The sequence below is a fragment of the Vibrio sp. 10N.261.51.F12 genome (genome assembly GCF_041471725.1).
Taxonomy (GTDB): domain Bacteria; phylum Pseudomonadota; class Gammaproteobacteria; order Enterobacterales; family Vibrionaceae; genus Vibrio.
Genome location: NZ_JBFROV010000017.1, coordinates 66,515 through 124,185, shown reverse-complemented (window position 1 = coordinate 124,185; position 57,671 = coordinate 66,515). Strand labels below are relative to the sequence as shown.

At 45.2% G+C, this 57,671-nt stretch carries 45 protein-coding genes (1 of these 45 cut by a window edge); 19 read left to right on the top strand and 26 right to left on the bottom strand.

The features are described from left to right. Window positions 1-8,961, top strand: partial view of a VCBS domain-containing protein gene (locus AB4405_RS12595; RefSeq protein ID WP_372061102.1) — the 3' portion only. It extends 3,324 nt beyond the left edge of the window; the window shows 8,961 of its 12,285 coding nt (coding positions 3,325-12,285); its start codon lies beyond the left edge, outside the window; the stop codon is at window positions 8,959-8,961. A 90-nt stretch (window positions 8,962-9,051) separates the two neighbouring features. Here AB4405_RS12595 and sstT read toward each other — a convergent pair whose 3' ends face one another. The 6 genes from sstT to AB4405_RS12565 form a co-directional block, all read right to left on the bottom strand. Continuing rightward, window positions 9,052-10,269, bottom strand: a complete 1,218-nt coding sequence (sstT, locus tag AB4405_RS12590) for a serine/threonine transporter SstT (RefSeq protein ID WP_102468133.1) — start codon at window positions 10,267-10,269, stop codon at window positions 9,052-9,054. Window positions 10,270-10,495: 226 nt separating this feature from the next. Continuing rightward, window positions 10,496-11,554: a ribosome small subunit-dependent GTPase A gene (gene rsgA, locus AB4405_RS12585; protein ID WP_372061096.1), complete on the bottom strand. Its 1,059-nt coding sequence runs from the start codon at window positions 11,552-11,554 to the stop codon at window positions 10,496-10,498. A gap of 390 nt (window positions 11,555-11,944) precedes the next feature. After that, a complete protein-coding gene (locus AB4405_RS12580) occupies window positions 11,945-12,403 on the bottom strand; it encodes a copper chaperone PCu(A)C (protein ID WP_372061095.1) in 459 nt (152 codons plus the stop codon). A 29-nt stretch (window positions 12,404-12,432) separates the two neighbouring features. Next, on the bottom strand, window positions 12,433-13,044 hold the full coding sequence (locus AB4405_RS12575; protein WP_372061094.1) for an SCO family protein: 612 nt from the start codon (window positions 13,042-13,044) through the stop codon (window positions 12,433-12,435). Next, window positions 13,041-13,463 carry a hypothetical protein gene (locus AB4405_RS12570; protein ID WP_372061093.1) on the bottom strand — a complete coding sequence of 141 codons (423 nt, stop codon included), beginning with the start codon at window positions 13,461-13,463 and terminating at the stop codon, window positions 13,041-13,043. The genes AB4405_RS12575 and AB4405_RS12570 overlap by 4 nt, the downstream gene beginning before the upstream one ends. 219 nt (window positions 13,464-13,682) lie before the next feature. Next, window positions 13,683-15,533: an ABC transporter ATP-binding protein gene (locus AB4405_RS12565; RefSeq protein ID WP_372061091.1), complete on the bottom strand. Its 1,851-nt coding sequence runs from the start codon at window positions 15,531-15,533 to the stop codon at window positions 13,683-13,685. 529 nt (window positions 15,534-16,062) lie between these two features. Between AB4405_RS12565 and AB4405_RS12560 the strand changes: the two genes are divergently transcribed. Both AB4405_RS12560 and AB4405_RS12555 read left to right on the top strand, forming a co-directional pair. Further along, a complete protein-coding gene (locus AB4405_RS12560; protein WP_372061090.1) occupies window positions 16,063-17,058 on the top strand; it encodes an arginine deiminase-related protein in 996 nt (331 codons plus the stop codon). 537 nt (window positions 17,059-17,595) lie between these two features. Then, complete coding sequence (locus tag AB4405_RS12555; protein WP_102468126.1) at window positions 17,596-17,781, top strand: hypothetical protein; 186 nt, start codon at window positions 17,596-17,598, stop codon at window positions 17,779-17,781. 78 nt (window positions 17,782-17,859) lie between these two features. Here AB4405_RS12555 and AB4405_RS12550 read toward each other — a convergent pair whose 3' ends face one another. Beyond that, on the bottom strand, window positions 17,860-18,234 hold the full coding sequence (locus tag AB4405_RS12550; protein ID WP_102468125.1) for a nuclear transport factor 2 family protein: 375 nt from the start codon (window positions 18,232-18,234) through the stop codon (window positions 17,860-17,862). Window positions 18,235-18,342: 108 nt separating this feature from the next. Here AB4405_RS12550 and AB4405_RS12545 point away from each other — a divergent pair, with 108 nt between their 5' ends. Further along, on the top strand, window positions 18,343-19,218 hold the full coding sequence (locus AB4405_RS12545) for a LysR family transcriptional regulator (protein WP_372061089.1): 876 nt from the start codon (window positions 18,343-18,345) through the stop codon (window positions 19,216-19,218). 158 nt (window positions 19,219-19,376) lie between these two features. On the opposite strand, the gene AB4405_RS12540 is transcribed toward AB4405_RS12545, so the two are convergent. Next, window positions 19,377-19,589: a cold-shock protein gene (locus AB4405_RS12540; protein WP_102468123.1), complete on the bottom strand. Its 213-nt coding sequence runs from the start codon at window positions 19,587-19,589 to the stop codon at window positions 19,377-19,379. Between the two features lie 751 nt (window positions 19,590-20,340). Beyond that, window positions 20,341-21,279, bottom strand: a complete 939-nt coding sequence (locus tag AB4405_RS12535; protein WP_372061087.1) for an aldo/keto reductase family oxidoreductase — start codon at window positions 21,277-21,279, stop codon at window positions 20,341-20,343. 126 nt (window positions 21,280-21,405) lie between these two features. Here AB4405_RS12535 and AB4405_RS12530 point away from each other — a divergent pair, with 126 nt between their 5' ends. Further along, window positions 21,406-22,275: a LysR substrate-binding domain-containing protein gene (locus AB4405_RS12530; RefSeq protein ID WP_372061086.1), complete on the top strand. Its 870-nt coding sequence runs from the start codon at window positions 21,406-21,408 to the stop codon at window positions 22,273-22,275. 170 nt (window positions 22,276-22,445) lie between these two features. On the opposite strand, the gene AB4405_RS12525 is transcribed toward AB4405_RS12530, so the two are convergent. Then, a complete protein-coding gene (locus tag AB4405_RS12525; RefSeq protein WP_372061100.1) occupies window positions 22,446-23,495 on the bottom strand; it encodes a DUF1214 domain-containing protein in 1,050 nt (349 codons plus the stop codon). Window positions 23,496-23,768: 273 nt separating this feature from the next. Between AB4405_RS12525 and AB4405_RS12520 the strand changes: the two genes are divergently transcribed. Then, window positions 23,769-24,722 (top strand): LysR family transcriptional regulator, encoded by a 954-nt coding sequence (locus AB4405_RS12520; RefSeq protein WP_372061085.1) that lies wholly within the window; start codon window positions 23,769-23,771, stop codon window positions 24,720-24,722. Window positions 24,723-24,902: 180 nt separating this feature from the next. On the opposite strand, the gene AB4405_RS12515 is transcribed toward AB4405_RS12520, so the two are convergent. The 4 genes from AB4405_RS12515 to AB4405_RS12500 all read right to left on the bottom strand — a co-directional run bounded on the left by AB4405_RS12515 (window position 24,903) and on the right by AB4405_RS12500 (window position 28,747). Then, the gene (locus tag AB4405_RS12515) at window positions 24,903-26,657 is read right to left on the bottom strand and encodes a sodium:solute symporter family protein (RefSeq protein WP_372061084.1); all 1,755 of its coding nucleotides are present in this window, start codon (window positions 26,655-26,657) and stop codon (window positions 24,903-24,905) included. Window positions 26,658-26,819: 162 nt separating this feature from the next. Continuing rightward, entirely contained in the window at window positions 26,820-27,443 is a 624-nt protein-coding gene (locus AB4405_RS12510) for a bifunctional 4-hydroxy-2-oxoglutarate aldolase/2-dehydro-3-deoxy-phosphogluconate aldolase (RefSeq protein WP_102468118.1), read from the bottom strand. A 13-nt stretch (window positions 27,444-27,456) separates the two neighbouring features. Then, a complete protein-coding gene (locus tag AB4405_RS12505) occupies window positions 27,457-28,386 on the bottom strand; it encodes a sugar kinase (RefSeq protein WP_102468117.1) in 930 nt (309 codons plus the stop codon). A gap of 25 nt (window positions 28,387-28,411) precedes the next feature. Then, the gene (locus AB4405_RS12500; RefSeq protein ID WP_102468116.1) at window positions 28,412-28,747 is read right to left on the bottom strand and encodes a cupin domain-containing protein; all 336 of its coding nucleotides are present in this window, start codon (window positions 28,745-28,747) and stop codon (window positions 28,412-28,414) included. A 305-nt stretch (window positions 28,748-29,052) separates the two neighbouring features. On the opposite strand from AB4405_RS12500, the gene AB4405_RS12495 reads away from it, so the two are divergent. From AB4405_RS12495 to AB4405_RS12475, 5 genes are all read left to right on the top strand, one after another. Further along, entirely contained in the window at window positions 29,053-31,194 is a 2,142-nt protein-coding gene (locus AB4405_RS12495) for a heparinase II/III family protein (RefSeq protein ID WP_372061082.1), read from the top strand. Further along, window positions 31,191-33,341 carry a heparinase II/III family protein gene (locus AB4405_RS12490; protein ID WP_372061081.1) on the top strand — a complete coding sequence of 717 codons (2,151 nt, stop codon included), beginning with the start codon at window positions 31,191-31,193 and terminating at the stop codon, window positions 33,339-33,341. The genes AB4405_RS12495 and AB4405_RS12490 overlap by 4 nt, the downstream gene beginning before the upstream one ends. A 68-nt stretch (window positions 33,342-33,409) precedes the next feature. Then, on the top strand, window positions 33,410-35,167 hold the full coding sequence (locus AB4405_RS12485) for a sodium:solute symporter family transporter (protein ID WP_372061080.1): 1,758 nt from the start codon (window positions 33,410-33,412) through the stop codon (window positions 35,165-35,167). A gap of 206 nt (window positions 35,168-35,373) precedes the next feature. After that, window positions 35,374-36,744, top strand: a complete 1,371-nt coding sequence (locus tag AB4405_RS12480; RefSeq protein ID WP_372061079.1) for an MATE family efflux transporter — start codon at window positions 35,374-35,376, stop codon at window positions 36,742-36,744. 218 nt (window positions 36,745-36,962) lie between these two features. After that, window positions 36,963-38,093, top strand: a complete 1,131-nt coding sequence (locus tag AB4405_RS12475) for a DUF3080 family protein (protein WP_372061078.1) — start codon at window positions 36,963-36,965, stop codon at window positions 38,091-38,093. Between the two features lie 116 nt (window positions 38,094-38,209). Here AB4405_RS12475 and AB4405_RS12470 read toward each other — a convergent pair whose 3' ends face one another. From AB4405_RS12470 to AB4405_RS12460, 3 genes are all read right to left on the bottom strand, one after another. Then, window positions 38,210-38,935: a nitroreductase family protein gene (locus AB4405_RS12470; protein ID WP_372061076.1), complete on the bottom strand. Its 726-nt coding sequence runs from the start codon at window positions 38,933-38,935 to the stop codon at window positions 38,210-38,212. 42 nt (window positions 38,936-38,977) lie between these two features. Continuing rightward, a complete protein-coding gene (locus AB4405_RS12465; RefSeq protein WP_372061074.1) occupies window positions 38,978-40,048 on the bottom strand; it encodes an acyltransferase in 1,071 nt (356 codons plus the stop codon). 268 nt (window positions 40,049-40,316) lie between these two features. Continuing rightward, on the bottom strand, window positions 40,317-40,976 hold the full coding sequence (locus tag AB4405_RS12460; protein WP_102468109.1) for a pyridoxamine 5'-phosphate oxidase family protein: 660 nt from the start codon (window positions 40,974-40,976) through the stop codon (window positions 40,317-40,319). Between the two features lie 92 nt (window positions 40,977-41,068). Here AB4405_RS12460 and AB4405_RS12455 point away from each other — a divergent pair, with 92 nt between their 5' ends. Then, the gene (locus AB4405_RS12455) at window positions 41,069-42,538 is read left to right on the top strand and encodes a PLP-dependent aminotransferase family protein (RefSeq protein ID WP_372061073.1); all 1,470 of its coding nucleotides are present in this window, start codon (window positions 41,069-41,071) and stop codon (window positions 42,536-42,538) included. Here the strand turns inward: AB4405_RS12455 and AB4405_RS12450 are convergent. Beyond that, complete coding sequence (locus tag AB4405_RS12450) at window positions 42,531-43,067, bottom strand: hydrolase (protein ID WP_372061072.1); 537 nt, start codon at window positions 43,065-43,067, stop codon at window positions 42,531-42,533. The two genes, AB4405_RS12455 and AB4405_RS12450, sit on opposite strands and share 8 nt — an antisense overlap. A gap of 309 nt (window positions 43,068-43,376) precedes the next feature. Between AB4405_RS12450 and AB4405_RS12445 the strand changes: the two genes are divergently transcribed. Next, window positions 43,377-43,811, top strand: a complete 435-nt coding sequence (locus tag AB4405_RS12445; RefSeq protein ID WP_372061070.1) for a DUF962 domain-containing protein — start codon at window positions 43,377-43,379, stop codon at window positions 43,809-43,811. A 111-nt stretch (window positions 43,812-43,922) separates the two neighbouring features. Here AB4405_RS12445 and nhaD read toward each other — a convergent pair whose 3' ends face one another. Continuing rightward, the gene (nhaD, locus tag AB4405_RS12440; RefSeq protein WP_372061099.1) at window positions 43,923-45,377 is read right to left on the bottom strand and encodes a sodium:proton antiporter NhaD; all 1,455 of its coding nucleotides are present in this window, start codon (window positions 45,375-45,377) and stop codon (window positions 43,923-43,925) included. A 172-nt stretch (window positions 45,378-45,549) separates the two neighbouring features. Here nhaD and AB4405_RS12435 point away from each other — a divergent pair, with 172 nt between their 5' ends. Further along, window positions 45,550-46,068, top strand: a complete 519-nt coding sequence (locus AB4405_RS12435) for an SPOR domain-containing protein (RefSeq protein WP_372061068.1) — start codon at window positions 45,550-45,552, stop codon at window positions 46,066-46,068. A gap of 29 nt (window positions 46,069-46,097) precedes the next feature. Here AB4405_RS12435 and AB4405_RS12430 read toward each other — a convergent pair whose 3' ends face one another. The 4 genes from AB4405_RS12430 to AB4405_RS12415 form a co-directional block, all read right to left on the bottom strand. After that, entirely contained in the window at window positions 46,098-46,964 is an 867-nt protein-coding gene (locus AB4405_RS12430; RefSeq protein WP_372061067.1) for a glycerol kinase, read from the bottom strand. 11 nt (window positions 46,965-46,975) lie between these two features. Beyond that, window positions 46,976-47,617, bottom strand: coding sequence for a thiamine phosphate synthase (gene thiE, locus AB4405_RS12425; RefSeq protein WP_372061066.1), 642 nt, complete (start codon window positions 47,615-47,617; stop codon window positions 46,976-46,978). 8 nt (window positions 47,618-47,625) lie between these two features. After that, window positions 47,626-48,417 (bottom strand): hydroxyethylthiazole kinase, encoded by a 792-nt coding sequence (thiM, locus tag AB4405_RS12420; RefSeq protein WP_372061065.1) that lies wholly within the window; start codon window positions 48,415-48,417, stop codon window positions 47,626-47,628. Window positions 48,418-48,519: 102 nt separating this feature from the next. Further along, complete coding sequence (locus tag AB4405_RS12415; protein WP_102468101.1) at window positions 48,520-49,476, bottom strand: AEC family transporter; 957 nt, start codon at window positions 49,474-49,476, stop codon at window positions 48,520-48,522. A 204-nt stretch (window positions 49,477-49,680) separates the two neighbouring features. Here AB4405_RS12415 and AB4405_RS12410 point away from each other — a divergent pair, with 204 nt between their 5' ends. From AB4405_RS12410 to AB4405_RS12400, 3 genes are all read left to right on the top strand, one after another. Then, window positions 49,681-50,277, top strand: coding sequence for a TetR/AcrR family transcriptional regulator (locus AB4405_RS12410; protein ID WP_372061063.1), 597 nt, complete (start codon window positions 49,681-49,683; stop codon window positions 50,275-50,277). Between the two features lie 67 nt (window positions 50,278-50,344). After that, on the top strand, window positions 50,345-51,202 hold the full coding sequence (locus AB4405_RS12405) for an alpha/beta fold hydrolase (RefSeq protein ID WP_372061062.1): 858 nt from the start codon (window positions 50,345-50,347) through the stop codon (window positions 51,200-51,202). Window positions 51,203-51,561: 359 nt separating this feature from the next. Continuing rightward, window positions 51,562-52,950 (top strand): DASS family sodium-coupled anion symporter, encoded by a 1,389-nt coding sequence (locus AB4405_RS12400; RefSeq protein WP_102468099.1) that lies wholly within the window; start codon window positions 51,562-51,564, stop codon window positions 52,948-52,950. A 100-nt stretch (window positions 52,951-53,050) separates the two neighbouring features. On the opposite strand, the gene AB4405_RS12395 is transcribed toward AB4405_RS12400, so the two are convergent. The 3 genes from AB4405_RS12395 to AB4405_RS12385 all read right to left on the bottom strand — a co-directional run bounded on the left by AB4405_RS12395 (window position 53,051) and on the right by AB4405_RS12385 (window position 55,031). Next, the gene (locus tag AB4405_RS12395) at window positions 53,051-53,665 is read right to left on the bottom strand and encodes a GDSL-type esterase/lipase family protein (protein WP_372061060.1); all 615 of its coding nucleotides are present in this window, start codon (window positions 53,663-53,665) and stop codon (window positions 53,051-53,053) included. Between the two features lie 135 nt (window positions 53,666-53,800). Then, window positions 53,801-54,460, bottom strand: coding sequence for a DUF2057 family protein (locus tag AB4405_RS12390; protein ID WP_372061059.1), 660 nt, complete (start codon window positions 54,458-54,460; stop codon window positions 53,801-53,803). A gap of 124 nt (window positions 54,461-54,584) precedes the next feature. Beyond that, on the bottom strand, window positions 54,585-55,031 hold the full coding sequence (locus tag AB4405_RS12385; RefSeq protein ID WP_372061057.1) for a PACE efflux transporter: 447 nt from the start codon (window positions 55,029-55,031) through the stop codon (window positions 54,585-54,587). A gap of 410 nt (window positions 55,032-55,441) precedes the next feature. Here AB4405_RS12385 and AB4405_RS12380 point away from each other — a divergent pair, with 410 nt between their 5' ends. Together AB4405_RS12380 and AB4405_RS12375 are read left to right on the top strand one after the other, a co-directional pair. Next, window positions 55,442-56,608 (top strand): hypothetical protein, encoded by a 1,167-nt coding sequence (locus tag AB4405_RS12380; RefSeq protein WP_372061056.1) that lies wholly within the window; start codon window positions 55,442-55,444, stop codon window positions 56,606-56,608. 126 nt (window positions 56,609-56,734) lie between these two features. Beyond that, a complete protein-coding gene (locus AB4405_RS12375; protein WP_372061055.1) occupies window positions 56,735-57,610 on the top strand; it encodes a LysR family transcriptional regulator in 876 nt (291 codons plus the stop codon). Window positions 57,611-57,671: the final 61 nt, after the last annotated feature.

The window sequence follows — 57,671 nt, the reverse complement described above, 5'->3', positions numbered from 1 at the left end:
AACCCGAGTAATGGTCGTATTTTCTGGCGTTATGATTTGCAAGTTACCGATGACCAAAAAGACAGCACTCAAGCATTAGAGCGTGGTCAGCCTGATTTTGAAACCTTCACCATTCAAGTGACAGACAAATACGGCGCGACCGATACTCAAGTACTACAAGTTCGTGTGACGGGTACCAATGATCAACCGCAAATTGAGGGGACAGTTGAAGGCACGGTAACGGAAGATGCTTTCCCGAATGGTGATACGTCGGCTGATATTGTCACTTCTGGTACATTGCAACCGGGAGATGTGGATACAAACGATAAACACACTTGGTCAATTGACACAAATACTGGTGACTACGGAACTATCGTTATTACGTCAGATCCAATCACAGGGGAAGCAACGTGGACCTACACGCTAAACAATAACAACCCCGCGGTTCAAGCACTTCGAGATAGCACGGAGACTTTAACTGAAACTTTTGTTGTTAAGGTTATCGATGACTCGCGAAATCGCAATATAAATTCAGACCAGATTGATACTCAAGAGATTAAGGTGATAATTGAGGGCTCCAATGATGCCCCTATCCTCAGCGGAGAGGTAGCGGGTAGCGTGATTGAGCCTGTTGGTAAAGACCCTGATACAGAGGTAACCGCTACAGGCGCACTCGCCGTCTCTGATAAAGATGCAACGGATACTCATTCTTTTAGCGTGGACTCGGTTAACGTTGATGAAACTGATCCTAGCCAAGGCGAGTTTGGTTCTTTGACCGTCGATGCTAATGGGGTTTGGACTTATGTACTTAACAACGCGCTTGATGCGACAAAAGCGATTCCACCGGGCGAGACAGTTACTGATTCGTTTACGGTAACGGTGACGGATGCTGGAGGGTTAACCAGCGAAGTAATAGTGAATGTTTCGGTTGCGGGTACCAATAATGACCCAGCCATCTCTGCTTCGAATATGTACAGCGTAGTCGAAGATGGTGATGCGCTTGAAGGTCGATTTGTTAAGGGAACGCCAACCGCTGATGAACTCGCTAACGGAGATATCGGAACCGGTGATTTGGACCGTGGTGATGATGCCACTTGGAATGTCGTCCGTGATGGACAATATGGTAGCTTTACGGTGAATGATGATGGCACATGGACCTATACCTTATACACCCTTGCCGATGTCAGCGCAGACCCTAGTAAGCGCGATGCTTACAATGTAGTCAACGCTTTGGCAGAAGGCGAGTCGTTACCTAGTGGTGATACTGTTGAGCTCCGTGTGACGGATGAGTTTGGGATGACGTCCACGGAAGTACTTAATATTGACATTATTGGTGCTAATGATGCACCGGTGATTGGTGGCCTGAACAAAAACTTCGCAGAAGACAATCTAGAAAATGGTGTTTATCAAACATCAGGCCAGCTCACCGATGGCGATGTTGACACAACGGATGACACGCATATGTGGACATTGGTTGATGCTAATAATGGACTAGGGGATTACGGGGTATTGGTGCTAAACGAAGATGGTTCGTGGACTTACCAAGTGGACCCAACGAAGTACGATGAAATCCAAGCGTTGAATCCAGAATTTAATCAGAAATTTACTGACACCTTTGAAGTTAAGGTCACTGATGGGTTTGGTGGAACAGCAACCGATACGGTTACTATCAATATTACCGCAGACAATGATATTCCAGAAGTGACTGGAGGCTTAGAGGGCGCTTATACGGAAGACGACGGCGGCGTTGTTGAAGGACAGATGGTCATCACTGATCTCGATACCGGTGTTGCTGGAGACGCGAGCGATGATGATACGCCAGAGTTCTTAGCAAGGTCATATACAGGCGCCTTCGGTACATTGGTTGTTGATGTTGATGGGAAATGGAGTTACACACCAGATGATGCGTTGCTTCAACCACTGGCTGAGGGCGAGGTGCAAGAAGACAAATTTGTTGTTCTCGCTCGAGATGACAACGGAGCAACCATCACAGAAGAACTTGTGATTGATTTAACGGGCAACAATGATCGCCCAACAATTGATGGTGAGAATGAAGGTACTGTAATCGAAGATGGTACCGAAGATATATTTGGTAGTGATTTGACGCGAGCGGAAGGGCAGCTTTTTGCCTCGGATATTGATAATAACAGTCCTTCACGAAACTGGAGTCTTGTCGGGGGAACTAACGGCGATACAAATGCCACAGGTGAAGGTACTTACGGTACGTTAAGTCTGGATAACAATGGTAAATGGGTCTACACGTTGGATAATGAAAGCCCAACGGTTCAAAATCTGGTTTATGATCCAGAAAACCCAGTAACAGAAACATTTAAGGTTGTAGTCACCGATAATGTGACTGATTCAGATACGAATGTTCCTGGTATCTCAGAAGAACTCACTATTACCATTAATGTCTTCGGGCAAGACGAAAATGGCGGTAGCGGCGGTGGAAGTGCCGATTTCACGATTGTGGCAGAGGTTAAAGAAGACGGAACAGCTGATCAACCAATCGATAAAATTGACGAGGGTATTACCGAAAATAGCTCAAATATCGTTGAAAGTTCGATAGCGCCTACGGTGGGTGGCTTTATGGGTACCTTAGTGGTTGACTCAGACGATCCAACGAAGTGGCGATATGTACTTGATAATGATTCAGACATAGTTCAAGGGCTGGAAGAAGGCGACGTCGTCACTGAAGTTTGGCGATTCACAACAGACGATGGTATGACTCATCGAGTTGACGTAACGATTCATGGTTCAGCGGATAAACCTGAGATCTATGTTGGTGACACGGAACTTGTTGATGATACAGTGATTGGTGAAGTGATTGAACAAACGGTCACGAGCACCTCTGGTCGATTGAGTGTTGAAGACCCAGACAATGATGAACAATTTACTTGGAGAGTATTTGATACTGATACTTTGACCGGTGGTTCAACTGCAACAGGAGATTATGGGCAGCTTGTTATAGATCCAATCACGGGAGAATGGACCTACCAACTTAACCCTGGGGTCGCCATTCCTGTCGGCACGGAATTGGAAGAGACATTTAGAGTTTCTGTTACGGATTCAGATATCGCATCGGGTGAGGCATTAGCAACAACCGTCGACACTCATGATATTAAAATCCGAATTGTCGGTACCGCTCAAAATGTAGATAACCCAATCGATCAAGATGTACCACTTATCGTTGCTCGTGTGAGCGCGACTGAAGACGATAATGTTGCTGACTCTCAGCCGGATACTGTGGTTTCAACTGGCACCTTATTGGTTGATGATATCGTTGATTCAGACAATAACGATGTAGATATTGCACTTGGTGATACGATTACCTGGACTCTCATTGATGGCTCAAGCCCATATGGTTCTATGGTAGTTGATGAGACCACCGGTGACTGGACCTTTACGTTAGATAACGATAGCAATGCGGTTCAGAGCTTGCGAGAAGGCGAGGTAGTGAGTGATACCTTCGAAGTCTACGCGATAGACCAATATGGTAAAACGGTCGTGGACGATAACGGCGTGCCGCAAACCTTGCAGATTATTGTCGATGTGACGGGCTTAAATGATGCGCCAGTGGCGTCATCGTTTGTAGAAAGTTTGATTGTCGATACGGATACCGGTGGCACGTCGCCGGTACTTGATGGCCAGTTAACAGTCAACGATATTGATGATGGCGATTCACATAGCTGGGCTGATTTACAACCCGTTACGGCAAATCCTGATTATGGTTCGTTGGTCGTTAATAGTGATGGTACTTACCATTTTGAGCTCACGACGACATATGGTCCTAATGGGGATGAGCCGCACCCTGATATCGTGGCGTTGAATGAAGGTGAACAGCTCTCTCAACAGTGGACGGTCATTGTCTCTGATGGCGCGGGCGCGACCGCGACACAGACGCTCAACCTAAATCTTGTCGGAACGAATGAACTTCCAGAAATCACAACGACAACGTCAGCGGTTGATAACTCGATATCAGAACCGTTAACCGGTGATGTCGACCAAACCCCAAGTATTGTCCGTGATATTACTTTGAGCGATGCCGATAATGCAGGCGCGTTAGGTGATAATGTCACTCTACAGGCGGCTGACTTGAATGGGACATATGGGCAATTTGTTGTTGACCCAGCTACTGCAACGTGGAGCTACCAGCTTTACGATCAGCCACACGTTAATGCCCTTGCTGAAGGGGTTAAAGTCACGGAAACATTCGTTATTCGTGCAACGGATGAGTATGGCGCTGAAGTGATAACAAGCGTAGAAATCGAGGTTGTTGGAACGAACGACCAACCGTCACTAGAAGGCAAGGTCATCGGTACGGTTGTTGATTCTCCTAATGATTCGGTCACCGGACAGTTGGTAGTGTCTGACCCTGATATCGGCGATAGCCATACTTTTGCGTTTGTAGAAGAAGATAGCTCTCTTGGTACGTTCACTATTGATAACGCGGGTAACTGGGAATTTACTATCGATAGTGACAGTGAAGTGGTCAACAATTTGCCGAAAGGCGAAACGATGCAAACGACTATTTCTGTGACGACCACAGATTTGGGTGGTAGCGGGCTAACCAGTGAAACGAAAGACATTGTGATCACGATTGTGGGTACCAATGATGCACCAGCAATTAAAGATGTTGATGTCCAACAATTAACTGAAAATGTGACCACTACGCTAACAGGTCAGTTTGATAGTGGCGATCTCGATAATAACGCTGACGGTGCCGATGGCAGTCGTGCCGAAGACCAGGGAGCGACAGATTCTGATGACCAAACCTGGGAAGTGGTCGATGGAGACGACAGAGGTACGCTGACCGTGAATGCGTCAACAGGTGCGTGGGCGTTTGAGTTAGTCGACCCATTTGAAGAACTTTCGAACGGCGAAACGCTGGACACACCGCTTCAGTACACCGTAAAAGTGACCGATGAATTTGGTTTGTCCTCTGAGAAAGTGATTGAGTTCCAAGTGACGGGGACCAACGATGCACCGACCATTGTGGTGGGAGAAACCAATGTTGTTGGGACTGTCTCTGAGGATCCGACGGGCTCTGAAGTCGATGTCGTTGGTGGTGTGATCACTATTGAAGACATTGACGCGAGTGACACGCACAGCTATAGCTTAGCGAGTGATAGTGTCGTCACCGAAATTGATGGCCTATATGGAACATTAAAACTGGTGAGTGGAGATACGCCAGATAGCGTTAAATGGGAGTATGTGGTCGATCAAGCGAAAGCCGATGCGCTTAATGAAGGCCCACAAACAGAAGTATTTGATGTGTATGTGGAAAGTTTGGTGAACGGTGTCGGTCAAGGTGACACTATCACACAAACTATCAACGTAACCGTTGAAGGCAGTAATGATGCCGCTATGGTCGACGTCGGTGACGTCACCATTGTGGAATCAGATGCAGTGCTCTCTACGGGCGGTCAGCTCAGTGCAACCGATGTCGACAATACGGATGATATTTTTATTCCGCAAGCTGATGTGAATGGTAGTTACGGAGTATTCAACCTGGGTACTGATGGTACGTGGAGCTACACGACCACGACGGCAATGAACCAGTTGGCGCAAGGAGAGGAAGCCACGGAGGTCTTTAATGTGGCCTCTGAAGATGGCACGCCTTCGACGGTGACGGTGACAATAACGGGTACTAACGATGCTCCGGTCATTGAGTCAGGAAATTCTACCACCACAGGCACTGCATTTGAGAACGCCACAGAAGGCAATGATTTTGTTGCTGGCAATGTGAATTTCTCTGATTTAGATACGACCGATACGCACCGAGTGAGCTTAACCGAATCAGGCACCACGACCTCCATTGATGGCACTTACGGTACATTGGTCTTGGTGGCTGGTGATAACGCTAAAGATGTGCGTTGGGAATATCAATTGGATGCCACGAAAGCCGCGGCGTTAGGTGATGTTAGTGTCCAAGAAAACTTTACCGTGTTTGTCGAGAGCATTCATGATGGTCAGCTTCAAGGTGATTTTGTTTCACAACCAATTGTCGTGACGGTCGATGGTTTCAATGACACTCCGGTTGTGACAACGCCAGATAGCGAAGTGCTAGGAAGTGTAGTCGAAGACAGTGGCCCACTCACTGCAACCGGGACACTAACGTCAACGGATGCTGAGTCTGAAATGGTCACTTACTCATTTGATACCGCGCAACAGTCGCAATATGGTTCATTTGAGGTGACCAGCGCCGGTGTATGGACATATACATTGGACACCGAGGATAGCCAAGCACTGAATGCCGGTAACGTCACAGAAACCTTTAGTGTGACGTTGACTGACAGTGATGGAAATTCGACAACAGAAGACATCACAATCACGCTAACAGGGAACAATGATACGCCAATCATTACTTCTACCGATGCCGATCGAATGGGCTCTGTGGAAGAAGACAATGGACTTGCCTCCGTCGCAACCGGTCAGCTTTCTGCTACGGATAGTGAATCAGAAACCATTACCTACCAGCATACTTCTGGCAGCGCTCAGTATGGGGTGTTTAGTATCAATGCATCTGGTGGTTGGACGTATACTCTGGACCCAGACTTAAGTCAGGGTCTCGATGATACAGGGGCTGTTGAGTCGTTCGTTGTCACCCTGACTGATGGCACCAATACCACGACAGAAACGGTGAATGTTTCTATCCAAGGGTCTAATGATGGCCCAGTCGTTGATGTCCTTAACTCAACCGTTACTGGAACCGCCTATGAGAACAGCAGTGAAGGTGCTGGGTTTGTTGCTGGCAATGTGATGTTCTCCGATGCGGATGCTAATGATACTCACCGTGTTAGTTTATCTTCGACAGGAACCACCACCACGCTGGTTGGTGCATACGGTACGCTAGAGTTAATCTCTGGTGCAGACGCTAACGATGTTCGCTGGGAATACACACTCGACCCAGATCAAGCCGCGCTACTCGGTGATGTGGTTGTTCAAGAGAACTTTGATGTCTTTGTTGAAAGTATTCAAGGCTCAACGTTGCAAGGTGATACCGTCTCACAACCAATCACAGTAATGATTGATGGCTTTAACGATACGCCTGTAGTGACCACTCCAATGGGTCAAGATGAAGGGGCTGTCGTTGAAGATGGGAGCCCACTGTCTGTGACCGGAACGTTGACCTCAACGGATGCGGAATTAGAGACGATCACCTACAGCTTTGACCCTGCTCAGCAATCTCAATATGGCACATTTGCAATCACAAGTGCGGGTGTTTGGACTTATAACTTGAGTGCAGATGATAGCCAGGCGCTGAACACGGGTAATATCACGGAAACTTTTGCAGTGACGTTGACGGACAGTGATGGTAATTCAACAATAGAAGATGTGAACATCACGTTAACGGGTGAAAATGATGCGCCTATTATCACGTCAACTCTCTCAGATCGTGCGGGCAGTGTAGAGGAAGATAATAGCTCGGCATCCGTCGCGACAGGCCAACTATCGGCAACAGACAGCGAATCTGAAACCGTGAGCTACCAGCTAACATCGGGTACGCCGCAATACGGCACATTCAGTATCTCGGCGGCAGGAGCCTGGACATACACCTTGGATCCTGTGCTGAGTCAATCGCTTGTTGATGCCGGTGCGGTTGAGTCCTTTGAGATCACATTGACCGACGGAACAAACTCATTAACTGAAACAGTAAACATTAATATTCAAGGTCACGATGATGACGTTGATATCACAGGCGACTTTGTCGGTGATGTTCAGGAAGGAACGCTTGAAGAGGTTGATGGAACGGTTACTGCGAATGATATAGATGGACCCGCGACAACGATGCGCTTGCAAAATCCAACGCTTCCACAAAGTGGTGATGCATTTGAGCGAACGGGCAGCTACGGTCGATTATCGTTTAACGCAGCAACAGGAGCATGGATATATGTTCTGCTAACCGACAAAGCCTTGCCAGCATTTGGTGAGACAGAAACCGATAGTTTTACGGTTGAAGTTCTGCAACAAAATGACGCTGGTCAGCTAGTGGTCACTGGTACTCAAACGATTAATATTGCGGTTGCTGGTAATAATGTCGTGAGCGGTGAAAGTGATATGAGTGATTTGCTTGCCGCGACCAGTGATGATGAATGGCTATTTGGCAATGATTACACATCTAGTGGCGATATCACTGCAGACGCTAATGCTCGCGATAGCTTTGTTTGGGAAAGTGCGACTTTAGGTGGCGCAGACATTATCAAAGATTTTGATACCAAGCACACAGGTCCTGTGGCAGCATCGAACTTTGATAGTGTTGACTTGAAAAATGTCCAGTTCTCAGATGCGTCTCGCCTTGATGAACAACTGTTGGTGACGGAAGACTCAGGCAATACAGTACTGACGATTAATGGTGTGCAAACAATCACCCTCGAGGGCGTCACGTTAGAAGGTCTGCTTGATATGGACCGCAGTGATATCGATGCGCTGTCCAATGCTGAGTTAATTGTTGCACTTCACGAGACTGGCCAGTTGTTACTGCCGAGTGAAAGCGGCAGTTCACAAGTTCAAGCTGGAGATGCTTCAGACGACAGCTTAGTCGGCACCGCCGGTAGTGATATTATCTTTGGTGGCGGCGGAAACGACATCTTAACGGGGGGAGACGGGCATGATCTGTTCTTGTTTACCGAAGATTCGGCGGGCACTGATCAAAGTCCTGCGACGACAACCGTGACGGATTTCCACATTGGTGATGATCTGTTGGATATCTCGGACTTGTTACCGGCCCACAACAGCCTAGGTGATTTGCTAGGGAATATTACCGTAACCGTCAATGATGATATTAACAATGACAGTGATGCAACCAGCACCGTCATTAGTGTGACAAAAGGGAATGAACAAACGGACATTACACTAGAAGGGGTAGGGTGGAGCGACTTGGGTATTTCTGATGCTAACGTCATCAATAATCAAGCGAGTCATCAAACCGATCTCATTAACCAGTTAGACACACTCAATATCATTAAGGTCGATTTATAACGCCTGAATGAGCAGTATGAAAAAAGGCGGTACATCAAATGATGTACCGCCTTTTTTATTGTATTTTAACTATTTTATGTGATTGAACAATCAACCTAATTTTTGCTGTTCTGCTTTACAAACCGCAGCCGTAAACACAACATCAGTTGAGCTGTTCAGCGCTGTCTCAGCAGAATCTTGAATCACACCAATGATAAAGCCAACCGCAACGACCTGCATTGCTACGTCGTTTGAGATACCGAATAGGCCACAAGCCAGTGGAATCAGTAGCAACGAACCACCAGCAACGCCTGATGCACCACATGCAGAAACGGCAGCAACCACACTGAGTAGCACGGCTGTCAATAGATCAACCTCAATGCCCATCGTATGCACCGCAGCTAACGTAAGTACAGTAATCGTAATTGCCGCACCCGCCATGTTGATCGTCGCGCCTAGTGGAATAGAAACAGAGTATGTATCTTCGTCCAACTTTAGTTTTTCACATAACGCCATGTTAACTGGAATGTTAGCGGCGCTTGAGCGAGTAAAGAACGCAGTGACGCCACTTTCACGTAGGCATTGAAAAACCAGTGGGTATGGGTTTTGTTTTGTTTTCACGTAAACAATGATTGGGTTCACGATAAGCGCAATGATGGCCATTGAAGACAGCAGAACGAACAGTAGTTTCGCGTAGCCAGCCAATGCTGAGAAGCCTGTTGTTGCGAACGTAGCAGCAACAAGACCAAATATACCAAAAGGTGCTAGACGAATAATAAAGCGAACAATTTGAGATACGCCGTGGCTCAGATCTTCGAAAACGGCTTTCGTTGTATCTGAAGCATGATGTAATGCAATACCTAATCCGACAGCCCAAGCGAGGATACCGATGTAGTTCGCATTCATGAGTGCGCTGACTGGGTTATCAACAAGCTTAAATAACAGTGTGTGAAGTACTTCAGCAATGCCTTGAGGCGGTGTTGCTCCTTCAGCACCTGCAACGAGCGTTAGCTCAACAGGGAAAAGAAAGCTTAATAACACGGCAGTTAACGCTGCGGTGAACGTGCCAATGAGATATAACACCACAATTGGACGCATGTGTGTGGTTTGATTTTTCTTTTGGTTGGCAATGGAAGCGGCCACAAGAATGAAGACTAAAATGGGAGCAACGGCTTTTAACGCTCCCACAAATAAGCCACCCAACATGCCAAAACTTTGCGCAGTTGCTGGAGAAGCAACCGCTAGGATGACACCAAAAACGATACCCGCGAGGATCTGGAGAACCAGATTGCCATTGGCATAACGGGCCAACAAGCTAGAGTTCTGCATTTTTTTACCTTTATAGTTGTTTTATATGAATGTGTGTTTGCGCTTGTTATATTATCGTTGCGAATATATGTGTCCAGTTCTAATTTGTTTGTGGTGTAAAATAGTGCGATATGTTTTACTGTGTAGGTTTTAATGTTGCAAATTGGTTGCAAATAAGAATATAAAAAAAGACCCTAGTAAATAGAGTCTTTTAGAAGTGAAAGGGGGTTTATTCGAAGGCTAATTGCTAATCAATAACCTTTTTTCGACCTCGACTTTCAGTTTGAACGGAGCGGATGAACTTGCCAAATTGTTTATCGGTGCTGCGTCTCTCTGCTAGCGAAGCGCTATTATGCGCTTGCTCGCGAAGCAGTTTGTAATAGTTATCTAATCGTCTTGTCTCGATAGTCCCAGCTTCCAATGCCTGTCGAACAGCACATCCAGGCTCGCTGTTATGCTGGCAATCACTGAACCGACACTGAGTGATCAGCGCTTCAACGTCGCTAAAGGTTTCGGCTAGCCCGTCTTCACTTGCGGTGAGTTGAATCTCTCTCATCCCTGGAGTGTCGAGAAGCAACCCGCCGTCCATCATTTTGTGAATTGAACGAGACGTTGTGGTATGGCGTCCTTTGCTATCATCTTCGCGAATGCCGCCGGTCGCTTGAGCTTGAGTCGCCATTAAACTATTAACGAGTGTAGACTTACCCACGCCTGAAGAGCCCATAAAGGCAACCGTTTGGCCGTTTCCACACCAAGATTTTAATCCGTTTAAGGTAGCGCTATCGAGTGCATTCACCATTTCGATCATCAGAAATGCATCTAAAGCTTGGACCTGCTGGCGTTTTTCGTTGGCATCGTCGCAAATATCGGCCTTTGTTAGCACGATAACGGCTTCTGCTTGCGATTCGTTGACTAACGTCAGATAGCGTTCAATTCGGCTTAGATTAAAATCATCGTTTAGAGAGCAGACAATAAACACGGTATCTACATTGGCCGCGATATACTGTTCTTCAATCTTTGACCCTGGTGCTTTGCGGCTGAATAACGATTTTCGCTCTAATGCGCGAAGAAAACGTTGATCTTCATGAAGTAAAATCCAGTCACCAACCGTCATCGTTGGGTGTTGTGAGTGATGTTCCATGTGGAATTCTTCGTCTTCGGTACAGACGATGTAACCACTACGGTGGTGCGCGATCACGCGCCCAATCACAATACCTTCGTATTCATCAAGGGTAAGCTGCTGTTGAAAAAAGGACTTCCAACCAAGTTCATTAAGAGAAATAGGGTGGGTAAAAATAGAATTCATTGCTAGTACCTAAAATATTACATTTTTAAAATTTAAATAGGGTCAGGTACTTACATGTGTAAGTGTGTGCGTTCAGCACATAAACCCCGGATGTTAAACACCGGGCAAACAGAGAAGGCTACAAACAAAAAGGTGCAACTGTCGTTGCCACTTAAAGCGTCATTGCTGCCAGAGTTGCCGGGTGGCGGTGTAATACAATCATTTTGTTCTCCTTTTTGGGTCGTTTTGGTGATTCTAACATCATCCTCAAGAGCGTTCATGCTCAAAATCTTGATGTAGCATTGATGCGGTATCGATGGAGAAGGTACAGCGTGCAGTGATGGAAATTAAAAAGCGCATCTAAGTATGCGCTTTTTAATTTTATACGTGTGACTATGTTACTCGTTAGAATCAATGATGCGCATGCTTCATTCTACTCATACCCGCCATGACTTTCTTCACTGGAACCGTGACAACTTGCACTTCACCGTTTGCAAAGGTGAGTTCTACATCAATGGTTTGGGTTTCTTTCAATGGCTCGTTTATATTTAGCAGCATGATATGCAGGCCACCTGGTTTTAACATCACGTGCCCGTCTGCGGGAATTTCAATGCTTTTAACCTGACGCATTTGCATAACTTCACCGTCCATCACTACATCATGAAGCTCAACTACCTCTGATGCTTGTGAATTGGCTTTCACTAACGTTCGTACTGTGTCACTGGTGTTTTCAATAGTTGCAAAAACGGCACTGGTGGTCGCATTTGGTGCGGTCGCGCGTGCGTAAGCGTCTGTGACATCAATGGCGGCATTGGCAAAAGACAAGGGTGCAAGAGCAATGAGAGCGAATAGTGTTTTGTTGAGCTTCATGTTGATTCCGATTCTTTTTGTTGTGTTATCTATCCCTGATTATTCAGCCTTTTAATCGCCTCAATAATAGGAGCAGGAGTAAGAGTGTGCGGCACCTTTTCAATCAGGGTGCCATCTGGTTTTAGAAAGTAGAAATACGAACTGTGATCGAGCGTGTAGTCGAGCTTGGAGCCCTCCAGTTCGGTTTTTCGAAATATCACACCATATCGATGAGCAAGTGGTTTGGTCGTATCAAGTGGCGCAGATAAGCCTTCAATCATCGGATGAAAATAGTGCGCGTATTCAGCAGACGCAGAAGCCGCGTCGCGTTCCGGGTCTAGCGAGATAAATAACGGACGAATATTGGCTTTAGCAGTGTCATCAATTTGGTTGAGAGCACCAGCAAGCATAGCAAGCGACGTCGGACAGACATCTGGGCAGCGAGTAAAGCCAAAGTAAACGATTCGAGTTCGCGGATCTTGTTGGTCGAAAATGGCCACGGGCTGCTCATCTTCGCCAAACAAAATGGCATGGTCGGTTTCAGCAAGCAGGCGTTGGGCGTCGTCTTGCTTCTGTGCTTTGTCGTGTTGTTGCAAGTACAGATTAGCCCCTAGCCCAATGGAAAATGCGCCAATAAGTAGTAGAATCCATTTTTTATTCATCGTGTCATCCTAACCGCGGCTTGTACCGATTTATCCCCATTTTCGATAGTGCCATACCAAGTCATACTGTCTTCAGTACAGACGGGTAACACAATCTCACCTTGGTAAACATCGGGTTTAATCATTTCTAGTTGGTACTTGGCCATGCCCATGTCCATTTCTTTGCCTTGCAGGGAAATCATGAGGCTTTCCGCATCGGCTTCTGGCCAAAACACCTGAACTTGGACTGGTATTAATGGATGGGCTCGGTCTTTACTGAGCTGAATCTTAACGCCATCCTGTTCGCAAATCTTGGTCGATAGCATGCAATACTCAGTCAAATCAACATGGTTATCTTGAGCTTTATTGAGAAGATTTGGCAGCACAAAGCCAGCACCAAGTGCCAGCGCGACAAACGAGAACTTTACTTTGTTGTTCAAATTGTTATCAACTCAGCAGGGAAACGTAAGCGCATCGTAACATAATCTCAAGAGGGCGCTGTGCGGTTTACCTAATAGTGTGGCTTTTATACCGAAATTTGCTGGCTCCATAGTATTTTGCTGGCTTCATAGTATAAAGCCAGCATACATGGCAAACAGAAAGGAGAGGATAACTAAAAGCTATAGGTCGTTTACCTCTTGGTGGTCTGATGCTAAAGATTATGCGACGTTGCCGTCGTTATCTTCGTCATAAATAAAACCGCCGGTTTGATGTGCCCAGAGTTGCGCATATACCCCTTTTTGAGCGATCAACTCTTGATGTGTTCCTTCTTCTAGTACTTGCCCTTGGTCCAATACGATTAAGCGATCCATTGCTGCAATGGTCGATAATCGGTGAGCAATTGCAATCACGGTTTTACCTTCCATCAATTCGTTGAGGCTCTCTTGAATAGCTGCTTCTACTTCGGAGTCGAGAGCGGATGTTGCCTCGTCTAGAATGAGTATCGGTGCATTTTTTAATAGTACGCGAGAAATCGCTACCCGTTGGCGTTGCCCCCCTGATAGTTTAACGCCACGCTCGCCAACTTGAGCGTCATAGCCAGTGTTACCAAATGGGTCCGTAAGGGTGTCGATAAATTCGTCGGCATGGGCTTGCTTCGTTGCGGCATAAAGATCCGCTTCTGAGGCATCTGGCCTGCCATACATGATGTTATCGCGGATAGAGCGGTGCAACAGCGAGGTATCTTGCGTCACCATACCAATCTTGCTGCGCAGCGAATCTTGTGTGACGTCAGAGATGGTTTGACCATCGATACGAATTCGGCCGCCCTCGACGTCGTGGAAACGAAGCAGAAGGTTCACAAGTGTTGACTTCCCTGCACCGGAGCGACCAACCAATCCTACTTTTTCACCCGGTTTGATATTAAGGTTTAGGTTGCTAATGACGCCTTTATTTTCGCCGTAATGGAAACTGACATCATCGAATTCGATGCCTCCTTTATCCACCACAATCGGCTTTGCGTTAGGCTTATCTTGAATTGCAATTGGTTTCGACATGGTTTTAATACCGTCAACGACGGTGCCCATATTCTCAAATAGTGCACCGACTTCCCACATGATCCACATCGACATGCCATTGATACGCAAAGCTAAACTGATAGCAATCGCAATAGCACCAATACTGATGGCACTGTCCATCCACAAATAAATAGAAATACCCGCAATGGAGAACAATAGGATGTAGTTGGCAAGTTGCACACAAACATCGAACCCAGTCACTAAGCGCATTTGTCGATGTACGGTATCGAGGAATCCATCCATGCCTTCTTTAGCATATTCGGTCTCTCTTCTACTATGAGAGAAGAGTTTGACGGTAGATATATTGGTGTAACTGTCTACGATACGGCCGGTCATCAAAGAGCGAGAGTCTGCTTGTTCTGCCGCCACTTTTTTAAGTTTTGGGACAAAGTAAAGCTGAATACCAATATAAGCGAACAGCCAAAATAGCATTGGAAGCATGAGCCAAAGGTCGGCTTGAGCCAAGATAAACAGCATAGAGGTGAAGTACACCATGACATAAACGAAGACGTCAGCCGTCTTCATTACCGTCTCGCGAACGGCTAATGCGGTTTGCATGACTTTAGTGGCGACTCTACCGGCAAAATCATCTTGGTAAAAAGACAGGCTTTGCTTGAGCAAATAGCGATGCATTTGCCAACGAATAGACATGGGGTAATTGCCAAGCAGCGTTTGGTGTGTCAGTAGCGAATAAACCAAAATGAGTGCAGGCATGACAAGCAGAATCACCAGTCCAACCCAGAAAAGAGTAGAGCCATTTTCTGCCATAAAGGTTTCGGGAGTACTGGCTGTCAGCAAATCGACCAATTTACCCATGAAGCTAAATAAGGCCACCTCAATAATGGCGACGGTGGTACTAAGCAGCGCCATAATAATTAATGGTTTTTCAAAGCCACGAGTAAAGTGTCGGCAAAAAGCAATAATACCCTCAGGCGGTTGATTGGGATCCGGTTCGGGGAAGGCTTTTGTGAATGATTCAAAGCGTTTAAACATGTTTCACCTAGGTGTTGTCAGTGCAGAATGTGCACTCTTAAAGTAGCGAGGAGGCATCTTTGGTCGCAATCGAAAACGTCTCCCTATAAGCAATGTTTATTGATTGTTTTTATTGACTATTTACATGGTGAAGATTCCGTTTCGCAGAGAAGGTGACGCAGACCAGCGTGGCATTGGGCGCGCAACTAAGTGTATAGCGTTCGACCAAATGGCTCAAGTGATGTCATAAACTTTGTTAAACACCAGGCGATACCTGTTAATAATAAGGTAGTGTTTGTTAACGTAAAAATAATTCATTTGACTTCTCCCCCTTCACCCTAAATCTGACCTTTTCCTGAGTTTTGTGGATATTCAGTGAATATTGCTGAATATTTTGACTCACAAAGGTAATAGTTGGTCTTTATGATCTTAATTAATCTGTAATTCAGTTATTTTGTGATTAACATTTTAATTACAATTTAAAAATTGTTGATGCAAAAATTGTTGATGCAAAAATTGTTGATGAAGTTAGTAGATGAGTGGGATCAATATGAATCAAGGAACCGCTATAAGCCTGAAGTGGCACCGTCAGTCTCAACCGTTAAACACGGTACAAAACGCAACCTGTGTAGTCATGGTTCCACCTAAGGAATTTGGTTTTAATGCTGAAACCGCACAGGATAACGAATTTCAGCAGTCGTTAACTTTAGACGCCAACACGGTGAAAGCACAAGCGATGGGTGAGTACATGGCTATGGTTGCATCACTTCGTAAGGTTGGTGTGCAAGTTGTCGAGTTTGATTACCCGCAGGGTGATCAAGAGACGCCGGATGCGGTTTTCCCAAATAACTGGTTCAGCACCACTCAAGACGGGGTGTTCTATACGTTTCCAATGGCCTGCAAAAATAGGCAGTATGAGGTTCGCCCTGACGCCTTAATAGAGCATTTGCGAGCGGCGGGAAGAACTGTTGTGTCTACGGATTCGCTGGAGAAGTATGCCAAGCAGAGTGCTTTTTTAGAAAGTACGGGCGTCATGGTCAAAGATCATGTCAATCGAACGATCTACGCTGCATTATCTCAACGCTGTGAGAGAGAGGCCTTAGAGGATTACGCGAAACGTATTGGTTATCATCGTGTGGTGTCGTTTCAGACTGCGTTACCATCAGGACAACCGATTTATCACACGAATGTAATGATGGCGATTGGTGAGCACTTTGCTGTTATTTGCGCGGACCTCATTCCAGAATATGAGCGACGGTTTGTCATTAAGTCACTCGCGAAATCCAAGCAAGTGATAACGATTAGCGAACAGCAGATGAACCAGTTTTGTGGCAATATTTTACAGTTGGAAACCGTGAATGGGAACAAGGTGATTGCGATGTCGCAGTCGGCGTTCAACGCATTTACTCCCGCGCAGAGGCAACAATTAAGTACTCATGGCAAATTGTTAGCGTTTGATGTTTCGACCATAGAAACCATCGGAGGCGGGAGTGTGCGGTGTATGTTGGGGGAAGTATTTTTGCCAACAAGGACTCAATCGTTATAGCAAGACGGCTCTGAGAATAGTTTAATTGCTAAGCGATGATTAACCAAAGCGACGTAGCATTGAATGTTGCTTTGGTTTTAAAAATGAACAATAAAGACGCTCGAAGCTTAATAACCCAGGGGGCTCGCAAGCTTTACCACGGTTTTTTGATAAGTGTTGCACAAACGTTCGCCTGAGCACCGCTATCCATCGTCGCGCTTGCGTTCGTCTCAACTAATAAAACGCGATGAATACAACACTTCCCACCATAATGATACCGTTCCCCAATTTGCTTATTGCTAGGTCTAAATAGTCGTAGATTCGCTTTGAGTGTTGGTCTTAATCGGCGGATCAAAGAGGAATTAAGCGAGGTGCTGATTTAAGTTTTATCCTTATTTTTTAAAAGGTCAAGTGTCAATACTGAGATTTTTATCACGAATTGACGGTGTAAATGTGACATTTGTTCGATTTTGATCAATTGTTTAACATCTAAGCCAAAGGTTTATACACTAGACCGCTGGAGTGCACCAAAGATAATAAACCGAAGTGAATAGGGATATGATGCTTAAGATTGTGACGGTAGTACTCGTAAGTGCAGGGGTGGTCGTTGGCGCGAAATACAGCAATGAGGTGAACAGAGTGCTCGATATTGATGGGTACGCGAATGTTGTTGATCAAGTACTGGAAAGCCGCACTGTCATTGAGGAGTGGGGGGAGGAGCTTGTTGGCATGTTTGATCGGTAGATAGAACCAGCAAAAGTTTAACGAGACTCTTTTGCTGGTAATACAATACGAGATTCACTGTCTGAAATGAACTTGTTATTATCGTTCGCCTTGTACTTCAAAATCATCGCTGTCTAGGCGAGCAAGGCCATCTTGTCCTACGACCCAAAGCTCTCTATGGACAACACCAAAAGCCTTGTTCATTGTCCATTTTGACGTTAGAACATAGCCATTATCACCATGGGCTTCCCATTGTGTTTCCGTGTAATCCACGTCTTTAAATCCCTGATCCATGATGTTTTGCCAGAAAGCTTGAATCGCATCCCTCCCTTCAAAGGTGCCAAATGGACGAGCTTGCATGACACAGTGTTGGTTATATTGTTCAGCACATCCTTGCGCATCTTGAGTGTTGAATGCTTGTTTCCAGCGTGCAATACCTTGCTTACATGCGTCGAGTACTTGATTATCTGACATGGTGATTCCTCAATAAGATGTCTGAATACGGGGGTAGCTTAACGCTATTATTAGTGCGGAAAAATAGCTATATTAGAAAGGAATGTTTAATTAAACAGAACAATAGTAATGAATCAATTAAGACAAATGTCAGTCTTTGCTCATATCGTAGAAGCTGGCTCTATTTCAGGTGCTGCAGACGCTCTCGATCTCTCTAAATCGGTGGTGAGTCAACATCTGAAGGCTCTGGAGCTTGAATTAGGTTTAACCTTACTGAAGCGCACGACACGACGACAGGTACTTACTTCAGCTGGAGAGCACTTTTACCACCGTTGTAAATCTCTTAATGAAATTGCTAACTCTGCTTGGACTGAAGCCCAACAACGAAAAGAGGTGCCGCAGGGAAGGGTGCGAATTACCGCGCCGAATGCCTTGATGGAAACACTCATCACTCCTGTGATTGGTCGCCTGATTCAGCAATACCCATTGCTTGAACCTGAACTAGTGAGCAGCGATGACCAGCTCGATTTTTATGAGCACAATATTGACCTCGCGATTCGCGTTGGGCAGTCAAAAGATAGCAATCTAAAGCAACGGCGATTAGGGGAGTTTAGAGATGTACTATGTGGAGTACCGTCGATATTGCCTGATACAGATTTGGTTGATTTAAACTATATCTCAAATAGTTGGCAAGGAAGGAAGATCCATCACGTCTTTAGAAATCAGCAAGGCGATGAAAAGGAGTATCACCAGGAGGCTCGCTGTTTAACCAACTCATTCCATAGCTGCCTATCACTAGTAAAATCTGGGGCGGGTATTGGTCTGATTCCCGATTTCTATTTGCCTTTTGTTGAGCCAAGCCTTGTTGAGATCCTGCCTGATTATCAGCTACCACCAAATACGATCTATGCTTTAAATCCATTTGTTCAACATGTGCCGATGTCAGTGAATGTTTGTATCAAAGCGATTGAGGAGCAGTTAAGGGCGTTGGTGGTTAATGGGTGATCTGCATATCTAGAATTATAGAAATATAGCGTATTTAAAAGTCGACTAAAGCATCGATAGGTTTTTTTGAATTGAATTTTGCTAGGGAATTTGTTTTTTAGAGGGGGTAAAACGGAAAAGTGGCGCAAACAGTAAACTGCTTGCGCCATTTTTGAAACTTAGATAGCTACTACGTTTGCAGCTTGTGGGCCTTTTTGGCCTTGCTCTACTTCAAAAGACACTTTTTGGCCTTCAGCAAGAGTTTTGAAACCTTCAGAAGCGATAGCACGGAAGTGAACGAATACGTCAGCACCGCCGTTGTCTTGAGTAATGAAACCGAAACCTTTCTCTTCGTTAAACCATTTTACGATGCCAGTAGTTTTGTTAGACATGAGAGCCCCTTAATATATTAAATTTTATAAAGTTATCGCTAAATTGCGATGCGCTGATAGCTCGAATTATTTAATGTTACGATGAAGCAAGGGAAACACTGAGAATAACAACACTAACGATGGCATACTAAGGCTTTACTTTCACTTGATGTTTCATTAATAACTCTGTACAACAGAGCGAGACGAATAATACCCGACCCTCAGTGTATGTAAAGTATTATTTTATTGGTTTTAAAATTATTTTTTCAGTTTTTTGCTGAGTATATTTTTCATGTATGAGGTTTTTGTTTTTAATATCTTGATATTAAAGCTTATTTTTTGTTTTCTCGAGAAAGGTAATGAATGGTAAGCGATAATATTCATATCGGCTCGCTTACCGTTGAGGATGTTAATTACACCATTTTATTGCTTCTTTGATGACTGACGTAGGGTGGCAATTTCATCGGCATAGATGTTCAGCGATACGAGGAACATAAGCTTGTGATAGACGATGAAAATGGGAAGACATACATGACCGCATGGTAAACTGAGACGGACGCACAAAGTCGGCACTGAGAGACGGCTCAGCCTAGATGTTTAAAGTGTCATAACCGAAGCTCTCCTTTCTAGTCGTCTCATTAAAATGAGTCAAAATATAAGAGAAGGATCACCCGCGAATTCAACTACCCATCCCCCTGCCTTTTTTGAGTTCGTTACTAGGCATGACATCGCTATTATTGAGCTTGACATAGATTCGCGAGCGCTCCTTTTATTAAGGGATGGCGTGGCCTCGAGCACTTTCATAGAGCAGATACCACTCTTCTCTGCTCAGTTTGATATCACTGGCATGACCACAAGCAAGGATACGTTGTGGATTTGTGGTACCAATGACCGGTTGAATATTAGCGGGATGACGCATTAACCAAGCCAGCACGATGGCTTCTTTAGACGCCTCATGGTGCTGGGCTAGCGAAGCGACGACATTGGCGGTGTTTCTAATATTGTCAGGCTGCTGTGATATGTCGCGCCCAGAAAATAGCCCCTGGCTAAGACTTCCCCATGCTTGCAAGGATATTTGCTTCATTTGGCAATACTCGAGCGTCCCTAACGCTGAGCTGGCAAATGGGGTGATGCTTTCCTCTAGCCAATTGAGTTGCGTTAGACTCATCTCCAATTGTGAGCAGACAATCGGGGTATTTAATGCCGACTGCAAAAAGCGGATTTGATGGACATTCATATTGGACACCCCAAGGTGGGCAATCTTTCCACTGCTTTGGAGATATTCGACCGCGTCAGCAACCTCATCGGGCACCATCAAGGGATCGGGTCGATGAAGCAGTAGCGTGTCGAGTTGCTCTATTCCCAGTCGAGTTAAGATGTTGTCAACGGCGTCAATAATCCATTTTTTAGAGAAATCATAGCGATTAGGACCGTGTTGATCGGCGAATCGAATCGCACACTTTGACTGAAGTGTGATGAGGTCTTTTAACTCCGGCCTTTGTGAAAGAACCTGGCCAAAGACTTGCTCTGCTTTGCCTAGTGTGTAGATATCGGCATGATCAAAAGTCCGTATATTCGCATCGAGTGCTGCGTCGATAACCTCGTGAGCTTGTTGCACATGCGCGGCGGAAAGAGTGCTATTGTCCCAGCCACCGCCTAACCCCATACAGCCATAAATCAATGAAGACTGCTGGTGTGTTGATATCGTCATAATTCATGTTATCCAAATAAATGTTTGATGAACCCAGCATGCCTGAATCTATTGTTTACAAAAACATCGCCAATAGAATTCATTGTTTGGTATAACAAACAATGAATAACGAAGAGAGAAAGAGCAATGCAACATAAGAAAATTGAGCGTTTGATGTTGTATTCGGAAGTGGCGAAACAACGGAGCTTTACCAAAGCAGCGGAAACGCTGGAAATGTCAAAAGGTTACTTGTCAACGCAGATTAAGCAGCTTGAGAAGGACTTGGGTTACACATTGATGATTCGCTCGACGCGAAGCCTTCGCCTGACCCCGCAAGGTGAACGTGTGCTGGCTGGTATGGAATCGATCCAGATGACGTTGCTTGATCTTGAAAGACAAGCCGATTACGAAAATGAAGCACTGGAAGGGATCATTCGTATCACTGCTCCGTTGCAGTTTACGCAGTCGAAGTTGACTGATTTATGTGCGCGCTTTAATGAGCGGCACCCACAAGTGCAATTTGAGATTGAATGCAGTTACCAAAGCCATGACTTGGTCAAAGATAATTTTGATGTGGCTTTTCGTGCCACACAAGCGCCACCTGAAAATATGGTTGCTCGTAAACTGTTCAGTTATAAAAAAATAGTCACTGCTACAACAGGTTACCTTTCTATGCACGAGCCGCTTATTCATCCCAATCAACTCATCAATCACAATTGCCTTACCGGAAACAGCATCACGGAGTGGGGGTTCAAACAAGGCCGTTATCCGATAAAGGGCTGGCTCTTTACCCAAGAGAATACTGTGCTTAAATCACTGGCACTTGAGGGGAAGGGGTTGATTTATACCCCCGATTATTTTGTAGCCAAAGAGGTGGACGCTGGCACACTTCAACCCGTGTTGAGTGCCCATACCGATATAGAAAACGATATGTATTTACTGTATCCGTCACTGGTCAGTCGCTCAAAACGGTTAAGTACATTTATAGAGTTTGTACAGCATCGACTGAAACGCTGATGTTGCATGATATTCGATCGCGAGTGTGCAGAGCGAGATGCCTGAAATAATACATAACCTGTCATCTGCAGGCGTCACCCAAGAACGTCATCTTGGGTGACGGGTTGTGTCATCACTGATAGCGATTGAACGTGTTGTTTAGTTGCGAGCCTTGCCTTAACTTATATGCCTTACTGGACAGCTTTCATCGTTGGCAGCAAGCGTACGTTATCTTTAAGCACGGCGTCACTTGGCTGATAATGACGAATGCCGATGTTAAACTCCCCTGAGTCGTTCTTTGTTTGAATGTTATTGGGCGCAGCGTCGCCACAACCAAAACTAATCGTGTAGGTACCATCAGCATTTGGTGTCGCGGTATTAGAGCTGTAGTTCGCTAAATCGTTGAACATAAAGCCAGCTTTGTTGTAAACGGTGATAGACCAAAATGCGTGGTTATTGGGATCGTTAAACGTCGCTTGGTGGCAAACATTATCAGGGAAGTTTTTTGATATTTCATAAATATTATCAACGGCCTGCGCTCCACCCCAGCCAACGGCTGCACCCACTTCATATTTTTCTTGGGTAAAATCTTGCTGTGAATCATCGGTTGGTGCGGTAAACATACCTAATAGTGCATGACTACCATCACGTTGAGAGATGGCTGGCATTTTTGCTTTCAGCTCACTTTCGATGTTCTTAAACGAGGCGGTGTCGACGGGTTCTGCCATGAATGCTTGGTTGTTGGTAGCAGTGATTGTCATCTGGTCTTGATATTTCGCCGCTTCAGCTTCAGTAAACGTTGAGTCTAATCGAACCACCAGGTACACATGATTACCAGCGTGTGTTGAGAGTTCAAAGGTGCCCGATCCATAAAACATAGGTTGAATACGATGGTCTTCGGTCACGGGTTGAACGGAAATGTATTTGCCTTCGGGCACGTTAGGCATAGTGACCGTTGCGCCTCCAGAGACATCCACCACAGCCATAGAATAATATGTATCGCGGTTCATTCTAACAACGGGTTGCTGATCAGTAGGCGTGAGTTGTCGTTTATGTAAAAACTGGTTTACGCCCACCGCATCTTGATTTTTTAGCATCTGATGGGCGGTTTCTGCCGTTGGGTAACTCGCCGTGGTGACCGTTTCACCCGTATTGCTCATAAATGCTTGAAGTGAGTCAACCGGTTCCGCTAAAGCAACAGAAGCATTTAAGGTAAGCATAGCGAGTGTTGTGCCTTTCATGACATTCCACGCACCAGTTTTTGAAAACACATTCATCTGATTAGCACTATTCATATTGAGCCCTTTTAGGTTGTTCACTGTTAAAGTCAGTGGATACCAAAAAGAATAGGACAGAAGAGATATGATTAGAAATGAATAGTTTTTATTTCTAATATGCATGAAAATTATATCACTGGAGACAGAGTCTTTACCTCAATAGTGCGCCATTGACTTGAACATGCATGCTTCAAAGTTATACTAAATTGAATGAAGTATACGTAAGGTGCATATCACATGGTTTCTTTAGAGCAACAACTATCACGGCTCGATCTGAATTTATTAGTGTCTTTGAGCGTGTTGCTCAAAGAAAAAAACGTGACGAAAGCAGCCCAAGCGCTGTATTTATCACAACCGGCGATGAGCCGAACGCTGGGCCGTCTCCGGACCTTGTTTGATGATCCGCTATTTTATCGTGAATCCGTCGGTCTGGTTCCAACTCAAAAGGCGCTCGAACTTGAAGAACCATTAGATGCAATGCTACGGTCGGTGCAAAGCCTGATTGTTCAAACCGCATTTGATCCTAAAACCTGCGAACAGAGTTTTACGCTCTCTTTGCCACCGTTAATGAGTCAATGGTTGTCTGTGCCATTGGCTAAAGCTTTTATCACACAAGCCCCGCGAGCCAGTTTGTTGGAATACCCCATAAGCAAAGACCCCGGACAACAGCTTATCGAAAGAAAAGTCGATTTCTCTATTCATATTACCCAGCCCAATGATCATGAAGAATTGCCAAGCACGATTATTGGCCACACGTACCCTGTATTTTATACGGCGGTGTCACATCCATTAGCCCAGCAGAGTATGGTCACGTTAGAAGACTGCTTAGCCTACCGTTTTGTCGATCTGACGTTGGATATACGCTCAGGATTTAGTGTCCAAAACCCCATTGATGATTACCTGTCTAAAGTGGGGTATCGCCGTGATGTGGCCTTTCGAAGTGGGCAGCTAATGACACTCGTTGAAGTGATGCAAGAGACAACATGCGTCCTAGCTTCTTCACATCAGCTCTCACAACTAGAGTGCGTTGCGAACAAGCTTGTTCCGGTATTTGCTATTGATGATGTTGAGGCGATGCGCATTACGCTCTACCTTATCGAACATAAACGGACAGCGTCGAGTGTGGCACATCAGTGGTTAAAACAGCTTATCATCGAGACCACAAAGTCGTCATCAAACGTGTGCACATAAGAAAGGGCGAAGAGGCATAGAGCCAAAAGAGGGATAATTGTAAAGGTGGTATTTCGAGGTGACAAAAACAACAAAGCCCCGTAAAAACGGGGCTAAGGATACAATCAACTCAGTGTCACATTGTGTGACCGGTAAACCGGTATTGCTACTGCAAACCGGTGTTAACCGTGTGAACTGATGTTAGCTACTTGCTTGTAGCTTGTCGTTGCCGCCAGATTTTGCTGCATTCATCAGCAAGATACCCACGACTAGAACAATTGAACCACATAACAAGAACAATAAACGGCCTGTTGGTTCATTTGGAATCAGAGCCATCGCTAAGATACCGAAACCAGCAGTACTGATTAGCTTACCAAGCATTGAACGTTGCTTAGTATCTAGGTTCTGTTGCTCTTCAGACTCCGCGATAACTGGTGTGTTCCAGTTCTCGAATAACTTCTCAACTTCAGCTTCACGTTCAGGAGTGCGACCTTTGTAAGCAAGCGTTGTTGCAATGAAGAAACCACCTGTAAACACAACGTGTGCACATAAGCTCAGCGCTACTTTCAAATCAGACCATTCACGACCGGTTAGAGCGTGGTCTAGGTTGAAGAAGTTCTCAATATGCTCTGCTTGAAGAGAGATACCGAATATCCAAGAAACCACACCACCCACAATCAGTGTAACCCAGCCAGCCCAATCTGGAGTTTTACGAATCCACATACCTAGTAGCACAGGGATAAGCATTGGGAAGCCAATAAGTGCGCCAACGTTAAGAACGATGTCGAACAAGCTTAGGTGACGTAATGAGTTAATGAACAGGCCAATAGCGATAACAAGAAGCGCCATGACAACCGTTGTTAGCTTACTGACCACTACAAGCTCTTTTTGAGAGGCGTTTGGACGCACTATCGGGCTGTAGAAGTTCATTACAAAGATACCAGCGTTACGGTTCAAGCCTGAATCCATAGATGACATCGTAGCCGCGAACATCGCAGACATTAGCAAGCCAACCATACCTGCAGGCATGATGTTTTGCACAAACGCTAGGTAAGCTGCATCTGCACCCACAGAACCGTATTGGTCTGCGAAGTCTGGCATAAATGCACTAACATACCATGCTGGTAGGAACCAGATTAGTGGACCGACAACCATTAGCACACAAGCAAGACCTGCTGCTTTACGTGCGTTCTCACTGTCTTTAGCACAAAGGTAACGATAAGCGTTGATGCTGTTATTCATTACACCAAATTGTTTGATGAAGATGAACACAACCCAAAGCACAAAGATACTCATGTAGTTTAGGTTATTACCAACGTAGAAATCACCTTGGAAGTTATCAACGATATTGCCGATACCACCACCGTGGAAGTATGCCGCAACAGCACACGTGATGGTGACCGCCATGATAACAAGCATTTGCATGAAGTCAGACGCAACAACCGCCCAAGAACCGCCAGTTACAGACATTAGCATTAATACTAAGCCGGTAACGATAATGGTCGCTTCCATTGGAATATCAAAAACAGCGGCTACGAAGATAGCAAGGCCGTTTAGCCAGATACCTGCAGAGATTAAGCTGTCTGGCATGCCTGCCCAAGTGAAGAACTGCTCAGACGTTTTACCAAAACGCTGACGTATTGCTTCGATTGCCGTCACTACTCGGAGCTGACGGAATTTCGGAGCGAAATACATATAGTTCATGAAATAACCAAACGCGTTGGCTAAGAATAGGATAACAACGACGAAACCATCGCTGAAGGCGCGTCCTGCGGCTCCCGTAAACGTCCATGCTGAAAACTGTGTCATGAAGGCGGTTGCACCAACCATCCACCACAACATTTTGCCGCCCCCTCTAAAATAATCACTCGTGGAAGTGGTGAACTTACGGAACATCCAACCAATTGCGATTAAGAAAAAGAAGTAGGCGAGTACTACAAGAGTATCAATAGTCATGATTCAGCCTTTTTATATCATTCATACTGAGTATGATAATAGCAATTCGCTGGGCTTATTGTATGACAATATAGCATTTATGTGATGTAGAACATGTTAATTTCGTAGGTAAAAAAAAAAGCGAGCACTCGGCTCGCTTTAGTTTGTAACAGCAGATTTCAATTAGTTTACGTGTGCAACGGCATCTTTTACTAGTTGGCCTAACTCTTCCCAACGACCTTCGTCCATGAGTTTAGTTGGAACCATCCAAGTGCCACCACATGCAAGAACAGAAGGAATCGATAGGTACTCGTCTACGTTCGTAAGACTTACACCGCCGGTAGGCATGAAGTTTACTGGATAAACGGCTGTCAGTGCTTTTAGCATGCCAACACCACCTGATGGTTCTGCAGGGAAGAACTTCAACGTGCGCAGACCCATTTCCATTGCTTGCTCTACAAGGCTTGGGTTGTTTACGCCGGGTACGATAGCAACACCTTTGTCGATGCAGTATTGAACCGTGCGAGGATTAAAACCTGGGCTTACGATGAAATCAACACCAGCTTCGATTGACGCGTCAACCTGCTCGTTAGTCAGTACCGTACCAGAACCGATTAGCATGTCTGGGAACTCTTTACGCATTACGCGAATGGCTTCAATTGCACACTCAGTACGTAGTGTGATTTCAGCACAAGGCATGCCGTTGTCAACCAACGCTTTACCCAGTGGGATCGCATCTTCAACTTTGTTGATTGCAATGACAGGAATTACTTTTAGGCTTGCTAGCTTGTCGTTCAATGTTGTCATGTTATTTGTCCTACTAATCGATTGTTGGTGTAGCTTCTTTAGGAATGATAGCGCCTTGGTGCTGGATAACCGCACCGGCGACTTTATGACCCGTTGCAGCAGCTTGTAACGCAGTACCACCAGTCAGACGCTTTGCAAGATAACCCGCGCTGAATGAATCACCCGCTGCAGTCGTATCGAGCACGTTGTTTACAGGCTTAGGAGCAACATAGTTGGCTTGGCCTTCAGCAACAACGAGACAATCTTTAGCACCACGCTTAATTGCAATCTCAGAAACGCCGGCTTCGCTAGTACGTTCAATACACTGTTCAACGAACATATCACCAAATAGCGCTTGATCATCTTCAAATGTAAGCAACGCGGTACTGGTGAGTTCAAGCATCGCAGTATAATTTGTGATCGCTTGTTGTCTGTCAGCCCAAAGTTTTGGACGGAAGTTATTGTCGAAGAAGACGTGTCCGCCTTTTTCTTTAAACGCTTTAAGGAAGTTAAACAAAGTATCGCGACCTGATTGTGTCAGAATCGCTAGTGTGATGCCACTTAGGTATACCGCGTCGTATTCTAGCAAAGATTCAATCAGTGCTGCTGACTCTGGTTGGTCGAATACGAATTTAGCGGCTGCATCGCTGCGCCAGTAAAAGAAGGTGCGCTCACCGGTATCATCAGTTTCGATGTGATAAAGACCTGGCATTTTGTCATCAAGCTTAAGAATAAGGCTGGTATCAATGCCTTCGCTTTGCCACGTCGCCATCATCTCATTTGAAAAAGGGTCGTTACCAAGTGCAGTAATGTAGCTAACAGTGAGGTTGTGTTGCTGAGTGAGGCGAGAAAGGTATAGCGCAGTGTTGAGTGTGTCACCGCCAAAAGATTGTTTTAGCAGCTCACCTTTACGTTGTAGCTCTACCATACACTCGCCAATGATTGCGATTTTGTACTGATTCATTAATTTGTCATCCACTTTGGAGCGATCAACCAAGAAAGTCTTCACGCGAAGGAGAAAAAATATCGAGTATCACACTGTCTTGTTCCAGCGCGGTCACTCCATGACGTAGCAGTCTTTTTACCATAAAGGCATCGCCCGCTTTTAGTTCACGTTCCTCGCCATCAACGACGGCATCAAAACGACCACTGACCACATAAGCAATTTGGTCGTGGATATAATGTTGATGCAGTGCACTGTGTGCACCCATATCAAAGCACAAATGTGCCGCCATTAAGTCGTCGGTAAAACCAACTACTTTTCGCTTGATGCCTTGTTCAACCTGTTCCCACGGGTGTTCGTCGGCGGAGAAAAAAGTGTGCACTAACAGCCTCCCAGACTACAGTCATTGTGTACTCTTAATTACGTTGCAAGTATCATAAAGGTATAATTCAAATTGTCATACAATAAGTTTACAGCTTTGTGATTGTGATCAATTTATAATTGCCTAACACCACAAAACTACGTTGTTAATAGGGTTTTAAGTAAAACACAATGTGTTTAAACCGCAATTGTGTGAAAGTTAATTGTGATTAAAGTCCACTTTCCACCACTTTTTTGTATGACAATAAGGCATATTGTATTACTTTATATGGTAAATTATTGCTGCATTGAGAGTCGAGGGTAAACATGTCTACATTGGTTCAACCCATTTTGCTGGGTGAAGATGAAATCGCTGAGCTAAGAAAAGAGATTGGTCGCGATACCTTAATGGGTAAAGCTATTGCAAAAAATATCAAGGATGCTGAAGCATTCATGAAGCTGCCACTTGAAGTGCCAGGACACGGTGAAGCGGGCGGTTATGAACACAATCGCAATAAGCAAAACTACATCCATATGCACCTTGCAGGCCGTCTCTTCTTAATTACAGGCGAAGCGCACTACGCTAAATTTGTGCGTGATCTTTTGGCATTGTACGCAGAACGTTACCTCACCTTTGACTTCCATGTTCAGAAAAACACCAACCCAACAGGTCGTCTTTTCCACCAGATTTTAAACGAACACGTTTGGTTATTATACACCAGTATTGCCTATTCTTGTGTGGCTTCAACCATGTCAGAAGAAGAGCGCCAAACGGTGATTGACCGTATCTTTGATCCAATGCTTGAGATGTTCACCGTAAAATATGGTCATGATTTTGATCGTATTCATAACCACGGCATTTGGGCAGTAGCCGCTGTCGGTACATGCGGCTTGGCGATCAACAAGCGTGAATACTTAGAGATGTCAGTGTTTGGACTTGAGAACAACAATACTGGCGGCTTTTTAGCACAAGTATCACAATTGTTTGCACCATCAGGTTATTACATCGAAGGTCCGTATTACCACCGCTATGCTATTCGTCCAACCTGTGTATTTGCAGAAATCCTTGATCGCCATATGCCTGAAATCGATATCTTCAATTATAAAGATGGTGTGATTGGCAATACCGTTCAAGCGATGCTTTCTACGGCTTATCCGAATGGCGAGTTCCCAGCATTAAATGATGCTTCTCGTACAATGGGTATCCGCGATTTAGGTGTTCAAGTGGCGGTCAGCCAATACGCAAAACATTATGGTATTGATGATAATCTACTTGGTATGGCTAAGATTCAAGATTCAGTATGGATGCATGAATGTGGCCTAGTGTTGTCTCGTGCGTTTGAGAAAGCAAACGACCTAGACATGCCTTTCTGGCCAAGCGTTGAGCTGAATGAAGGCCCTAACGGTGACCGTGGTGCTCAAGGTTTTATTCGTGTTCAAGATGACAACAAAGACGTCTTCCAACTAGTGATGAACTACGGCCAGCATGGCATGGGGCATGGAAACTTCGACACGCTAGGCATTTCCTACTTTAACCGTGGTGACGAAGTACTTCGTGAATATGGTTTTGCACGCTGGGTAAACGTCGAGCCAAAGTTTGGTGGTCGATACTTAGATGAAAACAAGACCTACGCTCGTCAAACGATTGCTCACAATGCAGTAACGATGGATGAAACGTGTCAGAACTACTTTAATGTAGAGCGTGCAGACAGCGTACACGGTATTCCACACTTTTTTGAAACAGACAGTGCTCAGATCTCGGGCATGAGTGCGTATGCGAATGGCCACTACGATGGCATGAAGCAGCAACGCAGCGTGTTCTTGTTTAAACACGACGAATTTGAAGCACCATTGCTTATCGATTTGTTCCGCATTGCCGGAGAAGGTGAGCATCAATACGATTATTCACACCAGTACGATGGCCAAATCATCCGTACCAATTTCGAGTATCAAGCGCACAAAGAACTTAATACGCTGAGTGACAACCTAGGTTACAACCATTTATGGAACGTGGCTGAAGGTGAAGCGAATGATACGGCGTTGGTCAGCTGGGTACAGAATAACTCGTACTATACTTGGTCAGGCACAAGCTCGAACGATAACGGTAAAGTGATCTTTACTCGCACTGGTGCGAATGATCCGAGTTTCAACCTACGTAGCGTACCGAGTTTCATTCTTCGTTCAAAGGGCGAAAGCACTTTGTTTGCCTCTGTGTTAGAGACACACGGCTATTTTAACGAAGAATTTGAACAGTCAGTCAATGCTCGCGGTGTTATCAACAATATTAAGGTGATTGGTCATTCTGATGAAGGCTCAGTCATTACATTTGAAACAGAAACAAAACGCTTCACGCTAATGGTCAGCAATAACCCAGATGCGGATAAGAACACAGAGAACTCTGTGGCGCTTGCCGGCAAGTCTTATTCATGGGCAGGCTACTTTGCAGTTGAGCAGGAGACACTAATATGAGTTACCAACCACTATTACTAAACTTCGACGAAGCAGGAGAGCTTCGTAAAGATCTCGGTAAGGACACATTACTAGGCAACGCTTTAGCGCGTGATATCGCACAAGTTGATGCTTATATTGCGCAGGTTGGTATCGAAGTTCCGGGACACGGCGAAGGCGGCGGTTATGAGCATAACCGTCATAAGCAAAACTACATTCATATCGATTTAGCGGGTCGCTTGTTTCTTATTACGGAACAAACAAAGTACCGCGATTATATCGTAGATATGTTGACGGCTTACGCGAAGGTTTACCCGACGCTAGAAAGTAACACCAGCCGTGATACTAACCCTCCTGGTAAGATTTTCCACCAGACGCTAAACGAAAACATGTGGATGCTGTACGCATCATGTGCATATAGCTGTGTTTATCACACGCTTTCTGATGATCAAAAGCACCTGATCGAAACCGATTTGTTTAAGCAGATGATCGATCTGTTTGTTGTGACTTACGGCCACGACTTCGACATCGTTCATAACCACGGCCTTTGGGCTGTGGCGGCGGTTGGTATTTGTGGCTACGCCATCAATGATCAAGAGTCAGTAGACAAAGCACTCTATGGCCTGAAACTAGACAAGGTGAGCGGCGGTTTCCTTGCACAATTAGATCAATTGTTTTCGCCAGATGGTTATTACATGGAAGGCCCGTATTACCACCGCTTCTCATTGCGTCCAATTTACTTGTTTGCAGAAGCGATTGAGCGCCGTCAGCCGGAAATTGGCATCTACGAATTTAATGACTCTGTAATTAAGACAACATCTTACGCGGTATTCTCTACAGCGTTCCCTGATGGCACATTGCCTGCATTGAATGATTCGTCTAAGACGATCAGCATCAATGATGAAGGCGTTATCATGGCAACAAGTGTTTGTTACCACCGTTATGAGCAGAACGAAACGCTGTTGAGCATGGCAAATCACCAACAGAATGTTTGGGTTCATGCATCCGGCGCAACCTTGTCAAATGCGGTAGCAAACGCGACAGAAATTAAACCATTTAACTGGGGCAGCTTGTACGTAACAGATGGACCAAAAGGCGAGAAAGGCGGGCTTACAATTCTCCGTCACCGTGACGCTCAAGATGATGATACGATGGCTTTGCTTTGGTTTGGTCAACACGGCTCTGATCACCAGTATCACTCTGCTCTTGATCACGGTCATTATGATGGGCTTCACCTAAGCGTATTCAACCGCGGTCAAGAAGTCTTACATGACTACGGTTTTGGTCGTTGGGTAAACATCGAGCCTAAGTTTGGTGGTCGTTACATCCCAGAGAACAAGACTTACTGTAAGCAAACGGTCGCTCATAACACCGTAACGGTTGATCAAGAGACACAGAACGAATTTAACACTGCAATTGCAGAAAGTCGTTTCGGTGCGAAGCATTTCTTTAAAACAGATGATGCAAAACTGCAAGGTATGAGTGGTAAAATCAGTGAGTACTATGCCGGTACTGACATGCAGCGTTCAGTATTGCTGGCTGATATCGAAGAATTTGAAAAGCCACTAGTCATTGATGTTTACCGCATCAAAGCAGATAAAGAACACTCTTATGATCTACCAGTTCATTATTCTGGTCAGATTATGCGTACTGACTTTGACTACAAAGCGGAATCAACGCTACGTCCAATGGGCGAGAAATTTGGTTATCAACACCTATGGAACCTAGGTTCTGGTCAGGTTGAAGGTAGCTCGTTGGTCTCTTGGCTACACGGCTCTAGCTACTACAGCCTAGTGACTACGGCAAACAAAGGCTCAGAAGTCTTCTTCACTCGCACTGGTGCGAATGATCCAGATTTCAACCTACGCAGTGAGCCTGCATTGATTCTTCGTCAATCAGGTCAAGACCATGTGTTTGCTTCGGTATTAGAGACTCACGGTTACTTCAATGAAGAAATTGAAGCATCAGTAGGCGCTCGTGGTTTGGTCGAGTCTGTGAAGACTTTGGCGAATAACGACGATGCAACGGTGATTGAAATCAATACGACAAGTGGTAACCAATACCGCTTTGCTATTAGCAACAAGGACGAAGCGGCGCAAAATGAGCGTCACGAGCTCACGATCGAGGGTGAACTTGTTAGCTGGAACGGTTCGTTCGCTAGAGTATAAAACGTTTTGAATTTTAAGCCGGGCATTGCCCGGCTTTTTTTCGTTATGGGATAAGGAAAAGGAGAATCATGGAGACATTAGACGGGATTATTATCCTAGGTTACTTCGTTTTTATTTTAGCAGCAGCGTTAGCATTTAAACGCTTTGCCACTGATTCGTCTGGCTTTATACGTGGTGGTGGCGCGATGATGTGGTGGATGGCCGGGGCAACCGCCTTTATGACTCAGTTTTCGGCTTGGACATTCACGGGAGCTGCGGCAAAAGCGTATGAAGATGGTTTGACGGTATTGTTTATCTTCTGGGGTAATGCATTGGGCTTTTTCGTTGCGGCTTGGTTCTTTGCTGAGCGCTATCGGAAGCTTCGAGTCGAAACGGCCATGGAAGTCATCCGTGTTCGATTTGGCAAAAGCTCTGAGCAAGTTTACACCTGGATTTCATTCCCGCTCACGATTCTTTCGTCGGCGATTTGGTTGAATGGTTTAGGTATCTTTGTTTCCGCGGTTTTCCAGGTGGATTTGTTCGTTACGATTATCGGAGTGGGGTGTTTGGTTACCTTCATTGCGGTGAGTGGCGGATCTTGGACCGTGTCGGCGACCAATGTGATTCAACTTATTCTGTTGCTCGCGATTACCTTGACGGTTGGTGCCTTTGCCTTGGTTGAAATTGGTGGGCCATTGTCGCTTGTTCACTCGTATCCGACTGAAAGCTTTATGGGTCATGATATTAATTATTGGCAGATTTTCTGGATCTGGGTGGTCGTGATCATGATGAAGCAAACCATGAACACCAATAACGCGTTGTCGTGCTACCGATTCTTAGTGACCACCAACGAGCGAGAGGCAAAGAAGGCGGCTTTTGTCACCGGTTTATTGTTTATTATTGGCCCAGTGATGTGGTTTATTCCCCCATGGGTGACGGCGTCAATGGGCGTGGATTTAATGGCGTACTATCCGATGCTGGGAGAGAGTGCTAATAATGCCGCCTACGTGTATTACATCGATCATTATCTACCAACCGGCATGCTCGGTCTTGTGCTGGCGGCGATGATTGCAGCGACTATCTCACCAATGACAACGGCGCTCAATCGTAACGCGGGTATTTTTGTTCGAAATGTCTATCAATCGGTGATCAACCCGCAAGCAACAGAAGCTCAGCAAATGCGCATGGGTAAGCTGTCGACGGTCGTGAATGGTGTGTTATCGGTTGGAGCGGCATTGCTGTTTGCTTCGATAAAAGAATACAGCTTCTTTGATATTATGATGTTGTTTGGTGCGTTATTGCAGACGCCTCTGTCAGTGCCGTCTTTGCTGGCGTTTGTGACTCTTCGTACGCCTGATTGGTCTGGATGGGCAACGATCGTTGTGGGCTTGTTAGTCTCGGCTTTTATGCACTTTATCTTTGAAGTCTCTTGGTTGTTACCGCTATTTGGTGCTGAAAGCTTCACTCATCGAGAGACGGTGGATTTACAAGTTGCGGCAACATTAATTGCTCATCTGCTGATTACGGGAGGGTTCTTTATGCTTTCTCGTTACTTTTACCGAGAGCCGGTTGGTGAGCGTGAAGGCGAGAGAAGGAAGCTCGAACATAATCTACAAACACCGATCAGCGCGGATGAAGAAGCCAAGGTCGATTTCAGGCAAGGGGCTTACTTAGGTAGAATGTGTCAAGCATTGGGGATGCTAGTGATGGTATTAGCGGTGACGGCGGGCACGGTGTCTGGTGGGGTAATTTTTGTTGTGATTGGGGCTTTAATTGCTCTGGCTGGCACCCACTTGTATCGAACCCGCCATGGTGGGGGGGATCGTGAAGCGCTGGGGCAACCTTAGCCCTTCCTCCCCTATCTGACTACCTCTCTATTGCCAAATCTATGAGTTGGCGATAGAGAGCCTTTTCGTTGTCATCCTCTATGCTCTTTCATAAGCTAATGACAAGCCGTTTACCCTGATCTAATAAATAATAATTAATCATGGTGGTGAATTTCATTATTCATTATCATTCGTGCTGATTATTTATAAATCTTGGAACTCAACTCTTGCATCGTTATCAAACAGAAGCTAAAGACCTAATAAAACTGGCTTCCCCCGTTCTTATTGCCTCCATTGCTCAAACTGGGATGGGGTTCGTCGATACGGTTATGGCTGGTGGCGTAAGCGCTGTCGACATGGCGGCGGTTTCAATTGCAGCAAGCATATGGCTTCCTTCTATATTATTTGGTGTTGGCCTACTTATGGCGATCATCCCGGTAGTTGCCCAACTTAATGGTGCCGGAAAACAAGACCAAGTGCCGTTTCAAATCCATCAAGGCATTATTCTCGCGTTAATGATCAGCATTCCAACTATTGTGGTGCTTCTGCAAATTGAAGGCATACTGAATGTGATGGACATTGAGTCGGTAATGGCCGAAAAAACGGTAGGCTATATCTATGCCGTTATATTCGCGGTTCCCGCTTTTTTGTTGTTCCAGGCATTAAGAAGTTATACCGACGGGATGTCATTAACTAAGCCTGCTATGGTCATCGGTTTTATTGGGTTAGTCGTCAATATTCCTCTTAACTGGGTGTTTGTATATGGGCAGTTTGGGGCGCCAGCATTAGGAGGGGTAGGATGTGGTATCGCGACGACTATCGTTTATTGGTTGATGTTTTTCATGATGCTGTTTTACGTTGCGACGACCCAAAGACTCAAACACATAGGCTTGTTTAGTGCATGGCACAAACCTGATCGTAAAGCATTAACACGATTGTTCAAACTTGGGTTTCCGATTGCAGCGGCCATTTTCTTTGAAGTGACGTTGTTCGCCGTCGTTTCATTGCTTGCTGCGCCTCTGGGGTCGTTGGTCGTTGCGTCTCACCAAATTGCGATGAACTTCTCTTCTCTAGTGTTCATGATACCCATGAGTATTGGTGCCGCCGTCAGTATTCGGGTTGGCCATAAGTTGGGCGAAATAGATACAGCGGGCGCCATTATTGCTTGTCGAGTAGGGTTAATTGTCGGCCTAGCCGTTGCTATGTTTACGGCGACGGCAACGCTACTTTTCAAACAACAGATCGTCTATCTGTATACCGATAATGCCGAGGTGGTGACACTCGCTATGCAGTTGCTTATCTTCGCCGCTATTTATCAATGTACCGACGCCATTCAAGTTGTCGCGGCTGGTGCGCTGCGTGGTTATAAAGATATGAAAGCGATCTTCAATTGCACATTTATTGCTTATTGGCTGATTGGACTTCCCCTTGGCTACCTGCTTGCGATGACGGATGTCATTGTTGATAAAATGGGCATTGTTGGCTTTTGGTTCGGATTCATTGTCGGTCTGTCAGCCGCTGCGCTTATGTTGACGATTCGCTTGCTTTGGATGCACAGACAAACGGATGAACTGCAACTTGAGTATGCAGAGCGCTAACCCTCGCTTCTAAAAGCGTTGAAAAAAGGCACACGGCATTGCTGCTATTTCTGATCGATAATAAGCGCACGTCACGTAATAAGTGGATACTAGTAAGCACTTAATACCTGTAAACGTTTAATGTCTGTAAACACTTAATACTTGTAAACACTTAATACTTGTAAACACTGGAACCTAATGCTCGGTGACCCGGCTTAGGTTTTCAGACGGTTTCTTGAATGCGTAACAAGGTAGAGAGAGCGAATACGCAACGTCAGGTGGTCGCGATGTCAGCAAGAAAAATAGCCAATAAACGAAACTCGACGTGGTGTAATGTGCGTCGACATTTGATGGTATGGATGACTACGTCGATCGCTTTATCTGGTTGCTTTCAGCCTGACACCATGACGGAAACCTTTACAGACTACCAACGTAAGGTCGCATCAATCCAAGAGCGACCCTTGTTGGCACCACCAGAAACCCCGCTGGTTCTTTTACCCGGTAAACGAGATATGCTCCAGACGATACCTGTGACAACGCTGGGTATCGTCGACACGTACCAACTTCGTCAGTGCCAATTGTTTGGCATTATCGCAGAGCGAAACTCTAGCCTTGGCAAGGTACAAGACGCCTTCAGAAACTTTGACTACCAAATTCAACTCATTGAAGGCTTAGAGCGTTGTATTGGCTCTAGCCAAATTGATAGTGCGCTTAAGCAAGATTTACAGGTCATTCTCGGCATCAAATATCGCTACCTTTCGAAGAATTTCTACAATTTACTGTTTACCAGTGATGCGATGAGAACCCAGTTAAACAGTAGTGGCTGGCTAGAGCCCACCTCCGGCAGTGTCATGATGAAGGTCAAACCATCGTTGCTTGCACTGAATGATATTACTGAGTCTATTGCGCAATTAGAATCTGATGGTGTTCTCATGCCATTTCCTCCCTTCATTATGCCGTTTCAAGAAACGCTTGAAAAAAATCCTGTTATTGGCAACCTTGCTTATTCATTGCAAGCCAGTACGCAATGGCTCGATGCTGTTACCAGACAGCTAAGCCAATATGACTCTGCAATCGTGTGCGGTGAACATCGCGATACCACTCGTTTTAACTATCTTGTCAACGTATTTAATCAGGTGTTTATCGCCAAGATCCAACCTTATCTCTCGTTTCTAGATTCGGAGTATCGCGTCGTGTCTGGTGAGTTACGGTTTATCGAAGCGGCAAGTAAATACAATAAGGCAGACAGTGTTTATGACGTTCGTGCGCTGTATCATCAGTTTTCATTGTCGAATCGAGAGCACGTCAATTATTGGCAGGCGTTGTTTTCTCGTTGTGGTAAAACCCTACGAGATGTTCGCAATCACTGATTCGAGGCGGCGTAATGGGGCCTAGATATGTGGGCACCAATAAATAGTATGTGTTGCCGGAGCAGATATCGACAGGACCGCGCCGATATCTGCTGTTAGACATCTGTTGTTAGATATCAGTGCTCAAATACGACCTCAGACATGGGTACACGGTGTCGTTCCCCATATACACCATCTTGAGCGCCAACCCCACAGCTGATGATCATGGTAATCTCGTGGCGCTCATCAAGCCCTAGCAACTGCTTGGCACGACGAGAGTCAAATCCTTCCATTGGGCAAGTATCATAACCTTGCTCGCGCATCGACAGCATAAATGTCATTGAGGCCAACGCCGCACTTTTGTGTAAGCACACACGTACATCTTCTTTGCTCACTTCGCGCACCATCGGTTTTTTGCGGCCTATCCACGAGGTGTATAGCTTGCGAGCGATGCCTCTTAGGCCGACTCTGTCGTTGTTGTACAGTGTCGGGATCAGTGAGTCGTAGTATTTTAAGGCACGTTTAGTGGTGTTGTCTTCACGCCCTGCAAATGCAGCCCTCACAGTTTCTGCGTTCATTTCCGCGCGTTGTTTCCAAATGTTGGGTGTTACGGTGACAACAATCAGTTCATTGGCCGTTTTTGCGGCGTTTTGACCCATACAAATGTCAGCAAGCTGGTGGCGTTTTTCTTCACTGATCACGCGGTGAAATGCCCACATCTGCATGTTGCTGCTGTTAGGGCTTAGTGTGGCAAGTTCTAATGACTTCTGCACCGCTTGATGGTCGAAATTTGCCTTCATATCGTATTTACGAACGGAGCGGCGCGTATTGAGGATGTGCTCGAGAGAGGGGGATGTATTCATAGAAAAAGTGACCAAACAGGAAAGTTGGCCACTTTCTATCAGTTATTTAGGGGTGGTACAAGTGCTAGTAGGTAACGCTTGTTTTTGCTTCCTAAATGAGCGGGTCGACAGCGGCGTTTTTTCGAGAAGCCACACCAAGATTGGCGTCACCAAAACGGTGCCAAAGAAGACCACTGCATCTCTTGCCATATATTCCATGCCATAAAGGCCGGCAAGGTTATTAAACCCAATTGTGACGAGCAAATGAGCTGCGTAGACCGGCAGTACAAGCTTAGCGAGCTTATGGACAATAGGTGTGTTACCTAGGTTCGGCTTACTCTGTAACCAGAAGAAAATACCGGTTGCCCAAAATGGGGTGCCAGCAAGAAAATCGTTGCTGTTAAACTCTTGCCCTAATGGGTGTAAGTAAAATGCCTCAGCAAAGTGGATAGTCATCCCAAAAATAGCGAGAAGCAGTGCTTTGTTTGATGACATATGCCAGTTTCGACGTCGAATCTCAAACCCAATAGACACCATTAGAAAGCTAATAAACGGGCCATTACGGGTGAAAATGGCGGTCTCATCTTGAGTGATAACCTGGTAACTGCCTGCAATAAGACCGTACGCATAAATAATAGCGGCGAACGGTATCAAGAGTGTGCGGCAATGATTATCAACAAACCACGCGATCATTAATACGGCTAAGCATAAAGAGGGGATAAACCAGAGGTGGACTAAGCCGCCCTCAAATAATGTATTGAGTGGGTTTTGTAATAAGTAGCCCCAATACCCCATCCTTTCTGCGAGATAGCCATGCTCGGCGACAACAGCAAAATTGAATGGGGTTGCAAGACAAATGACGCTCCATACCAACCAGATCATCATAAGAGGATAGCTGTAGCTCTTGGTGGTTTGATAGGGCTTATTGTTAAGCTTGGGCTGTATCAAATAGCCAGCAATGATGAAAAACAGCGGAACGGCAAAGCGAGCCGCTTGATTCGTAATGTAGTTGAGCCAAGGCTCATCGTTAATGAAACTATGAGTCAAAAAAAGCTGACTATGGATAGATATAACAGCAATTAAAGCAACAATTCTGGCAAGTTCAAAGCTGCTCACTATCTTGTTATTCGTCACACTGACTCCTATTAATTGACCACAAAAATAATGTAGCCCGTTCTCTCAGGCTCCCTCAGATTGTCTCATGTGTTGCATCAATAGTGGCAACGCTTGGTGCGTAAAGAAGTGTAACAGTTTGGCATTCGTCGCATATTTAGGGCTATCTTTTCACGTCACTGTATAGATTCAATGACAACGCTTGTCTTGAGCACTAATGAAGTGGCGAATGTTGTTCGATGATGAACCGCATAGTACTTTCACGGCACATCATCGTTGCTACGGCCTATTAATCACTATGCCAACGGCCGGCATAAGCTTGCTGATAATTGGGTGCGGTGATCTCGGGGTTGAGGTCGTCGCAAGGTTCCAGAGGGCCAATGACCGTCCGATAGGGCAAAATACCAGCCCATACTTTCACGTCCATATCACAAGCGTCATCATTGACTCCATGCCGACCAATCTTGACAGAGGCCTCTGTTAATTCGATCGCTAACAAATCCGTTGCTGCCAGCTCCTTATCGTTGCTCAGTCTTACCTCATTCGTCCGTCCGGGTGCAATATGCTCGATGAAGTGATTGAGTATTCTATCTTTGTCTTGTTTATCCTCAACGGAAGTAAACGTGCCAAATATCATCGCACTGCGATAGTGTGCGCTATGGTGAAAGGCTGAACGAGCTAACACCCAGCCATCAAATAGCGTAAACGTTAAGCAGGTTGCTTGTCCCGACTTTAATGAGCGTAACAAGCGGCTGTTTTTTGCTCCGTGAATATATACTCGTTTATCTAAACGCCACGCCAACATCGGTATGACCACAGGCCCGTTTTCATCAGTGATGGCGACATGGGCGATAAGCGATTCATCAATAATATCGTAGAGCGCTTGTTGCTCTAACACCGCTTTGTGACTGCCTTTTTTTATCTCTGTGCGTTTAGTCTGTGAAAGCATACTTTTATTCCTCAATCCATGTGATGTAACAAAAGTAAGTGAAATCTGGTACTGTTATTAGAGCCAATTAATACAAAAGGATGGATCCAAAGGTGAGTGAGATTGATGTTGGTGATATTACGTTATCGACGCAAAAACAGACGCTTCAACGCAGCTTATTTGAGCAAATCAGAGAGAAGATACTTCAAGGGCATTGGATATCAGAAGCGAAACTGCCCTCAACACGAAATATGGCGATTGAGCTCAAAGTGAGCCGGAATACGGTGATACAAGCCTATGATCAGCTGGTGGCTGAAGGGTATTTGATTGCCAAACCAAAGGCGGGTTTCTTTGTTGCAGTGGCGTTGCCAGACCGTTTTCTTTCGGCTCACTCTTCACCTGCTGAAACCATGTTGGGAACGAGTCGTGCCCCAAGTAATGGCTTATTTTCTCCCGGTATTGCAGACTTGTCGCTATTTCCAGATAAGCAGTGGCAACGCTGTCTACAAAGACACGCTGGACGAACGTCGCTGTTAGGTAATCAAGATTTACAGGGGTTACTGACACTTCGAGACGCGTTAGCTCGCTATCTATCCAGCAGCCGTTCCGTCGCATGCAGCGCCAACCAAATTATTGTTACATCGGGGGCGCAACAATCCATCGCTATAGCGTTACTGGCCACTCAAAGTGAGAACGCACATTCACCGCGTCATTTTTTGGTTGAGCGACCGGGATATCACCAAGTTGTTAAAGTCTTAGATCTGTTCTCTATCGCTTATGATTATGTTGATGCGACAGCAAAAGACGGCTTAGATTTGGAGGCGGTATTATCTAAATCAGCGTCGGGTATTTATCTAACGCCAAGTAACCAATATCCAATGGGCTACTCACTGAATACTGCGCAAAGATTGCAACTGATCGAGTGGGCTAAAAAGAACGAAAGCTGGATCATAGAGGACGACTATGACAGCGAGTTCCAGTTTGATAGCCGCCCTTTCAGTAGCATGCAAGGGTTGGCGGAAAAAGCTGATGCAGCAAAGCAAGTTATCTATATCGGCTCCATGAGTAAGGTGATGTTTAACGCATTGCGAGTGGGTTATATGGTGGTGCCTGAACATCTAGTGGCTAAGTGTCTGGAAATCAAAGATGCACTAACAGGAGATACCCCTAGTCATATTCAAGCGGGGTTGGCCGACTTTATTGAAGAAGGCAGTTTAGTGCGTCATATTAGAAAAATGCGGCGTGTTTATGAAGACAAATGTCAGGCAATGACGCGTGCGATTGAAGACCATTTTTCAGGTGACTGGAGCGTCATTTCTCAAGCCGCTGGGCTGCATACTACGGTTCAATGGCATAGCGGAGTGGACGAAGAAGAATTATCTAGACGAGCCAACGAAATAGACATAATTGTTCGTCCGCTGTGTTTTTATGAGCCTAAAGAAGACAAGGCAACAGGGAAGCATATCTCACTTCGCAAACAAGGCGCATTGGTGTTGGGTTTTGGAAATGCGTCGATGGATGATATATCGCCATGTATCAAACAGCTTTCTATTCTTTACTATGAGTTGCTGGTCGCTATTTGATCAATGCTAATAACGCTCGAAATTGATCGCCTTCGGCGACCTTTTGCAGCTCAAATAAGGCCATCTCTGTCGAAGTGAGTGTGGCGCCTTCTCGCGCTAGGCGTTGGATGGCGAGTGCTTTATTTTCTGCGGTTCGAGATGAAATAGCATCGGTTACTAGATGTACCTCAAAGCCTTGTGCCAATAAGTCCATCGCCGTTTGATGCACACAAATGTGTGCCTCGATGCCGACCAATAATATCTGCTTTTTATTGCTATCAATACTGTCGCGAACAGAGCTTTCACCCCACGCGCTAAAGCTACTTTTAGCCATTGCCTTTCTATCAGGTAATTCGCTTGCGATCTCTTGTATTGTTGGACCAAGTTTGTCTGGGATTTGCTCTACCCAAACAATAGGAAGATCCATCAAAATCGCGGCTCGTGTTAGGCTGTTTAAATTTGAAAAAAGGGACTCTCTTTGATGCATAATCTGGGCAAGTGTGCCCTGTACATCAATAATCATTAATTGCGTCTTCGCCTGATCTAACATTGAGAACCCCTTTATCTTTAGGTCTTGGATTAGTAAAAATTATCGGTTAGGTATCATAACGGAGAGTACTCATTTGTTTAACTAGACCAAGGTCTAAATAAGGTTAAGTTCTTGATTTGTTAAAGCCAAGATAAGTAGTGGAAAAGGGGGAGGGGCAATAACTTTGAATCCAGAGCCTTATGCTGCAAGGGGTTTACACTGTAAATCTATCTGGTGTTATTTGTGGCATGAGTGAATGATTAAAGCAGATGAGCAAAGAGCCGGTTTATGTTCTAGAGTAATAATTCCAAAAGGGATTAGAGGACATTCATGAAATCATTACAAGAGTGGCTGAGTGCTTATGGTGAAAGCCATCAACATGAGACCAATCGGAAAATTCATAAAATAGCGGTGCCGGGTATTTATTTGTCGATTGTCGGGCTGATTTGGTCATTACCCCAATTTTCAATCGTGGGTTTTCAGATAAATTGGATATGGATTGTGATGGTACCTGTGATGATTTTCTATGCAAAATTGTCAAGTACAGTGTTGATTCAAATGCTGGTTTTCACCATGGCGTGCCTAGCCGTTATCTCATTTCTCACGCTGCTTGGCATACCCATTTTTCCGGTGTCGAGCGTGTTGTTTGTTTTATTATGGGTTCTGCAGTTTGTGGGGCATAAAATAGAAGGAAAGAAACCGTCCTTTTTTGATGATGTTCAGTTTTTACTGATTGGGCCAATTTGGGTGTTTCGACAGAAATAATACTCAAATTTATGAACCAGTTATTAGAAAAAGGGCCTCGCGTTAGCGAGGCCCTTTAAGTGTCAATCCATATCAGGAAGGGTCAACAACGGTTCGAGCGAACATACAAGGTTAGAATAAGTGATCGTTCAAACTCAAATGAGCCAAAATACTCGCCGCATACCCTAGCGCAATAACAGGTGCCCATTTTAGGTGCCCAAAGAAGGTATATTTTCCATGTGCGGCGCCCATTAAAGCGACGCCAGCAGCGGAACCAATAGAAAGTAAGCTGCCGCCGACGCCTGCGGTTAAGGTAACGAGTAACCAGTTGCCGCTTGAAAGTTCTGGGCTCATCGTCAGAACAGCAAACATCACGGGGATGTTATCGACAATGGCAGAGAGGATGCCCACCATCACGTTCGCCCATATTGGATCCCATTGCGTGTACATGATTTCAGAGACCACGCTAAGGTACCCAAGTAGACTCAGTCCTCCCACGCACATGACCACGCCATAGAAAAACAGCAAGGTGTCCCATTCGGCATGGGATACGCGACGAAAAACATCGAATGGCACGATAGACCCTAATCGCTTAAGCGCGGCATCATCGTTGTTGGCGATGGCCATCGCTTTCTTTTTAGCGATAGAGACGGGTAAAGTTCGGCGTAAATAGAAGCCAAAAAATTGTAAATACGACAGGCCCATCATCATTCCGATGACGGGTGGGAAGTGCAGAACCGCGTGAAAGGCGACAGCGGTTGCTATGGTTAAAATGAACAGCCCCACTATCCGGAACGCCCCACGCTTGAGCTCAATGTGTTCGTGTACGGCGTCAGGTTGTGTCTTAGGCACAAAGAAAGACATGATGACCGCAGGGATAAGGTAGTTAATCACAGAGGGTATGAACAGTGGCATAAACTCAGAAAAAGAGACGTGTCCAGCTTGCCAAACCATTAGCGTAGTAATATCACCAAACGGGCTGAATGCACCGCCAGCGTTAGCGGCAATGACGATGTTGATACAAGCAATATTAACGAATTTTAAATTGCTTCCTCCAACTTTGAGTACCACGGCGCACATCAATAAGGCGGTGGTGAGGTTATCAGCGATAGGTGAGATAAAAAACGAGAGAATACCTGTCAGCCAAAATAACGTTCGAAAATTAAACCCTTTGCCGACCATCCAAGATTGTAAGGCATCGAAGAGCCGCCTTTCTTCCATTGCGGAGATGTAAGTCATTGCGACAAGCAAGAACAACAATAACTCAGCGTATTCAAGTAGGTTGTGTTCGAGTGCGGCTTTGGCAACATCGATCTGATCAAATTCTTTGTAAACAAATCCAATCATGATCCAAATAAGCCCTGCGGCTAACAGGACGGGCTTAGATTTTCGGAGTTTTAGGTATTCTTCCATCATTACGAGCGCATACGCGAGACCAAATATCAGCAATGCGGCGTAACCAATCGTCGATTGTGTCAAGTCTAGGGCGTGTATAGTGCTAGTTTCAGAGGCGAAAGTAGTGGTACTGAAGAGCAAGCTGGCCAAAAAGGTAAAAACTAAAAAGGGGGGCCATTGACGCGTTTTCATCATGTTTTGATCCTTCAAAAGCAAATAAAATCAGTCGTTAACATTAACTACACGATATTTTAAAGTGAATTCAACAATTTCTTTGTGAGCTAACGCTAATCTGAAGAAAACATCGTTCATTTTTTGACAAGTCTTAGTGCTCTTCTAGGCTCTCTAAAGAGGAGGACCGAATATGTGGAAGTTAGGGCTAGTCATAGTGATACTGATGGCAAATATTGCAACGCTACGTGCTGAGCCGTCGGTCTGCGTTGCATCAGAGAATGAGCGGTCTCAGGGGATGATATTGGACACACAATGTCCAATAGGAAAAGGGGTGTGGGGGCCTGTCGATAGCTCGTTACATGACGAAGCATATTGGTTGCAATGTGGTTTTTTAAAGCATGAGCCGTCCCAGCGCCTCTTACAGAGCATCGCAACGACAGTTGGTGATAATGTATGGCTAAAGGCTGAAACACAAGGGCACCGATGCCTAGTGGGACCGTATAAACAATACCGCGATGCAAAGCGTGCACAGGCAAAGTTACGTGCACTTCCTGGATATCATGATTCTTTTTTACGAGCCTTAGCTAAGCCAATTGTGGTACAGAAGGAAAATCATAACCAATATTCAGAGCCAGTGACCGTGTTAGCCGCGACACCTTATATGATTTCTGGTGAACATAGTCGTCAGGATTGTATGTGCCTGTTTTAACCATCGCTATTTAGACTCGCGGAGCCCAATTAGTAAGCTTTGATACCAAACGGTCGTAATTTAATTGGTAATACCGTGTCGAGTTGTTCGAGATCATCAGGGTAAACCTCAATGAGTTCGAAATTATGGTCGTGATAAAGCTGGCGTGTTTTTTCGATTATTTTTGCTTCAACCGTGCCGTTGTCGGTACCCCAAAATTGAATGTAGACCTTCCCTTGGGGCAGATAAAAATCACTGATGACATCGTCTTCAATCGGCAACTGACGCTGGTAGGCGTGCAATACTCCTCCCATGTACAACCAATTATCAATAATAAGCTCGCCTTTTGATTGCACATAGTGGCCATCGAGTGTGCGATGCTTGGCGGAGAATTTTTGCTTAAAGCGTGAGAATGAACGGTCGGTAGAGTGGTTGTCGGCGTCATTACCTTTAAACTCAACGACCGATTGCTTGAGTCTTTTATTGCGTAACACACTTGGGTGCCACATAACAAAGGCGATATTTTTATCGGCGTCTGAGCGTTGTAATGCACCTGCCCGCAGGCCACTCGTTGTCGCAAGCCACTGGCTGCCGTCGCGTTTTATCCAACCTAATTCACTAAGTAGTAAGTTGATTTTCTTTGCCGGCATGGAGAAATAATCCCCGACCTGTGTTGCGTTTAGGTGGGCGTCTGAGATGAGGGTGTCATCAATGATGAGATTACTTGGCCAGACAATAAAACGTCCGTATTTCTCACTGTCACGATACTCTCCACCAAAACGACTGCCGATGTCGGTCAGTAACCATTTTGACTCATGCCACGATACGTAACCGGCACGTTTTAGTGTCGTGAATAAGTCTTTGGCGATGATATCTCGGCTTTTGGCCAGAGCGGATGTGGAGAGTTTGTCGTTCATTTTTGTCCTTATCAGCGCTGGGTTGGTGAAGCTTGAGTAAACAAATCGATGAGCTCACGAGCGGCCAGTTGTGGCGATTTGGCATGGCTGATAGCGGAAACTAAAGCCACGCCATCAACACCAGTTTGTGCAATAGTTGCTAGGTTGGAGGTATTGATCCCACCAATCGCAACAATGGGTAACGTGGTTTGCTGGAGTGCAAATTGCAATCCTTCAAGTCCCCATTCTTTTTTGATATTGGTTTTCGTTGGCGTTGAAAAAATGGCGCTTAAGCCGATGTAATCGATAGGTAAAGTATTTGCTTGCTCAAGCTGTTGTTCATTTTCAATGGAGAGGCCAAGTAGCTTATCGTTGCCAATCAGGCGACGAGCGAGATGAACAGGCATGTCCGATTGCCCCAAATGGACGCCGTCTGCGTCAACAGCGAGTGCGACATCGACACGGTCATTAATGATCAAGGGAACGCCTGAGTCAGCAAGTATTTCCTTGACCGCTGCTGCTTTTTCAATGAACGCACGAACATCATGGTGTTTTTCGCGTAATTGCACCATGGTGACGCCACCTTGCGCGGCTTGCTGTACAACGTTGAGTAACGTATCGAGGTCTTGTTCGTCGTCTGTCACTAAATACAGGCGATAAGGATTGTGAGTCATTGATGGCCTTAACTAACGGTGATATTCAGTTTGTCGAATAGCGTCTCGGTGTCGAGTTGATACAAAGCATCAAGCAAATTAAGTTGTAAAGAGCCAGGACCTTTAGATTGTTCAGCAGCCAGTTCGCCAGCAACACCAAACACGGCAGCGGCAGCGGCTCCTGTTGTATCGCCTACGGCGGCAAATGCGCCAGTAACCGCAGACAGAGAGCAGCCCATGGCCGTCACGTAAGGCATCATTTCATGGCCATTGTTGAGCGCAATCGTGTCATTAGGTGTGACGATATAATCGGTTTCTCCGGAGATCACAACGCTGCATTGATACGCCTCGACTAAGGCTTTTGCCGCGTGCAATGCCATCTCGCTGCTGTCTAGCGAGTCTACACCTTTATTACGGCCTTTTTCGCCTGCCATTGCGATGACTTCAGAGGCATTTGCTCGAATAATTAGGTGCTTGGCGGTCTCGGCAAGTTGACGCGCAGTCGAGGTTCTAAGCTGACTCGCACCGCAACCTACAGGGTCAAGTACCACTACTTTACCGTGCTCATTGGCTTGCTCTACAGCAAAAAACATACCTGGGCGCCAGACGCTATCGATGGTGCCGATGTTGATCACTAACGCACCAGCGAATGACATCATCTCAGCCATCTCTTGTTTAGAGTGTGCCATGATTGGCGATGCGCCAACGGCGAGTAATGCGTTGGCGGTATTATTCATCGCAACATAGTTGGTGATGTTAACTACGAGTGGCTTGGTTTCGCGCACTTGTTGTAAAAATTCTGCAATCTGTTTTTTGTTCATTGTTCGGTAGTCTGCTAGTTTGACGAGATGCCAGTATTCTAGCAGAGTGCCTTAACAAATATGAATGATTCTGCGTTTAAGTCTAGGTATTCAAGAGGAAGCTTATAAAAGATTCATTGACGACAAAATAACAATGCCAAGTGTGCATGTGATGGCTGATAAAACAGTAGAGAAGGCAATGATGTTGGCAGCAAGTGTTGAGTTGGCTCCCATTGCACGCGCCATGACATAACTTGCAGCGGCGACGGGCGCAGCGTTCATAAAGAAGATGACACCCATTTCAATACCTTTAAAACCCATCAAGTACGCGGCAAAAGTAATACAAAGTGGCGCAAGAACCAGTTTGTAACCCGTCGCAAACCAAGAGGCGCCTTGCTCTTTTTTCATTGAGCTGAGATTGAGTGAGCCACCAGTACACAATAAGGCGAGTGGCAGTGTCATACGAGCAAAATAATTACCGGCATCAACGGCAATTGTTGGGACTGGAATAGACAGCAAATAGAACGCCATGCCTAACACAATCGCGATGATCAACGGGTTTTTGGTTAGTGTTCTAACCATCACTTTACCAGCTTGTGCCCCCGACGCTTCCGATTTTGGTGTGAGGCAGATGACTGCCTGAATGTTGTATAAAAATGTGGTAGCCGCGACGTATAAAGCGGCGACGGCAACCCCTTGGTCACCATAGGCGTTGGCCACATAAGCTAACCCAATAATTGCAGTATTTGAACGGTACCCGCCTTGGATAATTACGCCTTTATCGGGTGAGTTTTTAAACCAGTAATTGACGGTTATGGTAGTAAAAATAAAGAAGGTGATACTGGCAATGAGGCTAAAACCAACAAACTGACTAGCGGCAGAAAAATCATGTTCTGAGGTGACGATGCTCAAAAACAACATAGCAGGCAGAGTGACCTGAAAGACTAATTTGGAGGCAACCTCTATGAAGTTTTCGTTGATCAAGCCGACGCGTTTAAAGACCACTCCCAGAATCAACATGAGACAAATTGGACCTGTGATAGATAAAGAAAAATGCAGCTGATCCAAGAGAAAGTTCATGAGGTTATCCATAGTTAATTGAGGCATAACAATGTTGAGTTTTTGAGGTCGCGTTTAGCGTTATTAGTGTCCCATATATTGTCATACAATTAAACGCTTGTTGAAAAATAGTACGGTCGTGCTAAATTCTTAGTAAGCAGTAAGCAGTAAGCAGTAAGCAGTAAGCAGTAAGCAGTAAGCAGTAAGCGATATAGTCGAGGTCTAATGAGCAAAGGAATAATTACTAAGGAACATATCCTGAGTCAGGCGTTTGAATTAGCAAGCCGAGATGGGTTGGAGAGTTTGACTATTGGCGGGTTAGCAAAGCAGTGCGGGTTATCCAAAAGTGGTTTGTTTGCGCATTTTAATGCCAAGACAAACCTACAGGTTGCTGTCGTTGAATTTGCGGATATTACTTTTCAGCAGCGGGTGATCAATCCGGTTCGTGAGTCACAGTACCAACATAGTCGCGTGAAACTAAACCATCTTATCGACAATTGGATGAGGTGGAATCAATCGTTTCAAGGCAGTTGTATGTTTATTGATGCTTGGCGTGATAGCCGACAAGATGAGCTCCAAGCAGCATTGCGCAACGCTATTTATCGCTGGATAAGCTATCTGACCATTCAAATTGAGAAAGGCATTGAGGCGGGGGAATTTGAACCAGACCTTGATCCTCGGCAGGCCGCTTTTGAGCTTTATGGGCAGTATTTAAGTGCTCACGTCTTTTATTCGTTGGTCGGTGAAGAAGAAAGCAGTCAGCGCTTTTGGAAAAGTGTTGAGCGTTTAATGGACTCTTGGATGAATGATTCTAGAGACTAACCCTATTTACGCTAAAATTTATTTTAAAAAAGCACGGTCGTACGAATCGAGCGAAAGGAAATCAGTCATGAGTGACAAAATATATTTCAATACATCGAAGAAATTCAGTTTTAAGAAACGCATGGTGAACCTCACAACCGGCGCTCATTATATATTGGCCCCAAATCATGCCAAAAATACAGCAAGACGATTGTTGCTTACGCCTGTGCGTTCGAAGCCTAAGAATGTGCAACCTGATGGTCTTGTTGTGTCTGATGTGAAAACGACAGAAGGTGTGCTGAAAACGTATCGTTTGGGGCAGGGCCCTGTGTGGATACTGACGCATGGTTGGTCTGGAACGGCGAGTCAGTTTTATCCATTGATGGAGCACATTGCGCAGCAGGGGTATACCGCATTAGCCTATGATCACCCAGCACACGGGGAAAGTGAGGGGCAATACGGTCACATTCCTGGTTTTATTGGTGGTTTGGAAGGGCTGCTTGATAACGAAGGTGATATAGCCGGGCTGGTTGGACACAGTATGGGGACGGCCTCAGCACTTGAGTGCAAACATGCCAAGCTGGTAGATAAACCGTTCTTATTGATCGCACCCGTCTTGGATTATGTTGATAATTTGTTTGGTAGCGTCGCGCGCTCGGGTTATTCAATGCGACTATTTGAAGCCGTCGTCGGTGATATTCAAGACCAGTACCGGTATCCAATCCAATCCATCGATCCTTATCAGAAGCTATCCCTCCGACGAGTAGATACGATCATCGTTCATGATAGAAATGACAAATTCACTAAATATGATGTTTCAGAGAAAGCCTCAAAAGAAATGGATAGTGTCACGTTGGTGACAACGCAAGGGCAAGGGCACGGGCGAGTGATGCAATGCCAAGAAACGAAAGAGAGCTTTGATCGATTGATAAGCAACAAAAGTTAGCTCCTTATGGGAACAGCTAGCAGAAGGTAAAACGTTGAAGTCTTTAATAAAGGGATGCAAATAGAAAATCGAACATGCAGAGTGCGTTACGTGAAATTGTTGCCAATATATCCATATTGTTGATGTGGTTAACAGAATGATAAATTTGTATTATGCGCTTGATTGGCTATGTGGGATCATTTACAGGTTCCACAAGCCTTAACAATCGAGTATCACGCTTTGCCTTCATTTTTATTATTATATTGGGCAGTGTTAGCCTGTTTGATCGAACTGAGGTTCCGGTTTTTATTGAGTGCTTGTGGTTTTGGGGAATTCACCCCAGGGGATTCCACCCCATTTAACAAAAGGAAGCCATAATAATGAATAGAAACGATAGTGTCCCGTTACCCTCCAATACCCGAGAATGGTTTTTAAATCGTAACAGCCTGATTATCCTTGCTGATATTGCGTTGTTTTTTGTCCTGTATAAAACCTTGCCGTTTGATCCTAATGTTGTCCTTGGGATCAGTATCTTGGCGTTTGTCGCCGTCCTTTGGTTGACTGAAGCCCTTCACGTGACGGTCACTGCAATCTTGGTCCCGATTATCGCGGTGATGTTTGGGGTGTTTGATACCCAAACGGCGCTTAATAACTTTGCGAATTCCATTATTTTCCTATTTTTAGGCGGTTTTGCGTTAGCCGCCGCCATGCATCGGCAAGGCCTAGATAAGGTCATCGCTGATAAAGTGTTAGTGGTTGCTAAAGGGCGAATGAGTGTTGCTGTATTCATGCTGTTCGGGGTTACTGCTGTGCTATCGATGTGGATCAGTAATACGGCGACGGCGGCAATGATGCTGCCGCTAGTGCTTGGCGTACTGAGCAAAGTTAATGAAGAAAGCGGACACAACACCTATGTTTTTGTTTTGCTTGGTATCGCCTACAGTGCCAGTATTGGTGGTATTGCAACCATGGTAGGTAGCCCTCCAAATGCCATTGCAGCCGCTGAGGTTGGGTTGACGTTTACCGATTGGATGAAGTTTGGGCTGCCAACCGCTATGATTTTATTACCGATCGCGTTAGCCGTTCTCTTCGCAGTATTGAAGCCAAAACTGGATGGTGAATTTGAAATCAACCGTGAAGCTGTCGAATGGGATAAGGGCAAGATTGTCACTTTATTGATTTTCGGCTTAACCGTTTTCTTTTGGATATTCAGTAAACCGATCAATGCCATGATCGGCGGTTATGCGAAGTTCGATACCATTGTGGCACTCGGTGCGATTGTCGCGGTGAACTTTGCTCGTGTCGTCCACTGGAAAGACATAGAAAAAACAGCAGATTGGGGCGTTTTACTCTTATTTGGTGGTGGTATTTGTTTAAGTAATGTTCTTAAAGCAACAGGCACCAGTGTCTTTCTCGCGAATGAATTGAGTGGGCTTATTTCACAGTTTGGCTTGTTGTTCATTATTCTCGTAATCGCGGCGTTCGTTGTGTTTTTGACCGAGTTTGCCAGTAATACGGCCAGTGCTGCTTTGCTTATTCCGGTATTTGCTGGGGTAGCAGAAGCCTTTGGCTTATCACCCGTCGTCTTGTCGGTCTTGATTGCGGTTGCCGCATCGTGTGCGTTCATGTTGCCGGTTGCGACACCACCGAATGCTATCGTATTTGCCTCCGGTCACATCAAACAACAAGAAATGATGAAGATTGGTATTATCTTGAACATTGCTTGCATCATGGCGTTGACCTTGATCGTAATGATGTTTTGGGCTTAAGAAGCTAAGAAGCTAAGAAGCTAAGAAGCTAAGAAGCTAAGAAGTCAAAAATCCCCTTATTCGTTATCGCGATAAGGGGATTTTTACATTGTAGGATTGTCTAACGTGAGCGAGCGGCAATGACGGGTTTCAATTGCTTAAATATAAGTGATGCCCCTTGCTCAGATAAATGTATACCATCAGCTTGATAGAGAGGGGAGTAGCCATGCTCTGCAGCATAGGCTTCAAAGGCTTGATAAATGTCGACAATCTCTAGCGCGCTTGGGCCGTTTCCGTACATCACCTCCAGTTTCTTTGCGTGCACGGTACTGAGCGTATTTACAGCATGTCGTATCTGATCGACAACGTCTTGCTGTTGACCAAATATAGGCAGTGCGTTAACTGGGTCAATCGCGGAAGTGATTATCACGATAGGGTGGATATTATGGTGTTGCGACTGCGCGATCATGGCGTTGTAATTACTGGCGATATCGTTGATAGAACCGTGCCAATTGAGGTCATTTAATCCTCCAAAAATCACAACAATATCCGGTTTTTGCGCAATGACTTGTTGCTGAAATCGAGACAGCATCCCAGTGGTGGTGTCACCAGGAATACCTCTGTTGATGAATTGATAATCGACGAATTCTGACACCAAAGAATCTGACCAGTTTTGTCCTGTAGGCAGTCCCCAACCCGCGGTGAGGCTATCGCCAATCAAGATGATTTTTTTCATGAATACCGCCTTCCTATGTCTTTCCTGGTGTTTTTAGAATCTAAGTATACCGATCATCGACTCGCTAGTAAGCATGACCGTTTATCAAAAAAGCCGCTTAGATAAGCGGCTTTTTTCTGGTTTTTCAATGAGTAATCAGTTTTTGTTTACATACTCTTTAAAGCGAGCTTGTGTTTCTGCATCTGCTTTTTGGTACCAGAACATCAACATTTCTTCTGCTGTTGTACCACCGGTGGGAGCATCTACATTCGCAGGAAGGGTAGCAGGCGTTGCCATTACGGCCGCTGTTGCTCCCGTCGCCGCTATTGCGGCTACGCCACCTTTGCGATTGTAGTCTTCTGCTTCACGATTATAGTCACGACCAATCTGCATACCATCTTTGATGAGTGCATCTTGTTCAACAGATACGACGTTGCCTTGCTCGTCTTTAAGACTCCACGTAAAGGTTTTAATGTCTTTTTTGGCTTGACGTTCATTTTGATAAGTAGGGACTTCTAATGTCAGCGCGGTATTGCTGGCATCAAACTTAGCGATGACCACTTTACTTGGCACACTCACACGTTCTTCACGATTAAGATCAAAATAGGGTTCAAAACGGAACACAATCTGATTCGTACCATCTGGCAATGTTGCGGTTTCGCCTGATGAGAAAAAGCCGTTCGATTTCGAATCAGGATCGCTGGCGTTCACTGATAATAGATCAACAGACTCAGGGACATTGATCGTGACGTCAGCAAACGCCGTCGTGCTGCAGCTCGCTAAAAGAGCGCAGGAGAGAATCTTAAGTGCTTTCATTATGTTTGTCCTTAAAGGAGTGTTCTCTGTAGTTTAGCGCATCCTAGCTTGCCTATATTGCATAATGAATGCAACGAGTTACTGATCGAAAATCAAAAATTGAACAAGAATTAACATACGGTGTTTATTCGGTACGGTGTTGATCAGGTAGCGGGTAGACGTTGTCATACAGTAAATTGAAAAAGTAAGCATAGAATAAGGCGACAACGACAAAACCAATATCAACGAGCAGTGCGTCTATAAATGAAAGCTCTAGAGACCATGCGAGCAATGGTATGGTGGCGAACAGCAACCCAAGCTCAAATAATATGGCGTGATAGACGCGTTGGGTGGCGCTTTTACTGGTGGTACCTCGCAGTTTGTAGAGTATGAAATCAAAGAGATAGTTGTATATAAAGTTCCATGCCATGGCTATCGTCGATAGAGCAACGGCCGTAAATGTAGCACTACTGGCACTCGCCCCAAATATCGCCATACATAATGGCGCAGCAATGAGGAGCAAAAATAATTCAAATAATACCGTGTGCCTTAAGCGATCTGCGGGTGTGCGCATTGCTTTCCTTTTCGTCATTTCATGGTTTCCCTTCCTATCAACATATTTTATAAATGTTATCCGATTTTTTGAATGGTTAGAAGAACTATCTATCTACTAATCGAATTGGTCGGAGGTGTCTTTACTCTAATGCTCGGTCTCGACTATCCAACTGTAATATAAAGGTTTTATCACTAAGTGATTTGAATTTAAAATCTATTTGTATTCACTGCGCTTATGATTGTAGTATTTACTGAAACAATCTATTAATGAACTATATGGTGTCTATATGAAATTTTAATAGATGTGTTTTGTCTATGGACATTATTCTAGTAGCATTCCAAGGGCTTATCACCATAAGCACACACAAGGCATGGTCAAATTGATTCTGCTCGCGGAACGGAATCTCAGTGTGGTACGTATTTAAACACGGCTAATCGAGAACCCTTGTGCAAACGACAATTGTAACGACCTCATTGCTTTCTATGATCCTTCTGGCCTCTGCCTATTCTGTTTCGGCTGCTGAGTCACCTGATCCGCAATCCCATTCTATTACGTCATCTGACGGCCAACTTGTTGAGACTGAACCTCAGTCCGAAGACATTACTGAAGCAGATGAACCACTACCTGATCGCAAATTTGCCGCATTTCCTGTGCCGATTACCGATGACGCCTTAGGAGTTGGCCTAGGTGTGAATGCCATGTACTTACATGACCGCGCCGAAGGAGCAAAAAACCCATCGACGAGTATGTTTTATGGTCAATACACGGACTCTGGTAGTGGTATGGCAATCATAGGGCACGAGCATGTTTTTGCTTATGATGCATGGCGTGCCGGCTTTTGGGCGGGTCATTTTGGCTTGAATCTCAAATATACAGGCCGAGTTGGCATGCAGTTACCCAAAGCTGCGCAATACTCAAGTTATTCCAGTTTTGTGTACGGAGAAGTCCGTAAAGAGTTAGTGGAAAACCTGTACTTCGGTGTACAAGGGTTATGGAGTGGTGGCGATGCCGATCTTAAGGAGAACGCGACCGCTGAGGAAAAGAAAGAATTTGAGCGCCAGATGAGTGGCCATAATAGCGCATTAGGCTTGTTGATGACCTATGATTCTCGAGACAGTATGCTAGGGGCAACCCAAGGCGTTAACTTAGACTTAAGCACTCTGCATTACTCGAAAGACAGCCGGACAGGCAAACGTTTTGACCGCTATGATGCAGAAATGAGTCAGTACTTTCCGGTCGGTGATGATGTTTTTGCGTATCGTGTCATTGGCAAAGAGATCGTGGGTGATGCACCTGAAAATGAATTTGTTACCCCTGATTTACGCGGAGTTGACTGGAATAAATATCGTGGTACTTCGGCCTATCAGGCAGAAATTGAATATCGCCATAAGTTTTCTACATTGTGGAGCGGGGTCGCTTTCGCTGGCGCTGCGATTGTTGAAAATGAAGACCGTCATCTTTCCAATAGTGTGAAGTCTGAAGTTATCCCGAGTGCTGGCGTAGGTGTTCGGTACTTATTGAATGCGAAAGAGCGTTTTTCGATTGGTGCTGATGTTGCGGTATCTAAAATGGGTAACACGAGCTTTTATATTCGATTTGGTGAAGCGTTCTAATAAAGGTTATTTCTCTCACCAATAAACCACGCCTTCCCATTGGCTTGGCTGATAAGAAGGGGTGCAATTATTGTGCTATTGTTTTACGATGGTATGGTTATTAATAAGTGATTCAAAGGGTTGGATATGCTGAACATTGAACAGCTAGTCGCGTTTGTCGCAGCCGCAGAACAAGGGTCCTTTTCTGCTGCAGCACGGCATTTAGGCAAAAGCCAAAGCTCGGTAAGTATTGGCGTCAATAACCTCGAAGTCGATCTCGGGATTACGTTGTTTGATAGAAGTACTAAATACCCGAAATTAACCCCTCAGGGCGAGCGGATGCTGTCTCAGGCAAAAGTGCTACTAAGACAAGCGGAACGAATCCGAAACTATTCGAGAGCGAGCGTAGACAATGTAGAAGATACATTGAGGATAGCGATTGATCCTTTACTACCGTTGAGCTTGCTGGAGTCTGCGATAGAAAAAATGTCGCAACGCTTCCCATTTACTCAAGTTGATGTCTCCCGCCTTGGCGCTAGTCACCTGACATCGGCAGTGGCAAACGATGAGATTGAACTCGGGTTTAACATCGCTTCTGATGCCGTACCTGAAGGTTTAGATTTTGTGTCGATCGCTAGCATTGAGTGGGTGTGTATTTGTAGCCCGGATTCAATTTTTGCGGATATGCAGCAAGTGAGCAATGAGACCCTGATAGGTGAAAGACAAATTGTTTGCCGCAGTATGGTGCAGAATCAGGTGCTTAATTTACAGGGTGCTTTTTCACAAGATATTTGGCAAGCCGATGATCAGGAAGATGTGATTAAATTGGTTGAGCAAGGTATCGGCTGGGCGATTATACCTAAAGACTTCATTGTCGAAAAACAAGCACTGGGTACATTGATTGACTTCAGACCTGAATTTCAGCGCTATGCAATGCTGAACTCTGCAGACGTTCTTTGGAAATCCAATGCACGCCTCGGTCCTGCTGCAAAGTATCTATGTGAAATGTTAGGCGTGTTTTAGACGCTATGTAATGGGCATCAGTAATGCCTAGTCAACGTAATCAAAAAATAACAACGGCTTA

What these genes read in the sequence shown, in the direction of transcription:
- sstT (WP_102468133.1), bottom strand. Translation starts at nt 10,269, where the DNA reads ATGCAGAACTCTAGCTTGTTGGCCCGTTATGCCAATGGCAATCTGGTT.
- rsgA (WP_372061096.1), bottom strand. Translation starts at nt 11,554, where the DNA reads ATGAATTCTATTTTTACCCACCCTATTTCTCTTAATGAACTTGGTTGG.
- AB4405_RS12580 (WP_372061095.1), bottom strand. Translation starts at nt 12,403, where the DNA reads ATGAAGCTCAACAAAACACTATTCGCTCTCATTGCTCTTGCACCCTTG.
- AB4405_RS12575 (WP_372061094.1), bottom strand. Translation starts at nt 13,044, where the DNA reads ATGAATAAAAAATGGATTCTACTACTTATTGGCGCATTTTCCATTGGG.
- AB4405_RS12565 (WP_372061091.1), bottom strand. Translation starts at nt 15,533, where the DNA reads ATGTTTAAACGCTTTGAATCATTCACAAAAGCCTTCCCCGAACCGGAT.
- AB4405_RS12560 (WP_372061090.1), top strand. Translation starts at nt 16,063, where the DNA reads ATGAATCAAGGAACCGCTATAAGCCTGAAGTGGCACCGTCAGTCTCAA.
- AB4405_RS12555 (WP_102468126.1), top strand. Translation starts at nt 17,596, where the DNA reads ATGATGCTTAAGATTGTGACGGTAGTACTCGTAAGTGCAGGGGTGGTC.
- AB4405_RS12550 (WP_102468125.1), bottom strand. Translation starts at nt 18,234, where the DNA reads ATGTCAGATAATCAAGTACTCGACGCATGTAAGCAAGGTATTGCACGC.
- AB4405_RS12545 (WP_372061089.1), top strand. Translation starts at nt 18,343, where the DNA reads ATGAATCAATTAAGACAAATGTCAGTCTTTGCTCATATCGTAGAAGCT.
- AB4405_RS12540 (WP_102468123.1), bottom strand. Translation starts at nt 19,589, where the DNA reads ATGTCTAACAAAACTACTGGCATCGTAAAATGGTTTAACGAAGAGAAA.
- AB4405_RS12535 (WP_372061087.1), bottom strand. Translation starts at nt 21,279, where the DNA reads ATGACGATATCAACACACCAGCAGTCTTCATTGATTTATGGCTGTATG.
- AB4405_RS12530 (WP_372061086.1), top strand. Translation starts at nt 21,406, where the DNA reads ATGCAACATAAGAAAATTGAGCGTTTGATGTTGTATTCGGAAGTGGCG.
- AB4405_RS12525 (WP_372061100.1), bottom strand. Translation starts at nt 23,495, where the DNA reads ATGAAAGGCACAACACTCGCTATGCTTACCTTAAATGCTTCTGTTGCT.
- AB4405_RS12520 (WP_372061085.1), top strand. Translation starts at nt 23,769, where the DNA reads ATGGTTTCTTTAGAGCAACAACTATCACGGCTCGATCTGAATTTATTA.
- AB4405_RS12515 (WP_372061084.1), bottom strand. Translation starts at nt 26,657, where the DNA reads ATGACTATTGATACTCTTGTAGTACTCGCCTACTTCTTTTTCTTAATC.
- AB4405_RS12510 (WP_102468118.1), bottom strand. Translation starts at nt 27,443, where the DNA reads ATGACAACATTGAACGACAAGCTAGCAAGCCTAAAAGTAATTCCTGTC.
- AB4405_RS12505 (WP_102468117.1), bottom strand. Translation starts at nt 28,386, where the DNA reads ATGAATCAGTACAAAATCGCAATCATTGGCGAGTGTATGGTAGAGCTA.
- AB4405_RS12495 (WP_372061082.1), top strand. Translation starts at nt 29,053, where the DNA reads ATGTCTACATTGGTTCAACCCATTTTGCTGGGTGAAGATGAAATCGCT.
- AB4405_RS12490 (WP_372061081.1), top strand. Translation starts at nt 31,191, where the DNA reads ATGAGTTACCAACCACTATTACTAAACTTCGACGAAGCAGGAGAGCTT.
- AB4405_RS12485 (WP_372061080.1), top strand. Translation starts at nt 33,410, where the DNA reads ATGGAGACATTAGACGGGATTATTATCCTAGGTTACTTCGTTTTTATT.
- AB4405_RS12475 (WP_372061078.1), top strand. Translation starts at nt 36,963, where the DNA reads ATGCGTAACAAGGTAGAGAGAGCGAATACGCAACGTCAGGTGGTCGCG.
- AB4405_RS12470 (WP_372061076.1), bottom strand. Translation starts at nt 38,935, where the DNA reads ATGAATACATCCCCCTCTCTCGAGCACATCCTCAATACGCGCCGCTCC.
- AB4405_RS12460 (WP_102468109.1), bottom strand. Translation starts at nt 40,976, where the DNA reads ATGCTTTCACAGACTAAACGCACAGAGATAAAAAAAGGCAGTCACAAA.
- AB4405_RS12450 (WP_372061072.1), bottom strand. Translation starts at nt 43,067, where the DNA reads ATGTTAGATCAGGCGAAGACGCAATTAATGATTATTGATGTACAGGGC.
- AB4405_RS12445 (WP_372061070.1), top strand. Translation starts at nt 43,377, where the DNA reads ATGAAATCATTACAAGAGTGGCTGAGTGCTTATGGTGAAAGCCATCAA.
- nhaD (WP_372061099.1), bottom strand. Translation starts at nt 45,377, where the DNA reads ATGAAAACGCGTCAATGGCCCCCCTTTTTAGTTTTTACCTTTTTGGCC.
- AB4405_RS12435 (WP_372061068.1), top strand. Translation starts at nt 45,550, where the DNA reads ATGTGGAAGTTAGGGCTAGTCATAGTGATACTGATGGCAAATATTGCA.
- AB4405_RS12430 (WP_372061067.1), bottom strand. Translation starts at nt 46,964, where the DNA reads ATGAACGACAAACTCTCCACATCCGCTCTGGCCAAAAGCCGAGATATC.
- thiE (WP_372061066.1), bottom strand. Translation starts at nt 47,617, where the DNA reads ATGACTCACAATCCTTATCGCCTGTATTTAGTGACAGACGACGAACAA.
- thiM (WP_372061065.1), bottom strand. Translation starts at nt 48,417, where the DNA reads ATGAACAAAAAACAGATTGCAGAATTTTTACAACAAGTGCGCGAAACC.
- AB4405_RS12415 (WP_102468101.1), bottom strand. Translation starts at nt 49,476, where the DNA reads ATGAACTTTCTCTTGGATCAGCTGCATTTTTCTTTATCTATCACAGGT.
- AB4405_RS12410 (WP_372061063.1), top strand. Translation starts at nt 49,681, where the DNA reads ATGAGCAAAGGAATAATTACTAAGGAACATATCCTGAGTCAGGCGTTT.
- AB4405_RS12405 (WP_372061062.1), top strand. Translation starts at nt 50,345, where the DNA reads ATGAGTGACAAAATATATTTCAATACATCGAAGAAATTCAGTTTTAAG.
- AB4405_RS12400 (WP_102468099.1), top strand. Translation starts at nt 51,562, where the DNA reads ATGAATAGAAACGATAGTGTCCCGTTACCCTCCAATACCCGAGAATGG.
- AB4405_RS12395 (WP_372061060.1), bottom strand. Translation starts at nt 53,665, where the DNA reads ATGAAAAAAATCATCTTGATTGGCGATAGCCTCACCGCGGGTTGGGGA.
- AB4405_RS12390 (WP_372061059.1), bottom strand. Translation starts at nt 54,460, where the DNA reads ATGAAAGCACTTAAGATTCTCTCCTGCGCTCTTTTAGCGAGCTGCAGC.
- AB4405_RS12385 (WP_372061057.1), bottom strand. Translation starts at nt 55,031, where the DNA reads ATGACGAAAAGGAAAGCAATGCGCACACCCGCAGATCGCTTAAGGCAC.
- AB4405_RS12375 (WP_372061055.1), top strand. Translation starts at nt 56,735, where the DNA reads ATGCTGAACATTGAACAGCTAGTCGCGTTTGTCGCAGCCGCAGAACAA.